The organism is Prevotella sp. P5-92, from assembly GCF_002251245.1.
In the GTDB taxonomy this organism is placed as follows: domain Bacteria; phylum Bacteroidota; class Bacteroidia; order Bacteroidales; family Bacteroidaceae; genus Prevotella.
This window is the reverse complement of the sequence record NZ_NPJG01000114.1, coordinates 1-57,671: the sequence shown is the minus strand read 5'-3', so window position 1 is coordinate 57,671 and position 57,671 is coordinate 1. Positions and strand designations below refer to the sequence as shown.

Here is a 57,671-nt window from a genome sequence, read left to right as displayed (position 1 = left end):
TGGACTTGAACGATGACGACATGTTGGATGTTGTAACTACAGAAGAAGGCTATTTGGTGGATACAGTTGACAGCCCCCTCACGATAGACGACGCTGAGAGTATAATATCCCAGCAAGACCCTAACCAAGGCTATCTTGCCGCAGCTGATGAAACGACGGCAACGCAGGGGCTTGACGCCGACATTATGGACAACATTACAAATCTTGACGCATAACAACTTAAACTGGCATTACGATGAAACATATTATTATAGCATTGGCATTACTTGCCTTTACCCCTTCACTGGCGACAGGACAATCCAAGAAGGTAAGGAAACAGAACACGACTCAGGTGGCAAAAGACACACTGAACATTGACAATCTCAGGAAGAAGGCAGAAGCCGGTGACAGCAATGCGCAGAATACACTCGGTGTTTGCTACTATACCGGGAACAAAGTCGCTAAGGACTACGAAACAGCATTGAAATGGTGGAGCGTGGCTGCAAAAGCGTCGCATGCTGAGGCTATAGCCAACATGGCTCTTTGCTACCAGTTGGGTCATGGCACGAAGAGGGATTCGGTAATGGCTGTAAAACTCTATAAGCAGTCGATAAAAAGAGGCAATAAGGCTTTGGTGACTGAGCGTGAGAACAGACTGAAGGAGAACGTGAACTTGTTCGACGCATGTTTCATGGCCGACATCTTTGAAGAAGGTACTGTGGTGCCGCAAGATTTAAACAAGGCGGTAAAATACCATATAATGGCAGGAAACGCCGGATCGAAGGCTTCTTTCGTCAAGGCGGCAAACATCTATGAAAAGGACAAGAACTATCCTCAGGCTTTCAAGTTGTATGCCCAAGCTGCCAGTTCGGAGGTTGAGGCCTCTTATAAATGCGGCGAGTATCAATATAAAGGGATAGGGACTGCTGTGAACAAGGCAGAGGCGGCAAAGTATCTGAAAGTAGCTGCTAAGCATCAGATACCAAATGCACAAATAATGCTTGGCGATTTATACTTCAAGGGTGAAGGCGTGGAGAAGAGCGTGGAAAAGGCTCTCAAATTGTATAAGTTAGCGGCATTGAAAGACAATCCAGTTGCAATGTGGAATGTGGGCTTGATATACATTGATGGAGCCGACGATGTGAAGGAGGATTTGCAACGTGGACTCTATTGGATGGCAAAAGCCTCTGAAAAAGGCATGAAGCAGAACTTCAACAAGAAGCTCAACGAGGTGAATGGCGGTGAGAATGACGGATGGAAAGATACAGACTTCTATGAATACGTTAAAGGCATGGTGAACCTCTATGGCAATGATAAAAAAGTAGAAGAGGCTTTTGGCATATTTGGCAAGCTTGAAAAGAAGGGTTTGACATTGGGAACGACAATGAAGGCTCTTTGTTTCACAGATAAGGACTGGAAGAAGGCGGACGATAAGAAAGCTGTGAATCTACTTACGAAGGCATCTAATGGGAATGATCCGTCGGCGTGCTACGAACTTGCACTTCGCTATGAGAAGGGTATCGGGGTTAAGGCAGACAAAGATAAAGCATTACGTCTTATACAAAAGGCTGCCGACAAGGGCTATGCCATGGCTTTCTGCCATCTTGGAATGCTTTACAATGAGGGAAAGATGGTTGACAAGAATATAACAAAAGCAATAGAGAATTTCCTTAAGGCCATGCAAGAGGGTTATCTTTCACCTCAAGCAGCGAATATATTGTCACAATGTTACAGTCAGGGACTTGGTGGACTAAGAAAAGACCCAGAAATGGCTAAGGCAGTTTTGACTAAGGCAGTTAAGACAGATCCTGTAATGATTCTTGTTAAGGACTTGAACATAGAATAATATGAAAAGATTTGTATCTTTAGTTCTATTCTTCCTTACGGCTATCTATGGAGTCTGGGGACAAACACAATATGCTTCCAGTCATATAGAGCAAGCCGTAAGGAAGCTCAAAATAGAGAACGTTGACTCTATACCTGTGGGAAACTATGTTATAGAGAAAAACAAACATGAAGTTGTAGTTAGGAAGAGTAAGTGCAATGTCATAGAGCATGTTGGCATCAAACTGTTTTCAGAGGATATGAGGAAGGCAAATCCTTTACCTGTTTATGACTTCTTAGAGTATGCATATCTGGATAAGGAATTTGCCATTACTGATGATAAACTGACATATATTGATGTCAAGTTTACAGAGGGAAGCTGGAAAGACATTAGGCTCGTAACGGACTCTACGGAGTGTATGGTTAAGAATATCGATAGTAAGAAATATTCCGTTGAATGGAAAGTCAAAGGCAAAGGAAACGTGAGCTTGGTGTTCCCTGTAAAATACAGTCTTATTCTTGGCGAGTCAAGAAGAAAGATAGAACAAGATTTCATTGAAAAAGTCTGCAAGTATAAACCGAAGTATAATGCTGACGTTACGCTATCGGATAGTAGTGGCTTGAAGAAAATTGCAGTTGACAGCACTATAGTTTACGAGAGAATTGGTGAGATATATTTGGATCCAGTGATTAATAGCAACACTTACTTTTCCAAACAAGATTCTCTGTTCATTCCGCTGTCTGACAAGTTATTCCCTGAACTGACAGTAAAGAATGCTATTCTTCTAAAAAGTAATGACATTTTAAGGGATTATGATGTGGAGGCTCGTTTCATTCGTATGGAAAACGAAGTGGATGTGAAGTCACTGACGTTAAGACAGTTAGTTGATTTCGCATTGGCAGAAGGTTGCAAGCCGTTTGTGGGCATTTCGGGTATCAAAGACAATATACTAAAGGGAACTCTTTTCTTTTACAACAATGCTTTGGGATACGACCACATAGTGAGTTTCACCGCAGATGTGAGCAAAATAGAGACACATGAAATGGTTTTTAAAGCAAGGGTATATCTCTTTTCACCTACAACGAACGTGAAAGAACTTTTCCTTGACGACAAATTAAAGAAATAAATACTAAGTGGCCGTTATGAGGAATTTTTTGATCATTATATCCCTATTGTTGCTTTTAGCACATCATACAAATGCCCAGGAGCAATGGGATGAGATTAACAACATTAAACTTGCGGGATTATACTACTCGGGAGAGGCATTCGGCGTGGAGAGTGCTGATGTGTATAATTCAGCAATGCTTTCTCTCGTCAATAAGATTAATGCCAAGCAAATAGAGAGAGGTGAAAGTCTTTTCACGGTGGAAATGATTAAAGGAAAAGAGAAGACTATCAAAATAACGAGTGAGGAAGGTGTAAGAATTTTCCTTTATGTCTCAAAAAAAGCGATTAATTTGCTCGCAAGACCAGCAGCTCAAACCATTGCCTCTTCTACATCAAGCGCTAATTCTACTACTGTAAATGCGCAGCCTGAAAAAGAGACAGAATCCCAGGGACATAACACTTCAAGTGCACAAGTGCAAGCGAATTTGGTTTTTACGCCAAACATTATTCCTGGTAATAGACAGAGTTTGATTACCAGGCTAAAGAGTGCAGAGGTGTATTCTAACGTTGAATGGATACTAAAACAAGCCAAATATGATGATGATTCTCTGGTATATGGTAAGGCAAGCTCCGTAGGTAAAACAGATGATTGTTATATGATTATAATCAACAAAAACATGTATGTGGAGGCAATATTGTCCACCAAAGTTAACGGTGTAAGGACAAATCTTAAAACAAAACAGCAACAGGAGAAAGGTGATTTCCCGAATTGCGCAGCCATATATTTTAGATAAGAATTAACAAACAGTTATTATAAATTCAAAAAAATGAAAAGACTTATTATAGCAATCTTATGCTTAGCATTGGCAAATACCCTGTTTGCACAGGTGGTTTTCAAATTTGAAGATGGTATATACGATTCTGCGCTAAAAGCTAAGGTGGAGAGGAATGTGAGTAACCTCCTATCAGAGATAAATAATGCCCAACAAAGAAATGACTCCATTCTGAACTTAAGAAATGTGACGATGGAGAATTTTGCCCGTCAGGGATTACAAAATCTATGGAAGACTCTTCCTTTTCGTTGCGTTTCCAAAATGAATGTACAGTCTTGTCTGAAAGACGCGACAGAATATGAGATCAGACAGATTCCCGTACGTGTTGTCCCTAAGGATGATAGTTACAGAGGTCTGCTCCAGAAGGAACTGACAATCAGTTTTAATAGGGATGGTGTCATTACTGGCGTAAGAATGTCTTTAGATAACAATTCGTATCAGTCTCTTCTTATGGGTGATGCCAAAAGGATTGATGATATAGAGGAACGCCGTACTATTCTTAAGTTTGTGGAGGACTTTAGAAGTTTTTATGTTGAGAAGAACCTAAATGCTATTTATAATATCTTTGACGAGAATGCCTTGATTATCACAGGACGTGTGATTACTCCTAATAATGTGAATTCTGCAGAGATTAGTGATCAAAGAAAGAGGGTGATATATACCAAGCAAAATAGGGAAGAGTATAAAAAGAATCTTAGTAGGATTTTTAAGAATAATAGATATATCCATGTTGATTTCTCCAATATTGAGATTATGAGACATGGTTCAAGAGAAGGATTCTATGGCGTACGATTAAGACAAAGATGGGATAGCCAAAAATATACCGGAGGCAATTACAACGACGATGGTTATCTTTTCTTGCTTTGGGATTTCAGAAATAAGGAACAACCCAAGATTCACGTCAGGTCGTGGTCGCCAGCTATTAAAATCAAGAGTGACGACGATTTGCTATCTCCTGAAGATTTTGGACTGAATTGATAACAGGGAAGGACAGGAGACAGGTCAAGAAAGATAGGGTCGAGTAGAGCGATGGAGTTTCACCCTCACCCTCTCACAGAACCGTGCGTGAAAGTCTCCCCTCACACGGCTCTTCACACTCTATGCTTTGTGCATATGCTTCTTTCATCATATCCTCCTCTTTGTTTAAGAGTTGTATAATTTCAGTTGCTTGAGTGTGTCACCCCCTTCGCTCCATGTCCATTACAGACAATTCAACGCTACTACGGGGTAATCCGCCACAGAAGCGGACTTCGGTACGTTTCTGCCTTGTTCGTCACTTTCGGCATTTCCCTTGGCATTCCGACTTCTGCTTCCCACGTTCCGCCAACAAGCCTATATCACTGTCCTGCCACCTCTATGCCGCATGCCGCAATGCCATAGACAGATTATTGCATTGCTTGTCGCCAGAACTGTCCGACTCTGACTTTTGACATAACTTGAAACACGATTAACGACACCTCATCGAATGGTTCACTTGCGTTCAGCTCAGTAATACTGCAGTGAACCCAAAAAGTTGGACGGGTTAATTACTGTGAGTCTGTTCGAATGCCTTTCTGTATAAAACAGGTGAAATACAAAACGATTCATTGATGTGTATTTCTTTGCATACAGCAACTCAGACTTCATTATTCCAAAGAATCAGACATACCAACGGGATAACCTTAGCTCCATCTGGGCGAGTATAGGCCATGCTTCCTCTTGTCATGACAATGGGTAGGTCGGGCTCTCGCAAAGGTAATATTTTTTTGAATCTACTAAGGTATTCGGTATTTTTGTGGCAATTTAACCTTTATTTTTGCGCTATTTCATTCGGTATTCTTGCGCTATTTTGGTCAGTGTATTTGCTTCACAAGATATACGGTGCCCAGATTGGTGCGTTTGTGAACAATACCGTCGAGGTTGGTGAGAAACTGACCGAACTTCGTGACGGCTGATATTCCCAATGACGAACCTGCCACTTGCTTGATGCGATGGAAGATGTCGGCAGCCGACATGTATTCACCCTCACTCGGGTCTTGGCACACCTCGAAGCACAGACGGAAATATTGCTCGGCAGGCGAGAGAAGCTGATATTTCCTGTTGTGGGCAATCAGTTCGGCTGTTTCCTGCTGGTCAAACCAGTAGCGCTCGCCCTTGTATATGGCATCCATCGCCTGGGCATAGAGTTGGTCGTAGTTGATGCGTGTCGTGACATCTATTGGTGCGGTGAGTTCCACACCTATGAAACGCCGGCTTCCCGACGGGTCGGCAAGTATGTCGGTCATATTAGTGGTGGCGATAAACGAGGCGCGCCTCGGCAGTGTCTCTATCGATCGGGCATAGGGCAGTTTCACCTTCACCGATGGCAGTTGCATGATGTTCTTGAGGAATCCCTGCTGTATGCGTGGCGCAATGGAATTGAACTCGTCGAGGTTGATGAGAAGCGACTGTGCCATGGCTATCAGTGTGGCTTTCTTTTCCGCCACGTCGAGATTGTCGATGAAAGTCTGCTTGAACTGCGGAGGCAACAGGCTGCGGCAGAATGTCGATTTGTTGTAGCCTTGGCGGGAGATGAGCAGCGGAGCCACACTGTTGCCATAGCGGCGGTTGTGTTCGAGCCATTGCGCCACCATGCCTATAAACCACTTGCGGAACCACTGTTTCCAGTGAGGGCAGTCGGTGGGCACGCAGTCGGCAAGTCGGCCAATATGGTCGTTGCCGTCCCATTTGTCCTTCAGGTCGTAGAGATAGTCTTGCACGGGGTCGTAAATCATGATTTTCTGTGAGTGAAGATAGCGGTTGAAGTCCTTGTCCCATACATTCAGTCCTCTGCTCTGCAGGTCGAGTAGGATAGAGTTAAACCGTTGTGCGTCGAGCGGCAACCACCCGTAGTTGGGCTTTGCCAGTATCTTCATCTCGGGCACGCACTCCAGCATGTTGTATCTGAATTCATAGAGAGAGCAATAAGTACTACAAAGGCGCTATCTGTTAAATAGTGGTAAATGTATAAAAACAGTCGTATAGATGTTTGCATAATACTCTGTTTTAATGTATCTTTGCACCGTGTTTGGTTTATATTCCGCATTGCGGAACATACGTTCACCACTGCGGAATGTACATTCCCCACTGCGGAACGTAGATACCGCACTGCGGAACATAACACGAATACCTGTTCTATGGAAATGTAAACAGGCAATGCGAAAGAATTACAACAGTATATTATTAGACAATGACTATAGGTATCATAAACATATAACAATAAGTATCATAATCAAATAACAACAGGAATATGGCAAAGTATTTACTACAGGAAATGAATGACGTGAGGAATACCGGCAAGAGGGCGGTATATCCGAAGATGGTGATAAACCAGACTCTTGGAACAGAGGAGTTTATCGACGTGTTGCACGATCGTCTGCGCACAGTGGATAAGGGAGTGCTGAGGGGAGTGATAAGCGGTATTGCCGACTCGCTGGTCAGTTTGCTGTCAAAGGGCAACAATGTGACTCTCGACGAAATCGGCACTTTCTCAATGTCGCTGAAGTTTCTCGATGACAAACCTACGGAGATTCAGGAGGAAGATGATCAGATGCTCTACAGGCGAGTGGGAGTGAAGGATCTTAACTTCAAGATATCCCCCAAACTGATACGTGATCTTCAGATGAACACAAGGTTTGAACGTATGATGTCCGGGGCGAGAGAACTAAAGAAGAACCTCTACACCTTAGAGCAGCGCATTGAGAATGCCCTTGCAATCATTGATGAGAAAGGACACATCACCCTCGGCGAATATGCCAAGGTGAATAATCTATCCCGCACCACTGCATCCAAGGAACTTGCCAAAATCACTGCCGACCCCACCATGCCTATTGACTACACTGGTCAAGCTTCACACAAGATATGGATAAGGCGCAAGGGTGAGTAAGACTACATTCTGCTCTTTGCATCAGCTCCCGCTCCAGTACCTTTATACTTGCTGTTTGCCGTATTGAAACGATATGAGAGGCGAAGCTGGATGCTTGGAGAATAGTAATCATTGTTCTGGTTGTGGATGAAGTTGCCATAGTCGGTGCATACGTGTTCCTTTGTCTTGTTAAGGATGTCATTCCATGCAAGACGGACGTTGAGTGCATCGTGCTTGAGAAACGACTTGCTGACTGCAAGATTTAGACCGTGTTTCGGTTTGGTAAACTTATACATCACGTAGTCAAAGGGCGACATGTATTGATAGTCAAGATCTATCAGCCATCCCTGCTTCAACTTGAATGTGTTGTTTGCCTGAACAAAGAACATAGGGTCGTTGCGTTTAACTACACGCATACCTGTTGATTCACGCGGGTCAATAACGGTAGTTTCAAAATATTGCTTCTCCATACCTACAGTATAGCGTGGATTCCATATGCCAACGGTGGGTGATGCATTGAGATAGATGTTGAGTTTGCGGACCGTCTCTTTTGCGTTGGAATACTTTACCATAGCAGTGCAGTCATCGTCGTATGGATAGCCGAGTTGGTAGATGGCATTGTCAACCACTTCGTATGCTCCGGTAAGAGTGAGCCATCGCCAGTTGGCATTAAGCGAGAGGGTGTTCTGTATCTCGTTAAGAAGCGTAGGGTCGCCCGTCTGATACAAGAACCTGTTGTTGTACTGCATCTCTGTACTTAGCTGGTCATATCGTGGTCGCTTGATTTTTGTGGTATATCCAATGTTTACACCTACAGGGCCAATCTTGGTTGAGGCGTTGAATGAAGGAAACCAGTTATTGTGTGTTCTGCTGATATTATCCTTCGGGCTACATTCGTTGGTGTATTCGAAGTCAACATGCTCGAATCGTAAGCCAGCCACCAACTGAACATGTTTGAAAGGTATGGCATATTCAGCAAAGCCAGAGATGTTGTTCTCGGCAATCTTAGCTTTCGACGAAGGAATCTCCGTCTTGGTAGAATTGTATTTCTGCTTTGCGCTTACGTATGTCTCCTCTGTTCCGATCTTAAACTGACCTTTCCAGATGGGGTAGGAGAGTACAAGTTTTCCTGCGCCCATTCGTGCTACTCCATCGGATAAGTTCTCAATGAAGGCAGGGTCGTTCTGACTGCTTTCGTTCACGTTTGTTTCCTTTTTGTAGCCTGAGTCGCTGAAATCCGCATTGAAGTTCACATGCAGTTTATTGATATTCCCGTCGTAGTATATATTGCCCGTAAAGGTGTGAGAAGAAGGTGTGGTAGTATGGGATGCGGAATGTACAATGTCAATCAGCTTGTCGTTTGCATATACATTGTCCTCAAAGACGATATCCTGATTACCAAACAGCATTTCGCCATAGTTCATCTTCATTCCAAGAGAATGGTTCTCATTGATTTGCCAGTTCAATCCGAGATCGCCGCTTATTCCGCTATTGTGACCAATGCAAGCGAAAGGACCTTCCATCAGGTTATGCTTCACGCTTCCATCTGGCATCTTGACGAAAGTGTTACCGCTCATATGGTCGCTTACCTGATAGCTGTGCTGATTGTAATAGACAAGTTTTCCTATGATATCCCAACCGCCAGTGCGATAGTTGAGGTCGAGAACCGACCATGATGGGTCGAAATCATGATTGTCGTATATGCGTTGCTGTGCCTGACTTGTAAGTGCATAGCTGAAGCCGTCGCCCTGTCGCTTTACGGTGCGTATGCGCACTACACAGCGCACCTCGCCTCCATATTCGGCACCAGGATTGCTTACCACATCTATCGACTTGATGTCTTCCGACATGAGGTTGCGGAGCTCAGAGTCGTCGGTCACCTTTCTTCCATTTATATAATAGTCAGGTGTGCCACGTCCTATTACTTCCAGATTTCCATTCTTGGTTATCATTCCAGGGACTTTTGCAAGCACCTCAAGCGAGTTGCCTGCATGCTCAAGTATCGAACCGGCTATTGTTGTGACGACTGCATCTCCAAGGAGCTTTGTCTTCGGACGAGTCTTGCTGACAACGATTTCATTCAGCAAGCCAGCTTCAATCTGCATCTTGATTGTCTGTGATGTAGTGAATGCAGAAACTGGCATGTTCTTCGTTCTATATCCTATGGATGATATTTGTATGAAGTCACCAGCATTCTTCCTTTCGATGCAGAACTGTCCCTTTGCGTCAGTAATGCATCCTGCCACGATGACAGAGTCTGGAAGAGAACGGAGTGAAATTGTGGCAAACTCCATCGGTTGTCCATTCTCGTCTGTTACTATTCCAATAAGACTCTGTGCATTCAATTGGAATATTGTTGCCAATAAAACAATGATAGTTGTTGTTACTCTTTTCATAATTATTAATTTGGTTATTTGCCTATTTGACGTAACAACTTAATGTTTAGTTGCAAGGTCTCGCTTTTTCCCCCTTTTGTCTTACTTTAAGCGCCATGTCAAACCTCTTTTCCCTCATTTTTTACAGAAACGCCGTGAAAGGGAGGATTGTTATCGTTAGCTACTTCTGCTCGTTGCCCCTATAGGCAAATGCATTGTTAGGTTTTATTAACACAATATGGAGCAAGGTTTGCACTCGGCAGCTGTTTATGAGAGTGAAAAACACAGTAAGTATTATAATCATTTAAAAAAAAACCATGAAAAAAAAGATTCAAACGGCGAAAGCATTCACAATGTTATTATTTTTAGGGTGTACAATCAGCCTCGCTTCCTGCAGCGACGACGATGATGACGTAACAGTTCCTACAGAGATTACCACACAGACCATGTATGGCGACTACAAAGGAAGAATGGCAACGTCAACAATCGTGGCTTCCGAAGGAGAAGAGACTCCTGCCGGAGTGGAAGTAAGCGCGAAGGTAGACAACGACACGGTGACCGTGGAAAAGTTCCCAATTAAGGACATCGTCATGTCAATTATCAACGATGAGGAAGCAGCTGACAACATCGTGGAGGCAGTGGGCGACATCAACTACAAAATCGGCTACAAACCAGCACTCACTTCTGCAAAAGACAGCATACTGATTGTTCTTGATCCAGAACCGTTAAAGCTGACCCTTACCATACCTGCACAGTCTGAAAGCGACGTTGACCAGACCCTTATTATTGAGACGGAGGTCGATGCAGGAGAAAATGCGGCATACAGCGTTGCTGACAAGAAACTTAAGTTCAGCATAACAGCCAGAAAAGTGTTCATAGGTGAAGGAGAGAAACAGGTAGAACAGCCTGGTTTCACTCCCGCCACGTTCAGCTTCGACTTGGAGAAGACAAAATGACGCTAATACCATAATGAAACACACACATAATTAGTAAAAATCAACAAAGGCACGCTGAATCTCTTCAGCATGCCTTTATTTTTTCCTCGACCAACTCTCATTCCTAAGTGAGAAAGATAAGGCGGCAAGGATTATTTCCCTGCCGCCTTGCGCCATTTACCAAGGGCGACAATCAATTGAGTGCGGGCATCTATTTCGTCGGCAAGTGCCGACTGCCATAACGACTGCGCCTCTAAATGGTCGCTGAGTGTCTCCATGCCCGAATCGTATGCGCTGCGCGAAAGACGGAGATTCTCGGTGGCTTGTTCCACCGACAGTCGGGCTATTTCGAGTGCAGTGAGTTGTTCGCAAAGCGTATTTCGGGCTTGGGCGAGTTCGAGTGTCATTTTCTCACGTTTGTCAGCCAGTTCTATTTCCGCCATACGTACAGACGACTTGGCAGAACGTATCTTGCCCCTGCGCTCGCCGAAATGGAAAATGGGCATAGAGAACGTGACACCGACACAACCTGAGAACTGGTCGATGAGCGTGCGGTCATACATTCGCTGGGTGCCGGCAAGCGAACTGGTGGCATCGACCGTCACCTTACCGCCATTGGTGTATCCGCCCGAGGCAAATGCCGCCAGATGGGGCAGATAGTCGGATCGGGTGAGGCGCAGCTGCTGACGGGCAAGCTCTGCCTTCTCGTTGAGGATGGCATACTCTGGTCGGGAGAGCACCTGAAGACTGTCGTCGGAGGCAGACATGACTTCCTCCACCAAGGCTGAAGTGATGTCGGGACGGGCAATGAGCAGAGGCGACGACAAGGGCAGGCCTATGACCTGACACAGATTCATGCGGGCAAGGTCGTAGGCATTATTGGCACGAGTGACAGACAGTTGGGCTTGGTTGAGTTTCACCTGCACCTTCATCAGATCGTTGCGGGTGCGCATGCCATGGCGCACTGCCGACTCCACCGTTTTCAGCAGTTCCTGAAGAAGATGCCGGTATGACTTTGCCACATCGACCATCTCGCTTGCCTTCACTGCAAGAGCGTATGCCTCCTCCACGCTGACAATCACCTCGCTCTCTGTCATACGTATATTCTCGTCTGATATGCGTTGTCCGATTTTCGTCATCGTATATCCTGCGTCAATCTTCCCGCCCATATATATGGGTTGCACAAGCGAGAGCGAGGCATTGAAAAGGTTGGGCATCTTATACTTCACGGTCATTGCCGGAAATTCCGCATATTGCGACAGTCCAGTCACATTGCCGGAGGCATCGGTAAGCACAGAAGGCAGGAACTGCCCCATCTGCGAGTTGTATGAATAAATGGGAAGAGGGGCGGAAGGCATCCCGATACTGCCCGATGTGGTGTTGAGAAGGTCGAAGGCCTGGAAGTCAAGCTTGGGCAGGAAGTTTGCTTTCATTGCCATCACTTCGTAGCCCGATTTTTCCCTCTGCTCACGGGCTTGTTGCAGTTGGCGGTTATGCTCCACTGCCATTGCCCTGCATTGGTCGATGGTCAGTGAGTCTTGGGCTGTGGCACTGAGTTGCATGCCTATGCCAATCATTATGTATATCAGTCTTTTCATGTTTTTATTTCCTTTTGTACATCAGCGAATATAGCACTGGTATGAAGATGAGAATGATGACAGTGCCTGCTGCCAAGCCACCCATGATGGTGACGGCAAGCGACCCGAAGAGAGAGTCGGAGATGAGAGGTATCATACCGAGGATGGTGGTGAGCGATGCCATCATCACAGGAAGCAGGCGCGACTTGCTACTGTCGATGAGTGCCCTGTCGAGCGGTTTGCCTTGTGATGTCTGTAGCGATATTTCATCGATGAGCACAATACCATTCTTGATCATCATACCGATAAGTCCGAGTATGCCCACGATGGCGACAAATCCGAAATCCTTTCCCGAAAGGAGCACCGACGGGAAAACACCCACCACAACAAGCGGTATGCAAGAGAAGATGATGGCGGGACGCCGGAAATCGTTGAACAGCATGATGAGTATGAGCAGCATCATCACCACAGAAAGCGGGAAGCCCTTGAAGAGATATTGTTTGGATTGGGTGCTTGCCTTGTATTCACCCTCCCACGAGAGTGAATATCCCTCTGGAAGGGCTATCGACTCTATGGCTTTGGCTATCGACTGGCGTGCCGACTCTGTGGATACACCCGGGGCTGGCGAGCACTGGAGCCTTTGCTGGCGCTGCCCATTGTAGCGCACCACAACGGGTTCTTCCCAACGGATGTCTATCCCCTTTGACACCTGCGACAAGGGCGTGGTACTGGTCACTTGACGTATCACGTCATCCTTGTCGAGACGTCCGCTCATGAGTTTCTGCACGGTGCTGCGGTTGAAGACATTGCCCACGTTGGGCATCATGCCGAAGACATTCACGCGGTCGAGGTTCTCCACTTCCTCCCCTTTGTCAGTATGGCATTTCACATAGATGTTCTCAGGGTGAATGCCATCGTAGAACGTGCCTACAGGAATACCGTCGGTATAGGACATGAGCGAGAGGGCAACATCGCCGCGCGACAATCCGCTGGTGCGTGCCGCCGACTGGTTATAGTCAACGGTGAGCACAGGCACCTGTGGCTCCCAGTCTGACGTGGGCAGGCACACCTTGTCGCTGTTCCTGACGATAGCCATGGCGGAGTCGGTGAGCTGGTGCAGCACCTGCGGGTCGGGACCGTTGAAACATATCTCTATGGGATATTTTTTGTACATCAGGTTGTAACGCTTGATTTTGATATACGCATCGGGGAATCGGTCGTTGAGCGTCCGCTGCATGGAGTCGAGGTGTGCCACGAGTGTCTCCGGCGATGTGAAATCGACTATCAGTTCGCCGTATGCCAACGACGGTGTGGCTATGGAGCGCACGAGATTATAGCGTGAGGGTGTGCCGCCGATACTGGTTGTGACGTGTGTTACGTCCTTGCATTGCATCAACATCGTTCGCATCTGTTCCAGGTCGTGCTCCACTTGTGTGCTGTTATAGCCTTCGGGCAGTTTGTATTCGATGTAGAGTTGGTCGTATTCCATGTCGGGGAAAAAACTCTGTTGGAGAAACGGATAGCACGACAGACTGCCCACAAGCAGCACTACTGCCGCGCCGACCACCATAAGGCGGTGGCGCAGGCAAATGCCCATTACTTTGTCGAGCATGTCGTAGGCCTTACCCTTGTATGCCTCTCCTTCGCTCACCTTGGGATGTAACAGGCGGTTGGCCATCAGTGGCACGTGGGTCAGGGCGAGCAGCCAACTGAGCAACAGCGACACGGCAATGACGATGAAAAGGTCGCGCACATATACTCCAGAAGTGTCGGGACTGAGAAAGATGGGCATGAAGGCAAGAATGGCGATGAGCGTGGCTCCAAGCAGCGGCATGGCGGTCTTCCTGCCTATGGAGGTGAGAGCCTCGGCGCGTGGCTTGCCACTGCGGAGATCGACGAGTATGCCATCTACGATGACAATGGCATTATCTACCAGCATACCCATGGCAAGGATGAACGCACCTAACGAAACACGCTGCAACGTGCCGTCGAAACCGTTGAGCACGAGAAACGAGCCGAAGACGATGACCGCCAATGACATGCCGAGAATGAGTCCCGACTTGAATCCCATGAAGAAGATAAGCACAACCACGACAATAATCACCGATTCGAGCAGGTTGATCAGGAAGGTGTAGAGCGAGTCGCTCACTCGTTCGGGTTGGAAGAACACCTTATTATATTCTGCACCCACGGGCATTCTCTTTGCCAGCTGCCCGAGTTTCTCTTCCACTTTGTCGCCCACTTTCAGTATGTCGTGACTGCTCGAACAGGCTATGCTGATGCCCAGTGCCCTCTCACCGTCGCGGAGCATGGCGTTGCGTGTCACCTTTTCATAACCCTTGCTCACATCGGCAATGTCGCGTATGCGCAACTGATCGTCGTCGTGTCCGGCGATGAGCATGTCGGCAATGTCTTCCACCGAGCGGAACTTGTCATCCACGGTGACACGTATTCTTCTTGTCCCGTTGTCATAATATCCTGCATACGAGGTGGCATTCTGTCCGTTGAGCGTCTGTATCACTTCTGTCGGCAACACTCCGAGATTTGCCATCTTCTCCTCTTTCAGGTTGATATTGATACATTCTGGTCGTTTGCCGTAAATATCCACGCGTGTCACACCGTCGATGGCGAGCACTTCTCGCTTGATGAGTTCGGCATAGTCGCTGAGCTGGCGGTCGGAGAGTCCGTCGCCGGTCAGGGCATAGAACATGCCATACACATCGCCGAAATCGTCTGCCACGGTCATCACCTGTGCCCCTTTAGGCAGTGAGGGTTTTATGTTTTCCACCTTGCGACGCAGCAAGTCCCACTGCTGTTCGAGTTCGTCATCCTTCACGGTAGGGTGAAGTTCTACGGTGATGATGGTCATGTCGGCATACGACGATGACTCAATATGGTCGATGTCAGGCATCTGTCGTATTGACTTCTCTATTGGGTCGGTGAGTTCCAGTTCCACCTGGTGTGCCGAGGCACCGGGATAGGTGGCAACCACCAAAGCCTGCTTCACCCTTATGGCAGGGTCTTCGAGTTTAGGCATTTGGGTGAAAGCCCATAAGCCTCCGATGATGAGAACGGCGACAAACGCATGGATAAGAACGCCCCTGTTGAGTGCCCATTTGCTGATGTTCATAACATTCCTCCTATGTTCGTTTCAGATGTTGCTTTCATGGGTTCCACCCGTTGTCCGTCGGTGAGATGTCGCACACCGGTGGTCACCACCTTCTCGCCTGCCGACAGACCGGTCACCTGTGCCATTCCGTCAAGTTTCATTGTCTTCACCTCGACATCCTTTCTTGTCACCTTCTTGGATTGCTCTGAAAAGATGAACACCGAAGTGCGCCCGTCCTTGTTCATGATGGCCGACGAGGGTATGGTGACATCTGTGCAGGAGACCTTTGCCGACAAGGCTTTCACGAGAGCCGACATTCCGGGCGTGAGCAGTTTGCGGTTATAGTTGCCCTTGATGGCAAAACGGACAGTATATAGTTGTGTGGCATTAGCCACTGCACTCGTCCTGATGCGCTCTAACGGCATACTGTCACCACCAAGCGCGTCAATGGAGCAGCGGAAGTCGGTCAATTGCCCTAATCGTGCATAGTCGCTTGCCGAGACATTGATTTCCACCTCAATCCTGTCGCCCGAAGACACCGTGACGATAGGCATGCCTGCACTTACCGTCTCTCCCGCCTCGTGCAGTTTCTCCTTGACATATCCTGCCACGGGTGACACCAGTCGGGTGTCGGCTAGCTGGTTGCGGTGGTTGGCAAGTTTCTGTGTCATCTGCTGCAGTCCATACCTCGCCTGGTCGTAGTTTTGTGCGGTGGTCGTACCTTCCTTATACATGGCTATCACTCTTTCTGCATCGCCCTTTATGCGGTCGTATTCTGCTTGTGTGGCAGCCAACTGAAGTTGATAGTCTCTCGGGTCCATGACAGCCAACACTTGGCCTTTTCTCACATAGTCGCCTTCGTTTACCGTCACCTTGGTCAACGGTCCGCTCACCCTGAACGACACGTTCCCCTCCTCGGCAGCCCTTGTTGTGGCGGGAAACGACACCGCCTCTCCACCATCAGCGGAGACGGCTTCCGCCACATTCACCTTTCTCAATACTTCATTTCCGGTCTTCTTGTCGCCACATCCCGTCATTATCATGAGAGACAGGCAAAGCACACCAATCCAATTTCTTTCCTTTTTCATGCCAATATCTATTATCATGTGTTTTGTTTGCAAAAATACAATATTATGGTAGATACACAATGTCCTAAATGACGTTTCTTTTGTTCTGTATTTTAATATACAGTTAATAATCTGTCATTTTGAACATAAAAAGATATAAAAAGAACATTCTCATGTTCGAAAAATCGGTTATCTTTGCACGTGTTTTTACATTAAAAAGAAAAAATGGAAAAGAGACTGAGTGTAACGGATTTCAACAGACGATTCACACGTGGATTGGGAAAAGAATTATTCTCCGATGAAAACCTCACGATAATTGAAGACGTGAACAATCTGCCTTTCTGGAGGCAGATCAATCAAGTTGACTTTGCGCTTGTCATACTATGCAAGCACGGCAGACTGGAAGCCACACTTAACAATGTCAACTACACAGCCCAAGCCGGTGACATTATATTCTGTAGCGGTATGCACACCATGACCGAAGCCTTGATAACCACCGACTTCGATTGCGACTTGTTTTGTATATCCATGCGAAAATACCAAGAGTTGGTGGTGCCCGACAAAGAGTCGATGTCAAATTTCCTCTTTGCATATCAACGTCCGCTCATTTCGTTGAACGAAAAAGAGATGCAACTGGTTGAGGGTTACAAACGCCTGTTGCAGATAAAAAACGACGAACACGACACTATATACAGTGGGCGCATCACCGACTCAATAACCCAAGCTCTTGTGTTTGAGTTCATGTCAGCGTGCGAAAGAAGAAAGGAAACCATGCCAGATTATGTACAACCCAATAGCCCCATCAACAAGAACATTGCCCACGACTTTCTCTTCCTTTTGTCGGAAGACCGGTGCCAGCACCGTTCTGTTTCTTTCTATGCCGACAAATTGTGTGTCTCGTCAAAGTATCTCTCACATATCGTGAAGAAAGAGACGGGAAAGACTGTGTCGAAATGGATAAAGGAGCAACTCACCGAACAGATTCGCAACCTGTTGCTCAACACTTCTCTCTCATGCAAGGAAATAGCCATGCGTCTCGATTTTCCCAACACTTCCTTCTTCGGCAAGTTCACCAAGGAGCATCTTGGATGCAGTCCTATGCAGTATCGTTCTAATGGGCGGTCAAATGTCATTCATACAACTCTCATAGAATAATAATGTTTTTTAGGCGGAAAAGGGCAAAAAACTCAGAAAGATTTGTTGGATTCCAGCTATTTTTTATATCTTTGCAAACATAAACAATTTAATAACTATAGTAAATGCAATGAGACAATTCAACAAGTTAGTGGCAATAGAGCCGGTAAGCCTCACCAAATGGGGTGTGGATGAGATTAACAAGATGGCAAAAGAGGTGATACGATACAACGACATTCCATCGGACGACGACGAGATAGTAAGTCGCATAGGCGATGCAGATGCCGTTTTGCTAAGCTACACATCGCAACTCACAGCCAACGCCATGAAGCGTTGCCCAAATATAAAATATGTGGGAATGTGCTGCTCACTTTACTCTCCGGAAAGTGCCAACGTGGACATCAGGTATGCCGAACAGACGGGGATAACCGTAACCGGCATACGCGACTATGGCGACGAGGGCGTTGTGGAGTATGTCGTAAGCGAGTTGGTGCGCCTGATGCATGGTTTCGGCGAAGAGCCTTGGGAAGGCAGGCCACGAGAGATAGGCGGACTGAAAGTTGGAGTCGTGGGACTTGGCAAGTCGGGAGGCATGATTGCAGACGCAATGCGTTTCTTCGGTGCCGAAGTGTCTTATTTCGCACGTTCCGAAAAGTCTTGGGCAAGCGAGAAGGGCTATCGCTTCATGCCTCTCAACGATCTGCTGGAATGGGGCGATGTGCTGTTCTGCTGCCTTAACAGAAACACTGTACTGCTGGGCGAGGAACAGTTCCGCCGCTTAGGCAACCATAAGGTGCTGTTCAACACTGGCTTGTCTCCCGCATGGGAAGAAATTCCAATGCGCAAGTGGCTGTCTGACGACAACCGCTGCTATTGCGACACCTTAGGTGCCCTTGGCTCCGAAGAACTGCTTCAGCATCCAAACGTGCGCTGCGTGTGTGTCTCTACAGGTCGCACCATTCAGTCGTTCGACCGTCTGAGTCAGAAAGTTACCGACAACATCAGAAACTTCCTCATGTCGTGACGACTAAACAAAAACTATAGGCGAGGAGATGTTCCGCAGGGTGTTCACTACAGACCATCCTGCAATTTCCGCCGTAGCACTATATACATCCACCACGGCATGAACCTGTGGGTTGCGAATCTCCACCCTTTGCGTATCGCCCCTGAATCCCGGTGTGGAAACCATGGTCACGTTCATATTTTCAGGACCTACGGAAGCCCTTGATGCTGCCACGGTTACGTTCACCTTGGTGGGGAACACACTTATTGCCTCCTTGGCAGAGCCTGTGAAGACGATCTTGCGTTCCTTCTGCAGCGACTCGTCGTAAACAGCCGTTCCGCGAAGTGCGTCTGGACCTTTCTCGTTGAAAAACTCTGCCGTTGCTCCGCCCATGAGAGCAGTTGTCTGCAGAACGTCGAATCCTCCCGTGGCTCCCGACACAATATAAACATGTGCGCCGTTTTCACTTGCCACTCTGCCCGCCTCTTCGTAAAAGGCATCGTCGGCAAAGGCTCCTATGGACAACGTAACCACCGAAGTTCCGTTGCCCAATGCCGGCAAAGCCCACTCCCGCATTGCGGCTGGAGACGCTGCCTCCACCATGAAGTCAGGCTTCAGGCCAAGCAGTCGGTCGAATGTGTCTGCCACCATGCAGTGTCCGTTCCTTTCGTTCACTTTATGTGCCAATGCCTCAGCCTTTTCCCTCGACCTTGAATAGGCTCCCACCAGTTCATAACCGTTGAGCAATCCGCCGACCACAGCGTCAGCCACAATGTTCCCAAGTTTGCCGCAACCGGCAATCACAAGTTTTTTCTTTTCCATTTGTTTTTCTTTTGTTTGAAGTTTCATTGTCTATCCATATCTTCAGCCACCATAGTTTGGATTTGCTCTTGTTCCTTCAAATTATAAGGACGTGAGCTGTGGGTCGTGGTAATAATACCACGCATAATATTCTGCAAAATTAAACATAAAAGCTGAATATTCCGAATTTTCAAGTGAAAAATTTACTTTTATGATTATTTTTCCTGGCATACATCCTTTCCTTCTTTGAAAACAAAGCATTTATGGCAAAAAATAGTTGTCACGCATGCCACGATGTCACACTTTATAGTGAATGGCGTGAGGATAAGGAAATTGGCTTGGTGTATTTCCTTACCAAACTTCATATTCAGGAAAAGACAAATAACCTGCTGTCTTTCACGTTTTATATTATATGGATAAAAACAACAATATCTACTTGGGCGAGACCTTATTCCCCGATTGTCCCGTACGCAACATCCTGGCTCGGGTAGGCGACAAATGGTCGCTTTTGCTGATGCACCAAATGATGCAGCAGCAAGGGCCTATGCGATTCTCTGACCTTAAAAAGACCATTCCCGATATATCTCAGAAGGTGTTGACATCGACATTAAGAAATCTTGAAGCCGATGGTTTCCTTGTGCGTAAGGTTTATGCCGAAGTGCCGCCTCACACCGAATACTCTCTTACTCCCCGTGCCCATTCCTTTATGGCAGCCTGTCGCCCTATGGTGGATTGGGCCATAGACAATTTTGTGGCGATAATGAAAGACCGGTTCAGAACTTCTGCTCGTCGATGACCTTGCCTTCATTGTCCACTGCACGCCAATGCACAATGTTTCGAGCCTCTGAGGATATGGTTACTCCGCATTTTGTCAGCTGGCGTCCGTCGGCTTCGTAGGGGATGCCATAGCCCTTGGAGTCTATCTGAGCCAAAGCGTTATCTACAGAGTTATCGACTTTCAGTTCGATGACATAGATGTCGTTCTTGGTCTTTATTACCACATCGGCACGACCGAGAACGCTCTTCACCTCAGTATCTACCTTACTGTTGAGCAACGAGAACACCACATACATCAGCAACTTATAGAATGCCTCCTTTTTATTCTTCGCCATCCATTCCTTACGGGTGATGATGTCGTATGGCAAGGAGGCTATGTAGGAGCGGAGTTCGGTAAGTGCCGATGACAGGTCGCCTTTTACCAATGCACGGGCCATTTCCAATATGGTGGCATTCCTGTCCCAGTCGGATATATCCATCAGATAGTTTGTCAAACTATACACCATGCCCTGACGCACCTCGTAGTTTGGGAAGTGAAGTGTATATGATTCCAACAGCTTATCATAAGATGCAATGGTAAGATAGCCACTCTGATAAAGCATCGGGACAGGTGTCGAAGCATTCTCGCATGGCACATTAAATTCCTCCAACGCCAACTCCACGCCATCGAAGTCGAGAGGATTGAAGCCGGGGAAGTGTTTGAGATGCTCGATGAGCGATGCCGATGTGCCCGACTCAAACCAGTAGTTGTCTGTCGTATTGTTATTGAGGGCGCGCATAAGACTGAATGGAGCATATATATCCTGGCTCTTTCTTGCGAAGTGATAGCCATCATATTTCGCTTTCAGCAAGGCGTATGCCTCGTCGGTTGTAATCTCAAGGTTGGATGCATATTCCTCGACACAAGGACGCAAGACTGTGTTAAGTTCTTCCTGGGTAATGCCGCACAGACCTGAATATTCGTCTATCATGGATATCTGATTCAGATTATTCAGCTCCGAGAAAATGCTCATCTGAGAAAACTTCGTCACTCCTGTGATAAACACGAACTTAAGATACGCGCCCTCATCCTTCAGCACCTGATAGAACTCACGTAGCATCATACGCATTTCTTCAAGTTGCTCCGTATTGTAGAGCAATCGCATAACGGGTGCGTCGTATTCGTCGAGGATGACAACGACACGTTCGCCCGTCTTTTCACAAGCCCTGTGAATCAAGCCGCGGAAGCGTGCTCCAGGAGTTTCCTCCTCCGTATTACGCCCATAAAGTCTTTCGTAGTCGGCAATGAAGTTTCCCAGCTTTGTCTTCGCCTCGCTCACCTTAAGGTTCTTCAGTCCGCTCATTGTGAAATGCAGCACTGGATATGTCTTCCATTCCTTTTCCAAGTCCATGACCTTCAATCCTTCGAACAGCTCTTTCTGCCCCTGGAAATAAGCCTTGAAGGTATTGCATAACAACGACTTTCCGAAACGGCGGGGACGGGCAAGGAAGACATACTGATACTTGCTGACAAGGCTATACATCATGCCGGTCTTGTCAACATACACCTTGCCATCTTCACGAATTCTCTGAAACTGGTCTGTATCTACAGGGTACTTGAATTTGCTCATATCATCTGCAATTTATCAAACAAACACTTTTCACGCCGCAAAAATACGAAAAAAAAACGATATTTCCAAGAAAAGGAAGAGAAATATATAGAAGTCCACTTGAAAAAGATGCGTCCACCGTTTCTCCTTTAGGACAGAAAAAAGCGGCATCAGGAGTGATGCCGCTATTATTACCCTACCTTGAACAGGCGGCTGGCCACCTCAGCATCGTGGCCACGGAACAGACGTGGACCTCTGACCGGAACATACTCGAAGTTGGAAAACTTGAGGATGTTCAATGCCAAGAACTGACGGTCGTCGGATACGCATACCTCGGCACGGATATGTCCCACCGGTGTGGCCCTGACGATGACACCACGCTCAAGTTCCTTCTCAAGTTCTTTTATTCCACTGTCAACCAGCGCTATCAGTCGTTCGCCGTTGCTCTGCGAGTATTCGTAGGTGTCGGCCTTAACGCGGCTGCCCGTAGGTGTGTAGATGGCCTTTTCACATAGGCCGAAAAACGATTCAGTAACAGTAATATCTTTCTCGTTGGAAACGGCAGCGGCCATCTCCAATTTCTTAATTTTTGTCATTTTGATGTGTCTTGTCTTTTAATGTTAATAATGTGTTATATACGTCAGATTCCTCCTCGTGTTTTGGGGTATATAACGCAGTCACTAACAAAGGATGTGTCTCAGCGCAATGACATAATAGATGCGTGAGACAAACGACGGGAATGGCGTGGATTCCTGTCGCTGCGAGAAGTTTTGAGGGTTACACAACAGGTCATGTTTGCGCGACTCGATTGACCTTGCCTGCGTCTTGCCCGGTGCCGGGCCGTGAGATGGCAACAGACGCTGGGTGCGTGTAAGGCATGTGCGCAAGGTGTTCATAGTGTCCTCGAACACCGCCACAGACCTTTGGTCCTCCTTTTGCGAGATGTCGGTCAAGTGGTCGCGTCGCGCTTGTTTTCCTCCTTGTGCGTCAGTGGTGCTGTTTATTACGGCAAGGACATCAGTGGGCATCGCCATCATCAGCATGATGGCTGCGAAACATGTCGTTATGATTCTCCTTGCTCTCATTGTCGGCTACTTTCCTGATAACTCGTTAATATACATGGTGCAAATTTACGGATAATATTATTAAACCGCAAGAAATGACGCTGCAATTATTGTTAATATTAACTCTTATTAATAAGAAAGGGTGCTGAAGTAACTATGACTGTAAGGTGAATCAACACGGAAAGAACATTGTTTTTGCTCCTGATAATGCGCATGTCAAATGGGTTTCCCCCTTCTTCTGTCACTCCTTCTGTCACTCCTTCTTAATAATTAACCCGTTAGAAATAAGACTATTAATATATTTGGTGATAGAAATGATAGAAAAAAAGGAAAATTATATCATGCGCACGCGCATGTGAGAGTGTAATAATTGCTAAAGAGATGTTGTAAATGTATAAGGATAGTCGTACAGATGTTTGCATAATACCCTATATTAATTTATCTTTGCACCGTGTTTGGTTTATGTTCCCACATAGAGCATAAGAAATCATCCGCAGGCGGCTCATGCCGTCTTCAGACGACAGGCGTAATGAGATGTTCAAGGGAGAGGGAAATTTATGTTAAATTACGCTAAACGCTTGTGGCTTTGGTAAAATAGCTGTAATTTTGTCTTTTGAACAATATGAATAAACAAATCAGGAAAATCATAACGGCAGCAGTGTTAGGCATAGCTGTCGTGTGCAGCGCAGCAGCTGCCGAAAAGATAAACAGATTCAAGGTAGTGACACGTCACAACCCCCACGTCACAAATTTTGACTCACTGTCATCCCTGACGGTGGGAAACGGACAGTTTGCCTTTACCGTTGACGCCACGGGCCTGCAGACCTTCCCTCACATTTATGCCCGCGGCGTGCCGCTTGGCTCCATGAGCGAATGGGGGTGGCACTCTTTCCCTAATGTCGAAGGTTTCCAGGCGAAGGACGCGTTGGCCAACCACGACTTCCGCCGAGGACATCCCGAATATTATTCGCTACAGATAAAGCATCCCGAAAGGACGCGCAAGGCAGTGGATTATCTTAGAGCCAACCCTCACAGACTTCATCTCGGGACGATTGGACTGGACATCTCCGACACGTCGAAGATAAGAGGTGTCAATCAGACTCTTGACCTTTGGACGGGGAAGATAGACAGCAAGTTCGAGCATGAGGGAGTGAAGTATAATGTAGAGACCGTGTGCGCGCCAGATGCTGATTGCGTGGCGTCAAGTATATCCTTGGAAGGAGGGGCTAAGGACAATAAGCCTGCCGGCAATATCGCCGTGGCCTTCAGTTTTGCCTACCCTTCAGGCGGACATTGCGACGACGCCTGCCAGTGGGAGGCTGATGACAATATGCACAAGACAACCCTGGAGGCAGGGAAGAACTCTGCCGTTATCACCCGAGAGCTCGACAATGCCGTCTATTATATATATGTGTCATGGCAAGGCCTGGCAGACATAAGGCAGACGGGACAACACAAGATTATGCTCAGGGCAAAAGGCGGACGCCTGTCCTTCACAGCCACTTTCAAGGAGAGCCCGCGTGTGGAAGGCCCATCAAACACAGGCGCCATATCATCTGCCACTCACGACTTTGTCTCCTGCGCCAAGGCATCAGCCAATCGCTGGCGAGCATACTGGAACGAGGGCGGCTTCATCGACCTCGGCAACGTGAAGGACCAAAGGGCGGCCGAACTTGAGCGCCGCATCATCCTCAGCCAATATCTCATGGGAGCGCAGGAGGCCGGCAATATCCCGCCACAGGAGACAGGGCTCACGTACAACTCATGGTATGGGAAGTTCCACTTGGAAATGACATGGTGGCATCTCGTTCACTACGGTCTCTGGAACAAGCCCCGACTGCTCGACCGTCAGCTCTCATGGTATGCCACAGCTCGGGACAAAGCCCGCGCCATAGCCCAACGCCAGGGATTCAAAGGTGTGAGATGGATGAAGATGACTGACCCCTCGGCAGAGGAAGCGCCGTCCAACGTAGGCTCCTTCCTGATATGGCAGCAGCCTCATCTGATCTATATGGCAGAACTGCTTTACCGCGCGGCAAAGACGGACGAGGAGCGCAAAGGGATGCTGGATAAATACGGCCAGCTCGTGGACGAGACAGCCCTCTTCATGACTGACTTTGCCGAGTATGATTCTGTCAACGACCGATATATACTGCGTGGCTGCATACCTGCGCAGGAGACCCTCAAGGCCGACTCCACCATAAATCCGCCCTTCGAACTGTCATATTGGCTCACAGCGCTCGACATAGCTCAGGGATGGAGGGCAAGACGAGGACTAGAGCCCGATATCGAGACACAACAGGTGATGGACAAGCTGTCTCCCCTGGCATACAACACCGAAGGATTGTATCTCGCCGCAGAGAGTGCCATAAACACATATACCGACAGGCGTATGACAAGCGACCACCCTGCATTGCTCGGAGCCTTCGGGATGATGCCCGACAGCAAGCTGCTCGACAAAACGGTGATGGCAAGGACACTCAGATGGATTTGGGACAACTGGAACTGGGACAAGACCTGGGGATGGGACTATCCCATGGCGGCAATGACTTGCGCCCGACTTGGCGAGGCAGACATGGCAGTGGACGCCTTGCTTATGCCGAAGCGCACCAACACCTATCTTATCAGCGGACACAACTATCAAGACCAGCGTCTGCGCGTTTATATGCCGGGCAACGGCGGTTTGCTCACAGCTGTGGCCATGATGTGTGCCGGATGGGACGGATGCACATCACCCGTCCCGGGGTTTCCCAAGGACTGGGATGTCAAATGGGAAGAGCTGTTGCCAATGCCTTAGTCATTGGCCTGTAGAATGATGTCGCTGTACTTGCATATAGTGGATTTCTGAACATCCCTGTCCTGTTCTGGCATTTCCATTCCAGACAAGATTAACCTTATTGCCGATGAAGGTTGCTGACTTCTGACAAGTTCAGATAAGGGCATTCCTATATGCGGAAGGGGTCTTGCCGGTGTGTGACTTGAAGAAACGGACGAAATGCTGGGGATATTCAAAACCGAGATGCTGGCTGATCATTGTGACGGTCAGCGCCTCGTCGTTCAGCAACTGTTTGGCATGGGCGAGAAGGTGATCTGAGATGATGTCCTTGGCGGTACGACCGGTTTCCACGCGCACCAGATTGCCGAAATAGCCGTTAGACAGGCAGCATTTGTCTGCAAAATAAGCTACCGTAGGCAAACCGTCATGCAGGGCTTTTGTGGAGATATAATCATCAAGCAGTTCTATGAATTTCTTTACCACTGAATGGTTTATCTCCTCGCGGGTGATGAACTGGCGGTCGTAGAAGCGGAGACAATAGTTCAGCAACAGCTCGATGTTGGAGACAATTAGTTCGCGGGTATGTTTGTCGATGGCTCGGTGCAGTTCCTGCTCTATCATCGCAAGCACACCCCTAAAGACTTCCACTTCTTGTGCGGAGAGATGCAAAGCCTCGGTGCTGGAATAGCCGAAAAACTCGTAGCGGTTTATATGCCTGCCTAAGGCGGTGCGATTGAGAATGTCGGGATGAAACACCAAGGCTGTGAACTTGGCAAAAGGCACATCGGGGTTTGGCTCTACCTTCACCACCTGTCCAGGGGCAAAGCTGGTCACGGTCATCTCGTCAAAGTCGTAGGGCGTGCGGCCGTAAGAGAGCTTGCATCCCTTGTTCTCTTTGAGATAGATGGCATAAAGTCCATAGTGCATCATACATTCCTTGATGTGTTCTGTGTTCTCCACATGCACCACGCTCACCAGGGGATGAAGTGTCTCCACCCCCTGATAGTCGTTGAAGTCTTGTATGGTATTGATAAAAATCTCTTCCATATTATTTTATTGTTTCTGAAACCCAAGTCCCAATCTCTTTCTCACTGACATGATTCAGCAGATTGCCTGTCTGCCACTTGATTTTTGGATAAGACTGTTTCAGTACGGCAACGCTGTTGGCGATGGTACTGCTTCCAGACGTAGCGAAAGGAATCACAGTCTTGCCTGCCAAGTCTGCTGTTTCAATGAATGAATTGACTGTTCTCGGCGCGAGGTCCCACCATATAGGATAACCCAGGAAGACGTAGTCATACTTACTCACATCCACAGAAACGGCTTTTATTTCTGGTCGAGCCTTAGGATTGTTCATCTCTACCGAACTACGCGACTGTTTGTTTGTCCAGTCGAGGTCGGCATTGGAATATGGCTTCGCCGGAGCTATCTCACAGATGTCTGCATCAGCGATTTTTGCAATTTGCTTTGCCACCAGCCTTGTTGTTCCCGTTGCCGAGAAATACACTACCAATACTTTTTTCTTTTCCATAGTCTTTTTTACTTTGTTTTGTGAACAAGCCGATGCCGCAAATACTGTCAGCACAGCCAATAGCAAGATTTTCAGATGTTTCATAATGTCTAATGATGTGATTATTGTCCATTGACCTTTTCATACTCTTCATCGGATACTGGTTCCAGCCACTCATTGGATGCGTTCTCTCCCTTTATCTCAAAGGCGAGATGAGCAAACCAACTATCGGCAGCGGCTCCATGCCAATGCTTCACACCGGCAGGTATGTGAATGACAGTCCCAGGGAGAATCTCCTGAGCAGGCTTTCCCCATTCCTGATACCAACCACGTCCAGCCACACCGATAAGCATCTGTCCTCCGCCCTTGGTGGCATGATGAATGTGCCAGTTGTTGCGGCAACCAGGCTCGAAGGTGACATTGGCAATGGGAACCTGCTCGCCGGAAATTCGTGCCAGATAACTGTTGCCCTTGAAATACTGGGCATAGGCATTATTGGGTTCGCCAATAGGGAAAATCATCTCTTGTTGGAAACAGCTCTTCGCATCTTCCACCGATGTGTCTTCTTTCCAAACCTCCTTAGCCTGACGAAAAGCCGCCCATGCCTTGGGCCATCCTGCATAGAAAGCGATATGAGTGATGATTTCCGATATTTCCGTTCTTGTGATGCCGTTCTTCTTCGCCTCCTGCAAGTGGTAGGTGAGCGATGAGTCGGTGATGCCCTGACTGATGAGTGAAGTGAGCGTAACAAGACTGCGGTCGCGAAGGCTTAGCAGGTCGTTGCGGCTCCACACCTCACCGAAAAGGATGTCGTCGTTGAGCCGGGCAAACTCTGGGGCAAACTCGCCCAACTGCGTGCGGCCTGCCGTCTGTACTATTTTCTTTTGTGCCATAACGTTTAGTGTCGTTATTGTTATCAAAGTTAAGAATATGATGAAACGTTTCATTTGCTTATGTCAAGATTCAATCTAACAAACTCTTCTATCTTGTCCCAAGGAATCATATACTCTTCTTGCATTGCTTTTTATCGGATAATCTTTAAAACATCCTCTACGATTTGCTCATCCAGCAGACGGTTGTCGCTGAGCAATTGTTGCAGGTCGAAGCGGTCGTAGAGATCTTTCTTGATGCCACCAACCAGCACTTTCATGTCGGATGTGCTGTAATAAGAGGCGATGCGTTCACCGAATCCGCCATCCTTCGAGCCGTCTTCAAGAGTCACAACAAGCCTGTGGCTTGCCTTGAGAGCCTCCAGTGTGCCGGCATCTACTGCATTCAGGTAACGAGGATTGATGAGCGTAGCATCGATGCCTTGCTCTGACAGCAGACGAGCCACATTCTCACCCTTCTGATAGAATGATCCGGCAGCAATGATTGCCACTTCAGAACCTTTATGCATCACTTTATAGCGTGACTCATAACAATACTCCGTATCAACCGTTTCGGTAGTGTGAACTACGCCATTGCTTGGGACGCGGATGGCGATAGGTTTCTTGTCCTGAATGATGGCCCAGCGAAGCATGGCAAAGTATTCCTCACAGGTTGTCGGGGCAAGATATATAAGTCCTGGAATACTGCACAGCATAGGTATGTCGAACAGACAAATGTGGGTGATGTCATTCATCGTACCTGCACCACCCCAAACCACATTGATTACAGCAGGATTGGAGTTGATGCAAAGGTCTTGCGCTATCTGGTCGTAAGTGCGCTGGATGAAGGTGCTGTAAACCGTCCAGACGGGACGAAGACCACCCTTTGCCATACCGCTTGCCATGGCGCAAGCCTGTTCCTCGGCAATGCCCATGTCGATGTGTTGCTTGCCTGCCTCTTTACGCTTTTCTGGAGAAAAGCCTGCGGCTGCAGGAGTTCCTGCTGTGACTGCGATGAGTGTAGGGTCGTTCTTCATCTCACGGAGCATCCAGTTGCTGAAGAGTTCTTCATAGCTCTCTGCACTATCAGCGCCATTTGAACTTCTTGAACCGTCCTCTACGTTGAATGGCGCACCCCAATGCCATGCTTCCTTATTATCGATAGCAGGTTGGAAACCATGCCCCTTCTCCGTATGAATGTGGACGACCGTCGGCTTGTCTGTATCCTTGACCGATTGGAACACCTCGATCAGTTTCTGCAGGTCATTGCCTTCTTTCAGATATTTGTATTCAAATCCCCACGCCTTGAACCAGTTGTGCTGGCACTCGCCATTGCTTTCCCTAAGGGCACGAAGGTTCTTGTAGATGCCACCATGATTCTCTGCAATTGACATCTCGTTGTCATTCACCACGATGATGATGCCTGTGCCCAATTCCGATGCCTCATCAAGCCCCTCAAAAGCCTCGCCGCCTGAGAGCGAACCGTCACCTATGATGGCAATGATGTTCTCACTGGTTCCCTTGATGTCGCGAGCCTTCTGCAAGCCTGTAGCCAGACTTACGGATGTGGAAGTATGACCCACTTCAAAGTTGTCATACACAGGACTTTCGGCTGGCGAGGAATATCCGCTGATGGCGTTCATGTCTTCTACTTCGCCCAGAAAACCCGATGCACGACCAGTAAGCACCTTGTGAGGATAGCATTGGTGTGAAACGTCAAACACCAGCTTGTCCTCTGGCGCGTTGAATACATAATGCAGTGCCACCGTCGCCTCCACGAACCCCAGGTTAGGTCCTACATGTCCACCATGTTTACTAACACGGTTCAATACGGCCGTACGTGTCTCTTCTGCCACAACTTTCAATGCCTCCAAATCCAGCTGTTTCAAGTCGGCTGGCGACTGTATCTTTTCTATATACATTGTAATTTGTTTTAAACTCCTTTACCCATTTCGTAAGCCTGCATCAAGCTGGCATTGCCTTCAATGTCTCTCGCATCGTTTACACCACCGCAGAAGAGATGCCCCTTGAGTGAAGACTTGCCGTAGCAGTCAATCCAACCTGTCAGACCAATCTCGGCACGTCGGGGAGTATCCTCTTCGGCTTCAGCGGCTGTGGTGAGCAGATAGATGTCGCGGAAACGATATTCCCTCGAATACATGGCATTCATGCGGTCGATGAGCGTCTTCATCTGTCCGCTCATCTCATAATAATATATAGGTGTTGCCCAGCAGACCACATCAGCCTCCTTCACCTTCGCCATGATCTCAGGCACATCGTCCTTGAACACACATGCACCCGTCTTCTGGCAGCACAGACAACCCACACAGAACTTGATCTCCTTTCCACGAAGGGAAATCTTCTCTACCTCATTGCCCGATGCCTTGGCACCTTCAGCAAACTTTTCAGCGAGCATATCGCTGTTCGACCCAGCACGGAGACTGGTGGAAATAACTATAACCTTTTTCATAATCACTTAGTGAATGATTTTACGGATGCAAAATTACAACAAACGGAACAAACAAGCAATACCTGAATTGTGGAAATTATTACCATTAACCATTATTTGTTGTCAAAGCCCAAAAGGAACCGTGACTACGGAACACGATCTCCAGGTCTTATAAGGGAAATAGTAGAGGAAGGACAATAGTCATGACAATTCCCATTATTATCTGTAAGGGCAAACCCACCTTGACATAGTCGCTGAAGGTGTAGCCTCCAGCTTGCATCACAAGAGCATTGGGAGGTGTGGAAAACGGTGAGGCAAAACACATCAAAACTTCTGCTCGTCGATGACTTTGCCTTCATTATCCACTGCACGCCAATGCACAATGTTGCGTGCCTCTGATGAAATAGTCACGCCGCATTTAGTCAGCTGGCGTCCGTCGGCTTCGTAGGGGATGGCATAGCCCTTGGAGTCTATCTGAGCCAAGGCATTATCCACGGTGTCGTCCACCTTCAGTTCGAGAACGTAGATGTCGTTCTTGGTCTTGATTACCACATCGGCTCTACCCAGAACGCTCTTCACCTCAGTGTCCACCTTGCTGTTGAGCAAAGAGAACACAACGTACATCAGCAACTTGTAGAATGCCTCCTTTTTCTTCTTCGCCATCCACTCCTTTCGGGTAATGATGTCGTAGGGCAAGGAGGCGATGTAGGAGCGGAGTTCGGTAAGTGCCGAAGACAGGTCGCCTTTTACCAATGCACGGGCCATTTCCAATATGGTGGCATTCCTGTCCCAGTCGGATATATCCATCAGATAGTTTGTCAAACTATACACCATGCCCTGACGCACCTCGTAGTTTGGGAAGTGAAGTGTATATGATTCCAACAGCTTATCATAAGATGCAATGGTAAGATAGCCACTCTGATAAAGCATTGGGACAGGTGTCGAAGCATTCTCGCAGGGCACATTAAATTCCTCCAACGACACCTCCACCCCATCGAAGTCGAGGGGGTTGAAACCGGGGAAATGTTTGAGATGCTCGATGAGCGATGCCGATGTGCCCGACTCAAACCAGTAGTGTCTGGTGGCCTTGTCGTTGAGTGCATTCAAAAGACTGTATGGGGCATATACATCCTGACTGTTCTCTGAGAAATGATAACCATCATAGTTCTTTTTGAGCACGGCGTATGCATCGTCAACGCTAATGCCAAGACCTTCAGCATATTCCTCAACGCAAGGACGCAAGACGGAGTCGAGTTCTTCCTGAGTAATGCCGCACAATCCTGAATATTCGTCAAACATGGAAACTTGTTTCAAGTTGTTCAGCTCCGAGAAGATGCTCATCTGCGAAAACTTCGTCACTCCAGTGATAAACACGAACTTAAGATATGCCCCTTCGTCCTTCAGCACCTGATAGAACTCACGTAGCATCATGCGCATTTCCTCAAGCTGCTCCGTGTCGTAGAGCAATCGCATAACGGGAGCGTCGTATTCATCGAGGATGACCACGACACGTTCGCCCGTCTTTTCACAAGCCCTGTGAATCAAGCCGCGGAAGCGTGCTCCAGGAGTTTCCTCCTCCGTATTACGTCCATAAAGCCTTTCGTAGTCGGCAATGAAGTTTCCCAGCTTTGTCTTCGCCTCGCTCACCTTAAGGTTCTTCAGTCCGCTCATTGTGAAATGCAGCACTGGATATGTCTTCCATTCCTTTTCCAAGTCCATGATTTTCAATCCCTCGAACAGTTCCTTCTTGCCCTGGAAATAAGCCTTGAAAGTGTTGCACAACAACGACTTGCCGAAACGGCGCGGACGGGCAAGGAAGACATATTTATATTTATCGACAAGGTCAAACATTATGTCTGTCTTATCAACATACACCAAACCCTTTTGTCGAATCTCTGCAAACTGGTCGGTATCTACAGGGTACTTGAATCTGCTCATATCATCTGCATTTTATTAAACGAATACTTTTCACGCTGCAAAAATACGAAAAATAAACGATACTTCAAAGAAATGGGGAAGAAATATATTGAATTCCACTTGAAAAAGAAGCCTGTGAAGGGGACACTGCAATTGTACTTGCCCCGGTGGTAATCTACTATATTTAGCACGATTTCAACCGGAGGCAATATTTTTTTCTTTGATTTATTCTTGTTCCTTGTATTTTTTCATTATCTTTGCAGCCATATTTTATATGTATCATGCATACATTGCTTGAGTGAAGCAAAAAAAGACAATGGAAATAAAACGAACAATGAGTGATGACTACGAGGACATAGCGTCGGTTTTCAGTTACGAAATGTTTGACAGGCAGATGGACTCTTTCATCGCCATGTGGAACATGCTCACCGATGCCTGGGACGACTACGGCACGCAGGAACTGACCTTCGACATACTGTCGCTCTCGCTAAAGGCAGCACGCTTGTGTCTTATGGCAGACGAGGACCTGGCGAGGCAAAACCAAGACTTGAAGAGAAGCCGCAGACTAAAGAATATGGAATATGCGGCAACCTTAGAGAAAATGGTCACGGAACGCATAACGCCCTTGGTGCAAGATGCAATAAGAAGGGTAAGGAGCGAGGGACAATTTGAAGGGCACAAATGGAAAAGGACAACGACAACGATACTTAGCATGTTGCCAAAGCTCGACGGCATTGCCAACAACGAGGAATATAAGTTCACGTCGTTCAGCAGTGAAGTGGCAATGATGGAGGGATTGCTGAACAAGAAATACAAGCCTACGAAATATCCCGGCATGCCGTCGGAAGAACGGTTGTGGAACCTTCTGCTGCTCTTCATGCGGACCACCTATCTGATGATGCATTTCAACAGGGCAGAAAACCTTTGCGGAGTGAGTCTGAGCAACGAGGAGGCAGGACTGATATTCGAGGCTTCCATTCAGCAATATATCGACTCGCCCAAGGGCAGGGAAGAACTTGACCTGTATTTCGCCACGCTGAAATACGACAACGACGGATGCGAACTTACTGTCAACCAACTGAAGGAAGCCCGACGAAGGCTCCGCGAGGCTGTGCCCCAGTCGTTGCAGCTTGTCTTTCTCAGCCATGCGGGCAACCTTGAGGCAATGGCACAGGATTTCATTGCCAAAGGCGGCTGCAAGGAAGAGGACTATGATCCTTTTGTGTCGGCTGTGGCAAAATGGTTTATCATTGACCAGTGGATACGTTCCATCGAGCATCCAGAGGTGTGCGTCACGGCAATATACAACCAGGTTTTCCACAAGACAGTCAACGGTCGCCTCGTCGATATGGAAAGGCTTCGTCACTGCATTGGGGAGATGGCGAAAGCCATCACCAGGAAGAGCCATTGGTTCTGCCTTTGGTGTGTCCTTCGCCACCATAACCTCATTGCCGACATTTCGCATGAGCATTTTGCCCAGCAGATGATGCACCCCGAATGGTTCGGACACCTGCCTGCCGACAAGCATTTCTCTGGCGACACACTACGCGAATACTCAGGCTATTTCACTCTCTACGACTATGCCGCATGGGACAACTCGGCATTTCTCGACTACCGAAACCTTAACGGCAAGAAGAAATGGTCGGAAAAGCTGTGTGACAAACTGCTGAGGAAATGCCTTGAGATGGAAGACCTCTACGTCAAGGTTTGACAAGCACTACCTCGTCGGCGTAGCGGTCGAAGCCAACCGCAGGGTTGCCGCCTTTCTCCTTGATTTTTTCAAGCAGCCGTCTCTGCATTTCAGGACCAAGCGGATAGTCCCCACGCTTATGGCGATAGTAGGTTGACTCGCTTCCAAAGCCGGCTGACAGCCAAAAGTAGTTGGCGTTTCCCTTGGGAATGCTGTCGTACAACTTTTTGAATCCGTATGCCATACGTACCGTTTTTCTTACGAGTCGGTGTTCGCAACCATTGTCGCCATGGCTGACCATGTCGGGGTTAAGTGTCAGATACTCCATCCTTTCGGCTTTCGCCTCCAGATAATTCTCGTGGCGGGCACATTCGCCGCTCTTCTTGCATGCCGACAAAGGGCATGCCGCGTTTTTACTGATTGTAATCATAAATTTAAGTATATGTTTTTATTGATGATAGCTTATGCTATTGTTAAAGATAACTTATGTTTTGCCGACTGTCACCTTACGACAGCCGCCTGTCATAACTGTGACAGTCGGCTGTCATAGTAGTGACAGAGCCGTAGGAGACGTTACGCTTCATCGGCATTAACGTCTCGTTTGCGTCGTATATAAGCCTGCTTGCGTGGCACTCTACACTCTGCATTATTTACGTCTTACTCTCTGATAATCTGTAAGTTACAGAATGTAGAGTGCCTCTCGACTCTACATTCACTCTACATTCACCCTACATCATGCGACCTTGAGTGGCACGAGATGGTATTTCTGTCCTTGGGTGAATCTCTTTGACGTGCAGCCCATGCACTTTAGCGTCTGCCCTATTTTTATCTTCGTGCTGTTCGATGTCTGCAGGCTCGGATAGAGAGTCTTTAGAGTATCAAGGATTGTCTTGCTGTTCACCCATTGTCCCTCTTCTCCCTGAAGCGGCAAACGGAAGCAATTGCCGATCATCGTCTCCATGTCGTCGGTACGGAAGAAGGGCAGGTTCAGCTCCTGTATTCTCTTTGTCTCGTCGATGTTGAACCAATAAGGAGTGTTGCCTACAGTCAGCTCGTAGTAGAGTTGGGCATACAACTGCTCATAGTCGATGGACGAGGAATTGTCAATAAGTTTCCCTCTCGGTATCTTTATGCAAAGATAGCGTCGTGAGCCGGTTTGGTCGCAGAGCGGATGCTCGTCGTTGGTTGTGGCAATGAACGAGGCATAACGTCGGCGATCTTCCTGGCTTCGCCCGAAAATCGGTCTGCCGTTCACCTTCCTCTTTGAAAGCGTTTGCTTCAGTCTGCCTTGTTGCGACACTCCCATGTTGGCAAACTCGTCGATGTTGACAATGAGGTTGTGGGTAAGAGCCATGTCGGCGTCAAACTTGTTGGTGAAGTTGATGTGGTCGAGGAAGTAGCAGCGCAATTCCTCAGGCAGCAGTCTCACGGCAAAGGTTGTTTTTCCGCAACCTTGCTCGCCAATCAGAACGGGGACACATTCGTTGCCGTGAACGCTGTCCATCTGCATCCAATGGGCAACAGCCGAACGAAACCAAGTGGAGAGAAACGCCAATTGCTCGCTGGTCAAACCAGGTATTCGGCTGAACAGATCGGCAACGTGGTTTTTGCCATCCCATGCGGGAAGTCGGGAAATCCATTCGGCTATAGGGTCGTAGTCGGGCACTGCGTCGGAGTTGACATACTCCTCAATGTCCTGTTTCGGCGACTTGTTTTCGCCAATGCCCTCCTTCTTTGCTTTCCTCACTATCGAGTTCAGTGTCTCGGCAGTGAGCGGAAGCCATTGGTCGCAGCCGTTGCACCTCACTTCGGTTTTCCCCATCAGCAGGTTTCTCCTGAACTGGAAGTTCTCTTCTAAGAACGATTCTACAAGGAATACCAAGCCTGCCGTTTCTGTCATTTCAAAGGATGACTCCTTTTCAAGTAGTTCTTTTTCCATTTTGAATTAGAATTGATAAGATTTACAATTCCGGTATTCGGCTTCATGGCAATTAACCTATGTAGGGGAAATGTAGAGTGAATGTAGAGTCAGGAACCACTCTACATTCATTAAGTACTTGAAAACAAGGGTTTTAAGTCAAAATAATGTAGAGTGTAGAGTCCTGACGACATCCCCCTGCAAATCTCCGCCACAGGCAAGCCAACGAAACCAAAGACCGCATCTCCCATTTTGGAAGACGCTGCAAAATTACAAACAAAACTTCCTCTTCCCAACTTTTCCCCTCGCCCTGTCCTGAAAGAAACGTGGCTAAGGGGAAAAAGCGGAGGACTGCGGGGAAAACAGCGGGGAAAAATTCCGTGGATATTTTACGATGCCAACGTATAATTTGTGATATTTTAACGCGGAATATTTGGCATTACAGATGATATTTCATACTTTTGCACTATGAATTTGATTTATGGAGATACCAATGCGCAGATTATCTCACGAATGGGGAGTAACTGCAAGCGTTATCGCATTGCCGCCAAGCTCACACAGCAGGAATTGGCTGACAATGCAGGTGTGGGCATTGCCACAGTAAAAAACTTCGAGAATGGAAAGTTGCGCAATGTAACCCTCGAATCCTTGTTGAGGATAATGAGGGCTATTGGCATTTTAGAACAAATCGAGGGAGTGCTTCCCGAGTTGCCCGTGTCGCCATTTGAAATGGAGGAAATTCAAAAGAAACTAAAAGGGGAGCAAAGGCAGAGAGTCAAACATTAAGGAAGGAGTTTAGTATGAATAACGTTTTGAAAATCACGCTATGGGGGTATGATGTCGGAAGATTGGTGTGGGACGACAAGGAGAGAAGGGCTTTTTTTAGCTTCTCTCCATCATTCCTGTCGGCTGGATATGACATTGCCCCATTGACGGCATCCATCAGCAAACCATATCTTCGTCAAGGTGGAATATACAAGGGCAACATACAACGAAAAATATATAAGGGATTGCCTGAATTTCTTGCAGACTCGCTACCTGACCGTTGGGGTGAAAGTCTTATTTCAAGATGGCAGCATGAAAATATGCCCGACGTGAAATTCACCCCGGTTGACGCATTGGCGTTTATGGGTAAGCGTGCCATGGGGGCACTGGAGTTTGAACCGTGTTTCGACCAATGGAGTGCTCCGGTGGATTTGGAGTTGTCCTGTCTTTATAAGATAGCGGATGACATTCTCAACGAGAGGTCTGAGGCTGTGGATAATGTGAATAGTGCAAGTATGCAGAGTCTGTATCTCGTTGGCACATCAGCAGGAGGTATGCAACCCAAGGCAATTATTGCCATCAATGAGGATGACGGTACAGTTAAATCCGGTCAAATACAACTTGAGGGTAATTTTAAGTATTATATTCTGAAATTTGACAGAGTCGGGCGTTTTCCATATACCCTAATGGAAAAGACGTATTACGATATGGCTTTGGCATGTGGAATAAAGATGATGCCATCAAGGCTGATTACAATAGATGGGCATAGTCATTTTATCACTGAACGCTTTGACAGGGCAGGGAATGACAAATTGCATATCCAGACACTTGCAGCCTTATCTCCTGACGCAGATTGTTATGAGGACTTGATGAAGACTGCCCGACTGTTGAGAATACCCGACAACGAGCTGGCGGAAATCTTCCGCATAGCTGCTTTTAATGTTTTTGCGGCAAATGTTGATGATCATAACAAGAACTTCTCGTTCTTGATGGGAAGAGATGGGCATTGGCATTTTGCTCCTGCATACGACTTGAACTTTACGGTGGATTTGCATGGGTCGCCGTTGTATCATCGCCATGAATTGACTTTATGCGGCAAGGACAGGAAAATCACCCGTGACGATATTCTCAGGTTTGGTGACGACTCCTGCATCAGGAATGCATCTTCTATCATTGACGATGTAGAATACGCCGTGAGTCATTTTCCCGACTTTGCCGCAGCCAATGGTATTGACAGAAAATACATTGATGAGATTGGCGGATACCTTATTGGACAAAAATGAAGTTCTCATCATTGTTAAACATTTCAGCATCATAATGGGCATTGTCAATGCCTATTTCCCCTGTGTAAAGACTGCGCAACTTCCTCACATCAAGGAAACTCTACGGGATGCAGTATCTGCTCGCCTCATTGTTTGGAGCCATCACTCCCTTCTGTTCCTGTTCAAGCATACCGCTGTTCATCGGATTTGTCAAGGGAGGCATCCCTTTGGGTGTGACCTTCTCTTTCCTCATCACCTCACCTCTTGTCAATGAGGTGGCAGTGGCCATGTTTGCAGGCACTTTCGGATGGAAGGTCACCACGGTTTACGTTGTCAGCGGAATATGCCTTGGTATGATTGGCGGTTATGTGCTGGGGAAGATGAAACTGGAAAAGAACCTTAGTCCTTGGGTGCAGCAGATGATACAGATGAACAATATCCCGCAGGAGGAAATTGAAGAGTCGCAATCTTCACTAATCAGGCGATTGCCTCAAATTGCCAAAGAAGCATTGGGGATAGTCCGCGGTGTCCTTCTCTATGTCATCATAGGCATCGGCATCGGAGCCGCCATACATGGTTATGTGCCAAGTGGATTCTTTGAAGCATATTTGAGCGGCGAACATTGGTATGCCGTACCATTAGCAGTCGTGCTTGCCGTTCCGATGTATGCCAATGCTGCAGGCATCGTACCTGTCATTCAGGTTTTTGTTGCCAAAGGTGTTGCATTGGGCACAGCCTTGGCGTTCATGATGTCGGTAGTAGGTCTCTCCTTGCCAGAAGCCACCATGCTCAAGAAAGTGATGAACATGAAGCTCATAGGTATCTTCTTCGGCACCATTGCCCTGTTCATCATCCTGCTGGGATGGTTGTTCAATATGGTATTGTGATTTTGCGGTTGAGTCCCTTGTCCTTTCTATTAAAAAACTTTAATGATTGAAAGAAATAAAAGTCTTTTCTTGGATATATTGAAATAAAGCGATAATTTTGCAACTGATAATATTTTATTTGTTTCTTATAAACAACAGACGATATGGACAATATGTTATCAGTTTTGGAAAACTATATGCTTGACAATCCCGATGATATAGCAAGGGGGATTGCCGACGACTTTCGCAAGCGCAGGATTGAGAAGAACATCACTCGTGAGGAGATGGCGGAGAAATCAGGTGTGGCTGTAAGCAATATTATAAGGTTTGAGCAGAAGGGACTTATCTCGCTGAAAAACCTTATAGGCATTGCCATGGCATTGGGCTACACTTCTGAACTGAGACATATTTTCGGTCAACCCAAATACTCCACTATGGACGAACTGTTGCAGATACGCAAGAATACGGGAAAGAAAAAGGCACATAGGATATGAAAACAGAGAGACTAACAGTGAAATATCAATCGAGGACAGTGGGACGCTTGTCGCTCACTCCCGACAACAGACTGTGTGCATTCGAATATGATGCAGGTTGGCTTGCGGATGGATTCAGCATATCCCCTCTCGAACTGCCATTGCGTGAAGGTCTTTTCATAGCCAAGCCTCGTCCGTTCTATGGTAATTTTGGAGTGTTCGAAGACAGCCTTCCAGATGGTTACGGACGTTATCTGCTCCATAAGGCATTGATGAAGCAAGGGATAGACGACAGTAATTTGTCGTCGCTCGACCGCTTGTCCATTGTAGGCGGCAGCGGTATGGGTGTGCTGGAATACTATCCTGAAACGAGGATTCCGCTGGACGAGAATTATACGGACTTTGATGAGCTGCAACAAAAGGCTTTGGAAGTGTTGGATGAACGCCAAGATGATGATGCCTCACTGCTCTTATATAACAGCGGAAACAGTGGAGGATGTCGCCCTAAGGCCATATTCGAGGACAATGAAGGCCATTGGATAGTGAAGTTTCGTCACACCTACGACCCTCATGACATGGGCATTCGGGAATACAGGTATAATGAGGCTGCCAGACGTTGTGGTATTGATGTCCCAGACTTCAAACTTGTGAACGGAAAGTATTTCACTACACGACGTTTTGACATTTCGCCTGATGGCGAGCGCATACATGTGGCTACAGCCGGAGGACTTCTCGGAGTGTCAATATCCGAACCGGTGCTTGACTATACCAATCTTCTTGCCCTCACGGGTTATATCACTCAGAACAAGGACGACGTGGAAGACATGTTCCGGCGTATGGTGTTCAACTATCTTACAGACAACAAGGACGACCACTGCAAGAATTTCAGTTTTATGGTGATACGTAATGACAAAGGCAAATGGATATGGCATCTGGCTCCCGCATACGACTTGACCCGTTCCACAGAGGGATACAATGGCGAGCATGCCACTTCTGTCAATTCCACGTCACGTCCCGCCTATGACGACTTCCTTGCTGTAGGCGTAAAGGCGAAGATTCCCCCAGCTCGTTGCCGGGAATTATACGAGCAAGTGAGGAAAAATATTATATAGATTTGGGACATATTGCTAAAAAAAAGATTTTTCATGCTGACTGTTATATCCTATAAATCAGATGTCATTCATACTTCTGCTCGTCGATGACCTTGCCTTCATTGTCAACCGCACGCCAATGCACAATGTTGCGTGCCTCTGAGGAAATCGTCACACCGCATTTTGTCAGCTGGCGTCCGTCGGCTTCGTAGGGGATGGCATAGCCCTTGGAGTCTATCTGAGCCAAGGCATTATCCACGGTGTCATCGACCTTCAGTTCGAGAACGTAGATGTCGTTCTTCGTCTTGATTACCACATCGGCTCTACCCAGCACGCTCTTTACCTCTGTGTCCACCTTGCTGTTGAGCAAAGAGAACACAACATACATCAATAACTTATAAAATGCCTCCTTTTTCTTCTTAGCCATCCATTCCTTGCGGGTGATGATGTCGTAGGGCAAGGAGGCTATGTAGGAGCGGAGCTCGGTAAGTGCCGAAGGCAGGTCGCCCCGTTTCAGGGCACGGGCCATGGCAAGAATGCTGGCATCACGATCCATGTCATCTGTGTCCATGAGATAGTTTGACATACTGTCAACCATGCCCTGGCGCACCTCGTAGTTGGGGAAGTGAAGTGTATATGATTCCAACAGCTTATCATAAGATGCAATGGTAAGATAGCCACTCTGATAAAGCATTGGAACAGGTGTCGAAGCATTCTCGCAGGGCACATTAAATTCCTCCAACGACACCTCCACCCCATCGAAGTCGAGAGGGTTGAAACCGGGGAAGTGTTTAAGATGTTCAATGAGCGATGCCGATGTGCCCGACTCGAACCAGTAGTGACTGGTTGCCCTGTCATTGAGTGCATTCAAAAGGCTATATGGAGCATAGACATCCTGACTGTTTTTAGAGAAATGATAGCCGTCATAGTTCTTCTTGAGCACGGCGTATGCCTCATCTATGCTGATGCCAAGACCTTCAGCATAATCCTCGACACAAGGACGCAAGACGGTGTCGAGCTCCTCTTGGGTGATGCCGCACAGACCTGAATAGTCATCTATTAGGGATATCTGATTCAGGTTGTTCAGATCCGAGTAAATGCTCATCAGAGAATACTTCGTGACTCCAGTGATAAATACAAACTTCAGATAGGCACCCTCATCCTTCAGCACCTGATAGAACTCACAGAGCATCATGCGCATGGCTTCCAGTTGCTCCGTGTCGTAGAGCAACCGCATCGTAGGTGCGTCGTACTCATCGATAATAACGACCACACGCTCGCCCGTCTTTTCACAAGCCCTATGGATCAAGCCACGGAAGCGGTCACCGGGAGTTATAGACAGCGGGTCGCATCCATAAATGCGCTCGTAACCACGAATCATCGTCTCTAACTTTGACTTCGCCTCGCTCACCTTAAGGTTCTTCAGTCCGCTCATTGTGAAATGCAGCACGGGATAGGTCTTCCATTCCTGCTCCAAGTCCATGATCTTCAATCCCTCAAACAGCTCTTTCTGGCCTTGGAAATAAGCCTTGAAGGTATTGCATAGCAACGACTTGCCGAAACGGCGGGGACGGGCAAGGAAGACATACCTGTATCGGCTGGCAAGGTCGAATAGTAAGTCTGTCTTGTCAACATACACCTTACCATCTTCACGAATTCTCTGAAACTGGTCGGTATCTACAGGGTACTTGAATCTGCTCATATCATCTGCATTTTATTAAACGAACACTTTTTACGCTGCAAAAATACGAAAAATAAACGATACTTCAAAGAAATAGAGAAGGAATTTGGCTCCCCTGCAAAAAACACGCCCTTTGTTTATTATCCGATTTGATGGCTTTCGTTTTACCTATAGCAATGATAGGTAGAACCCTTAATCATTATTTGCACATTTTTAAAGAACTATTATTGTTAAAAATACATTAAAAATCAGAGCGCTAAATCAACAATACAAATGGGTAAATCCAGCACGTTTTTTGGAACGACAAACTGGACACTCTAATTGGTTATGTAAACCTTCTTCACCGCGGGGAAAAATTAGTGCAACGAAAAGGAAAAGGGCGGGCATCGTGATTGATGCCCGCCGCGATCGTTATAACATGGCCATGCAGCTGGTGACGCCGAGGGTGGTGGCGATGGCTGTGGCGATGGAGACGAAGAGCTGAAGGATCAGTTTCCAGGTGGATCTGTTTGTTGTTGACATAGAATTTGAAAATTTAAATGTTGAACAATTGAATTATTTAACTCGCTGTGTAATCGGAAGGTGGCTCCTTCTGGCCAGTAAAGGGGACCTTTCGCTTTCCAAGTGCAAGGGTACTACATTCTGATTTGGCGATGGTCGTTGTTGGACGTTGTTGGTCGTTGTTTAAAGATGGAGCAATCACATGACAACTGAATCGGGTAATCACTTGTTAACTGATTCGGGTAATCACTTGTTAACTGATTCGGGTATTCAGTTGTGAACTGAACAGGGTAATCAGTTGTAAACTGAACAGGGCAATCAGTTGCATACTGAACAGAGCAATCAGTTGAATACTGAATCGGGCATTCAGTTTGCAACTGTTTCTTCTGAGCCGAAGCCCAGAGGATTACGGGTCTCCGAGATATTCCATGATGATTCGCACTTGCCTTGCAGTAAGGTCCTTCTTGTGCTTTCGTGGCATGCCAATCTCCTTGAGGGCAGCCACAAGATCGGGACAGTTCTCTATCCAGCGTCGCAGGTTGCGAACCGCCTGGTCGGGAGTCTTGTCGGGGAAATACATAATTGCTAAATCTCTACGCTTCACGGGGGAAAGAAAATTAAAAATTAAAAATTAAAAGATTAAAATCTTAAAGATTAAAGAGTAAAGGATTCGTGTGGCGCAAAAGCCGGTTGATGTAGGGTCTTTACTTTATGCAAGACCGAAATCTGGCGGGCTGGATGCGGACGAGTGGGCATTTATGTCGTCATGGTGACAGATGTGACAGATGGATATGCAACATTTTATTAAATATTTAATTCAGGCCTACTATTAGTAACCCTTAATTTCAATTTACGCGAAAGTATGTATATTTATCTGTCACAAGTGTCACATCTGTCACGCCTTTGGACTTAAAATGGCATGTCTTTTGGGGGTGGTTCTTCACCATCGGGCAAGACGTTGCCTATGTCGGAGGCGGGTCGCTCATAGAGCTTCCAGAAACGGCCGTCGCGCGTACGATACTGTTCGATGCCCATGTCCTGCAGCGCTTTACCGACCTGCACAGCCGACAGCCTTACCTGGCCACCGAATCGCGCCACGATGTCGGAAGCGGTGAGATATACAGGTTTCTCGTTCTCGCAGGGCTTGCGATAAACAGATAGAGTCCTATGATTCATTTCCGAAAGTACAGGAATGTTAGTTCCTGAAGTTTAAAAGTGGACAAATCGGGAAAAACAAGTCGTGATTTGATAAAAAAAGGTGAAACCATGAAAATTTTCTCGTTTTGGCTAACTACTATTGAAAAATAGTACTATCTTTGCACCACAACTTTTTAAATTTAATGAATTATGAACGAGAAAGATATTAAAAAAAAATTGGTTGCCGACAACGAATTGCAATCAGTGTCTGGTGGTTATGTTTACAAAGGCGTTGAGTACAATACCATGGCAGATTTGAGAGATGCCCTTTTACGGGGGCTTATCACTGAAGAAGATGCTCAGATAATTGGTAAAAACATCTAAGTAGCAGTCTTTAATCCAAATAAGGATTATTGTTACACTGCTATTAGTTCAAACCCCTTCAAACCCTCTTAATCCTTTTCCACAAACACCTTTACGGCATCGATGTATTGCCAGAAATCGGACTCGGTGCGCGGTACAGGGGACACTGACCTGTCCCCTGTACCGAATGTTTGTTGCCATAATCGCTCATTCTTAAATTCTGTGTAAATATAGGAAGAAAAGCCGAAATATGCAAGCTTTTTGTACTAAATCTCACTTTTTTCATACGATTTAGTACAAGAAGGTGGCATAAATGGGATTGGCGGCAGAACCAAAAAACTGTTATCTGAAAAGATCGTCTATTGTCAGGCGGCCTTGTATGGAAGACAGATATTTGCCAGGTTTTATTCCGCTGGATGTAATCAGTGTAAGACGAAGAGTCTTTGTGGTCTTGGTAACATCTCTGAAGAGGTCGCGTCGTTCCTTCAGATATTCCACATAGTCCTTTTTGAGTTCATAGTCGCGATCGCAATATTTCATTTCACACAAGTCGATGCACTTGTCGCTACGGTCTATTACCAAGTCAATCTGCGCCCTATGGTCTGTCGAGCGATAATACCAGGAGCATACATCGGAGGCTATGCCCGATATTCCTAATGCCTGCTTGATTTTGCTTATATGCAATATGCAAACCTGCTCGAATGCATATCCCGACCAAGCATTGCGCTGTCCAGAACCAATATTGCTCCATGCATATTCATCTTGTCCGTTGTGGTTTTTCACAAAACGAAGATAAAACAGGGTGTACATGTCGGTAAGCTGATATACAGGGTCGTTGCCCTTTTTTCCAAAAGCCTGATATCGACGCAGGAAATCACATCTCACAAGATTGTCAAGAGCTTCGCTGAGATTGCCATTGTCGGTAATCTTTAACATCTTGACTATATCTTGGCGGCTGAGGCCCATAAGCGATGTTGACAACAGCTCTACTATACGTCTATAGAGTGTAGCCTCATTAAAAAGGGACTTGAACAGGAATGAATACTCCGACCTTAATACCGCATCGCCACTAAAGAAGAGTTCGTCAACATTCTGAGTGAGAGAGAGTTCGGGACGAAGCAACGACAGATAAAAAGGTGTGCCACCAAGTATCATATATGCATCGAGCACTTCCTGGCGACTCCACTCCATATTTAGCGACTTGAGGTATTGTTCTGTTTCCAACAGTGTGAAAGGCATAAGATGCAATGGGCGAGTTACGCGGTTATGAAGTCCGCCCTTGTCGCCGAGCAGTTTGTTGGTCATCCATGTGGTGGCACTCCCACAGACTATGAGTTTAACCTTCGGGCGATTGGATGCCCATCCATTCCAGAAAAGGTCGAGTGCGCGGAGGAAGCCAGACTTAGGGGTGTCAAACCATGGCAGCTCGTCGATAAAGATGAGAAATCTGTCTTTATCCTGTAGTGATTCTATAAGATTTTGCAACAGAGAGAAAGCTTCATTCCAATCCTTGGGTTTGTTATGTCTTACACCGCTATATTTAGTAAGTTGGTTCTGCCAATGCTTCAGTTGCCCTGAACGACTCTCCTGATATACACCCGTAGCATAGAAGTCAAAATGCTCGCCGAAATACTGCTTGACAAGATATGTCTTGCCAATTCTTCTCCTGCCATAGACTGCTACAAATTCAGCCTTTGGTGAGTCATAGCACATCTGGAGGATGTCTTGCTCATGCTGTCTTCCTACTATTGAATCACAATACTTCATATACTCAGGTGTTTTATATAAACTTGGTGCAAAGATACATGTATTTTTTGAAAAAGTGGCGATAGTATGGCGAAAAGTCGAAAAAAAAGTCACTTTCCGCCATGCTATCTCCACTTTTGGGGCAAATTTCTCTGATTTTCGATACGGTTTTTGAGGGTCAGGGGACAGGTACTGAAGTGAACCCGTCCAACTTTTTGGGTTCACTTCAGTCACTTCAAGTACCTGTCCCCTGACCCTGTATGACAAAAATCGTTAATAAATCAGCGGAAACACAAAATATCTATTAGTTTCCGCATGTTTTTGCACGAAAATCATTAACTTTGCACCATGTTTTTAGACATTACGACAATGCTTATAGGTAGAGACAAAGAAAAACAACTACTGCAGAATGCTCTTTCTGAAGAGTATTCGCAATTTATTGCTGTATATGGAAGACGTCGTGTAGGCAAGACCTTTCTTATACGAGAAGCTTACGGATATAAATTTGACTTCCAGTTTACTGGTGCAGCAAAACTGACGGCAAGAAAGCAATTAGTGAGATTCCGCAGGACATTAAAAGAACATGGTCAGAAAGACACACCTGAATTAACCAATTGGGGGGATGCTTTTAGTGAACTAAAGCGATTCATCAACAACCTTCCTGAAGGAAAGAAAGTTGTATTCCTTGATGAACTTCCATGGATGGATTCACCACGTTCTGGTTTCCTGTCAGAATTAGAGTCGTTTTGGAATGATTGGGCATCTGCTCGCAAAGATATTGTTTTTGTAGTGTGTGGAAGCAGTACATCATGGATGGTGAAGAAGATCATCAAAAACAAAGGAGGTCTCCACAATCGTTTGAATCATCGTATATCTCTCAAACCATTCCCGTTGGGATTGTGTGAGAAGTTAGCACAGTCCCGAGGTTTGGTACTAAATCGCAAGCAGATGCTTGAAGCCTACATGATATTCGGAGGTGTACCTTATTATTGGAGTCTTTTACAGAAAGGAGCAAGCATAACCCAAGAAGTTGACAGGCTGATATTCTCATCTGATGGTGAACTGCATGATGAGTTTGAGATGCTGTACGCTTCACTATTCAAGAAACCGGAACCATACATTAAGGTTATAGAATTGCTGGCAAAAAAGAAGATGGGCATGACTCGACTGGAGCTTCTTGAAGCTGGTGGCTTTGATGATAACGGAGCGTTCTCTGAAATTCTTAATGATTTGGAATGGTGTGGATTTATCCGTAGTTACACCATGATGGGGTATAGAACCAAGTTGGACATCTTCCAGTTGATAGACCACTACACTCTATTCTATTACGAGTTTATTGATGGTGCACGTCAAGGCTCAAACTATTGGAAGACAATGCTTGGAAGTCCCAAATACAATACATGGTGTGGTTTGGCTTTTGAACGTGCTTGCCTCTGGCATGCGGATCAGATCAAGAAAAAGCTGGGCATCAGTGGAATATTGACAAATGAGTTTGCATGGCGTTGTCTCCCTAATGAAAAGGAGAACAGGCGTGGTGTTCATATTGACCTTTTGATCGATCGCAGTGATGGCATTATCGATGTTTGCGAGATGAAATACTCGAAGGAGCCATATTCAATAACATCCGATTATGCAGAGGAACTTGCACGAAAGCGAAATGTTTTCCAAAGTGTGACAGGTACTAAAAGCGCAGTTCATTCTATTATGATCACTACAGATGGACTGGTGCAAAACGAGCATTGGGGTGAGGTACAAGCAGATATACAATTGAACGATTTATATGAACTCTAAGCAATGGCAAACTACGGAACAACAGCGAGTTTCTCCGTGATAGCGAGATGTAGCGGTTTAGTCTCTCGAAGAATCATCGGGGACAGGTTCACTTCAAAGCCTTGGTGTCTCCATATTTTTATTACAGTTTGAGGTATTCATAGGTATTTTCCACGATAGTGAGATACCTCTCGAAGTCTTCCCGCTTTATCACTACCGTGCCTCGGCAGTCGTTGGGATGAAAGGATAGGGTAGTGGCATTGCGCAACTCGTCGTCGAGGAAGAGGTGGACATGGTTCTCAGTGTCGTTGATAAGTCCGAAAGGAGATACACTTCCCGGTTCCAATCCCAAGTATCTCATCATTCTCTCGGGTGAGGCAAACGAGAGTTTGCCGCACGAGGGTAGTCCTTGTGAAATGAGTGATTCCTTGAGTCTGTGCTCCAGATAATGTATGTCGAGGTCGTGGTCGCAATTGAAGCACACTAGATAATGCCTATTGCCCTTGTGGTTGCGGAAGAAAAGGTTCTTGCAGTGCACGCTTCCATCGGCCCTCCACCATCGCTTGGCCTCCTCGATAGTCTTGCCTTCGGGATGGTTGTAGTATGTGAATGGTATGTCGTGTTCCTTCAGATAGGTAATCACTTTCTCCTGTCTCTCGCTTATTCCCATTTGTCTTATATCTAAATTATTTAATCATTATTGACTTTATCACTGTGGCTGAGGCACCTGTGCTTCCCGTGTGTTGGAGATGGAAACCACCGAAAGTATTGGGTGATGGCATCTTGGACGTGAGGGTATGGGTGACGTCGGGGAAATTGGAGTTTGACACCTTGGCACTTATTGTATCTCCACGTGCGTATAACTCCACACGGCATCCTCTCCTGAATATGTCGCATCGTTCGGAAGTGGAAATCTTGCGTATGTCGCCATGGATGTATTCCACAAGGCAGACCTCAACAGCATGGTCGTAGTCGGGGGTGCGTACAAAGCGTATGCCATAGCCAGTCAGAGAGCGGGAGTCAAACTTTATGCAGATGTCAAGATACTGCCCAGTGGCAGATCCGAATCCTTGTCCAGCCGACTTGCATGGGTCGAGGGTTACGATACATTCCTGGTTGCCTACTTTAGCAGTCTCATCCTTAGGGGTAAACATCATCCTTGCCCCTTTCTGCAACTGCACCATCCCCCACGAACCTTCAGCTCCATCCACTCCCTCGGCATATCCCCACGAGGGGCGGGTGTTGTCAGCCTGCCAGTCGTAGTCCATTGTGTCCTTGGGCTTATGGCAATCCAATGTCCATCCTCCGGGGATGATGTCTGTTTGTATTTGCATGGCAAAGGGTGGCAACTGCAATGGCAGAGGTTCTGTGGGAGTGGGCAGGGAGATGGGCTTGCCGTTGAGAGTGCAGTCCTTCATCGTGCATAGATGTCGAGGGTCGGGACGCTTGCACCATTCTATTTTCAAACTTGGGTCGTCGCTTGTCCATCGGCAGTTTTCCAATGTTACGGGTCCGCTTACCTTATTAATATATTGTATGCCGGTGGTCTTGCTATGAATATCGCAATCATGGAATACCGCTCCCGTCTCATGGTCGGTGGTATAGAACGGCTTGCTGCTGAACAGAGTAAACCGGCATTTGTTATATACTCCCGTACCGCACAAGGCATCGTCGGTACACTCAAAATAGCAGTTGTTGAATACCGTATGTTTGGCCCCAACGAATGGGCAGAGGTTAAGTCGTGATATGAATCGACAGTTGTCAAGCCTGTAGTTGTCGCCCGCGCAGATGGCTATCTGAGCCTGCACTATGGCATCCTTTCTCCGCTTTCTGTTCTTGCTTTTGTCCTTGGGATATATGAGGTCAACATTGCAGTAATTGCCAAATGTGATATTTGCAGCCTCTACATTACTGCCAAGGAAATGAAACATGGTGAAATTGCCTTCAGCTCCTTGTGTCTGTCCGCGGTTGCAGGCAAGCACTACGTCTTCAGCACTCTCGCCAAGACCTATGAGTTTCAGTCGGTTTGCCTTTACCTCCAGGGCGTAAGGCGTTCCCTCTCCCGGATTGGGCCTTCTTATCGCCTCGTCGTCAGGGTTGTCCATCCAATACACAGATGGACAGATGTATATCTCCGTCCATAGAGAGTCTTCATCGTTATGCTTGTCGGCAAAAGTCAAGGCGTCAACTAGAGAGGCGAAAAGGAAGTGTTTCTCCTTCGCCTTCTTCGTGTCGTCCACAAGCAGGCAATGCCTGCTGGTATTCATAGTCACTCCCTTATATCTAAACGCCACCTGTGCCTCGGCAGATATGATATATGCCAATACTGCCATAATCGCTACCCATCTGTTGAATGTATTTCTTCTCATTGTCATTAATGTTCTTAATAATAGCTGCAAAATTACACAATATTTATTATTATGCGTAAGGAAAACATGAATGAAAATGGAAAAGATGTTAATATCATACACTTTTTCACTTGATTATCTCACTGAATAATTTGAAAAGTGTAATTTTGCAGCACGATTTTATATTGAAAAGTGTAATTTCTGAGGTCTTGTTTATATTGAAAAGTGTAATACCTTTGCAGCAGATTTAGAATATGGTCATAATTGTAACATAAGAGAAATGAAGAGAAAGAAGATTATATTATTGGATATACTATTGTCGGTTTTCCTTTTTTTGCCTCTATCGGCACAGGCTCAGACAACGGGGGAGACGGACAGCGTCATGCAGGAACATGATCTGCATGACGTGGTGGTGAAGGCTACTCACGGCATCCGTTCACGCTCGCGGGTTGAGAGTGTGGATATTATCGGACAAAGCCAACTCATACGTGCCGCTTGCTGCAATCTCGGAGAATCGTTCACCACCAATCCTTCCGTGGACGTAAGCTACAGCGATGCCGCCACTGGTGCAAGGCAAATCAAACTGCTTGGACTCTCGGGCACTTACGTACAGATGCTTACTGAGAATGTTCCCAATCTTCGGGGAGCATCATTGCCATATTCCCTCGGCTATGTCCCCGGTCCTTGGATGCAGTCGATACAGGTGAGCAAGGGGGCGTCGAGTGTAAAGAACGGATATGAGAGCATTACGGGACAGATAAACATCGAATTTCTGAAACCGCAGGCTACAGACGGATTTCGTGCCAACGCATATCTTGACACCGACCTGAAGCAGGAGGTGAACCTTGACGGAAGCATACATCTCAACGACCGCCTTTCCACCTGCACTCTGCTGCATTTCGAAAACCGTCAGACGGAGCACGACGGTAATGGAGACAGTTTTATGGATATGCCAAAGCTTCGGCAATACAATCTGATGCATCGTTGGGCGTATGTGTCGCCAGTGTGGATAAGCCAGTTGTCGTTGAGGATATTGAGGGATGAGCGTAACGGTGGACAGAGTGACAAGCATAGCTCAGGTATGGCGGAGCCTCTATACACCACATCCGTTGAGACCAACAGATATGAGATGCAGTGGAAAAACGGTTTTACACTCGATGCTGACCACAACACATCAATAGCCCTTATGATGCATGGCTCATGGCATGACGCATGGAACATATTCGGGAATACCCATTATGACGTCACTCAGAAGAACGCCTACGCACAGTTGATGTTCGAGACAGACTTCACGGATAGTCATAACCTCAGTATTGGAGCATCGCTCAATCATGATAATTACGACGAAAGAAGTTCTCTTCCCCTGTCTTTTGCAGAAGGTGGTAAAGAGACGACAACGGGAGTTTATGCTCAATATACATATAAATTAAGTGACAAACTCACGTTGATGCCAGGGATGCGTTGGGATTACTCTGATGTCTATGGTGGATTCTTCACTCCCCGTCTGCATGTGAAGTATTCCCCGTGGGAAGTGCTCACTCTTCGTGCCTCTGCTGGCAAGGGCTATCGCACTCCTCATGCACTTGCAGAAAACACTACGCTTTTAGCAAGCGGACGCAATGTTATTATCTCTCCCGACCTCAAGCAGGAGGAGGCATGGAACATGGGGTTGTCGGCAGGACTTAATATCCCCGTCCTCGGAAAGTCATTAGAACTTAATGCCGAATACTACTATACTGACTTTACCAATCAGATGGTAATCAATTTCGACGGGACTAAGGGAGAGCATACCATCTCATTTGAGAATCTCGACGGAAAGAGCTACAGTCACACTCTTCAGATTGACGCCACCTATCCCTTCTTCAGTGGTTTCACTGCCACAGGAGCATTCCGCCTTAATGACGTGAAATGCACATACGATGGAGAGTTGCGCCAAAAATATCTTACATCCCGATATAAGGGACTGCTCACATTGTCATATAAGACACCGATGGAGTTATGGCAGTTTGACGTGACAGGACAATTGAATGGAGGTGGAGTATTATATGACGGCAGCAAATATCCCGCCTACTTCCAGTTGCAGGCACAGATAACCCGTGAGTTCCGTCATTTCAGCATCTATCTTGGAGGAGAGAACCTCACCAACTATAAGATAAGTGACCCGATAAAATATGCACACAATCCATGGTCAACAGCCTTCGATGCCACACAGATATGGGGTCCGGTCACTGGAGCCATGGCATATATAGGAATAAGATTAAAAATCGAAAAGTTATGAAAAAAGTATTTACCACGGCATTCATTGCAATGCTTTCATTAAGTGCCTTTGCACAGACTAAGTCCGACACGCTTGTAGTAACAACAACCCCGGAGATGCACTGCGAGGGTTGCGAGAACAAGATCAAGAAGAACATCCGCTTCGTCAAGGGAACGAAGAAGATTGAGACATCAGTGCCCAATCAGACGGTAACCATCGTATATGACGGCAGGAAAACCACCTATGCCGACTATGAGTCAGCATTCAAGAAGATAGGGTATAGCGTCAAGAAGGTGAAGAAATAATGGGGGCGTTGTAATAGTTTAATTGAGTGCATCATTAGTGTCACGATTTTAGCGCGACACTAATGAACTCATTATTATGAATATTCCATATATTTTGCTGCAAATATACCGCTTTTTTATGAATTATCAAAGGGAAAGTGTTGCAAACTCCAATAATAAATGTATTACATAAATTGTGGATGGGGGGACATCGCTGAACAAGATGACAGATTTCGTTCATTTGGAATAGGGAAAGGTTTCTAACCCTTGTCCGAATCAGACATTTCAGCCATTGAGTCAGAGGGACAGGTTCCTCTGGCCCAATATACCACATCGCCAATGTTATTAACCTTACGCCCGTAAGGTTAATAACATTGGCTCATAAAGAATAATATCCTTGCTCCAGATGATAGTATATTGATTCTTTTTTGCCTATTATCTGCTTTATTATCCCCATAAAAATGAATCAGTGCATTCATCCTTCACCCTTCACCAATCGTGCCATACCCCCTGTGTTTATCGGGGTTTCGAGAGGTGAAGGTTGCCCGCAGAACCTTCACCCAACCTTCACCTCAAATATAGATTATCCATAGTACAGAAAGGTGTCATCGAAATATCAACCATGTTAATAAATGTATTATTAATGGCATTTGTAATCGAATTCTGATAAAAATTATTAATTTAATGCCAAAATATTCACTAAAATAGTGAATTGTTGGTCGTTTTTTTGTAATATTGCAGGCAAAAAGGGATATTTGTATGATTATAAAGTATGGTAAGGAATACTTGAAAGAACTGTATGAGGAAGGAAAGTGCGGTGACAGAAGATACCGCTTTCAACCTCAGATAGTGAAGAAATATCAGAAGCGTGTTGATACCCTTATAGGAGCGACACGCAAAGAAGACTTGTTCCCTTTTAAATCGTTGAATTTTGAAGCATTGCATGGTGACAAAGAAGGTATGTTTTCTATTAGAGTTGATATGCAATACCGCTTGGAGTTTTCTTTAGAGGAGGTCGGCGGTGAATCTTTGGTCACAATATGCCAATTGGAAGAATTGTCAAATCATTACAAATAATAGCAATATGGAAAGAACTACATATAGAATGCCGACGCATCCAGGTGATGTCGTTAAGGAAGAATTGGAAGAGAGGGGAATATCCCAAAAAGAATTCGCCTCACGTACAGGTATCTCATATACAATGCTGAATGAGATTCTCAATAGCAAGCGTCCGATTACGAGTGAAATTGCTCTTGTAATAGAGGCTGCTTTGGGTATTAACCCGGAATTGCTCATAAATATGCAAAGCCGATATAATATGGTACAGGCAAGAATGAAACCTGCGATAGAATCTAATTTGGCGCACATCCGCAAGGTTTGTGCCTCGTGGTTGTTATAGACCATAGGCTGGTATGATACCAAGGATTAAGACGCTTTATCCGAAGACAAGGATTCCATCGTGGTCAATTCTCGCTGCGGGCGACTGAGCCAAAGATATGCATTGAACGCACACCATATTTAGACATTATTTCATCCTTGTATGGAATGATTTTGCTGATACATTCTCTTCTCGTAATCATAAGCGTTGTATGTTTAACCGCTGCAAATATTCGCATTAATCCTGGGTTTCGATTATTGCCTTAGTCACATTAGTGTCGATATTCTTTTTGCCCAAAAGGAATTTGTCCACGAATGCCTCCACCTCAGGATATTGGCTCAATGGCAGTTGGCAATGGGGATGACCACCCACGATGGAGTAGCCCATGCGGTCGGCAATGCCAAAGGTGTTCCATACTTCACGAGCAGCTTTCGACGACTCGTAGTTTGAGCGTTCGGCCATCCACTCATAATCGGTATTACCGAGTACGAGCAATGCGCGAGGCGCAATGAGTGCCGCCAGTTCATGATGATCTATCGGCAGACGGTCAACACAGTCGGAAAAGCGGCGCATGCTCTCCTTGAACCATGCGTAGTTGGTGCGTCCTAATGTCTCAACGTTGCCCAATGTCTCCGACACTCGCCACGAGTTGACACCACCTCCACCAGGCTCTTGTGCTATCGTCAAGGCTATGCGCTCGTCGAGAGCTCCGGAAAAGAGAGCCATCTTACCGGCAAATGAGCAGCCTGACACGGCTATGTGGCTCATGTCTATCCTTGACTCCTTGCCCACTATTTCCAGCCCGTCTATAATGCGACTAATTCCCCAAGGCCAAGCGCAATAGGCTCCCATCTCTGTTTGGTCGGGATAAAGACGGTTGATAGGCTCCTGTCCGCGTTTCTGTGTATGGGACATCACCTGACTGAAATTAAAGGCTATCTGCGCCACACCTCTTTTGTCGAATATCTCCCTTGGCAGTGAACCAGTTCCGAATCCAATGCCTATGATTGCAGGGAAGGGGCCATCACCTTCGGGATATTTGATAGAGGCTGTGAGTCGCAATGTCTCCTCGCCCACTCTAACATCCACTACGAGTGTATCGTTGATAATGTGAGCTTTCATCTGCTCTTTCCTTACCTTAGGTTTTTCGCCTATTTCATAGTGATACAACATCTGCATAATCTCCGAACGACGACGCTCCCAGTCTTTGAAGTCGGTTGAACGCCCACTGCCGTCCGCCCATGCGAAGGGGTCGGGCAGTTCGGGTATGCTTGGCAACTCCTCGAATGCCTTCATCTTTATGCTTGGATAGCCCTCCGCTGTATTTTCCTTATTGTAAACAAGAGGTATGCTATTCTTAGCCTCATCACTCGGACAAATGATGATTCGTCTGTAACCTACAAGAGACATCTCCTTGTCATCACGCACCTCGCATACGACATGGGTGTTGCCCGTCTGCATGTTCTGAGGCATGGTGATTGCTACCTTAGAACCTTGTAGCTCAAGTTTTATGTCGGGATTTGCACTAATGTCTTTCTGAATCCACCAATTAAACGTCAGTTTGTCGCCATTAGGGTCGTAGGATTTCGATGCGTCAAGGATTATTCTCTCCCCAGGATTTGCCTTTATGCTTATTGGGGCCAATCCTTGGATGCCGTTGACAATAACCACGGGATTATGATTACCCTTGCCCTTCTCAGCCCATTGCATTCTTGCGATAAAGTCGTTGACTATGTCTTGATAGAATTTTTCCTCGTATGAGCGCGAAATGCGTTTCTGGGGCTGCTGCCAGTTGGTCCAAGCTATAGTTACAGAATCTGGACACATGTTGCGGCGGAAACATCCAGCCCATCCTATCTGTTCGGGATGGTCGGCATCATGAAGTCCGTTGGGCATGATATTGAGGAAACTCGGAGTGTCGCCCTCCACTCCCCATTTGAACGTTGGATACACCTTGCCGAGATTCCCTTTCCCCTGGATATGAGTGGCATATTGCTGCCATCCCTTGCTACCCAGTTCGCATTGTGTGAGCCATGCACTTTCGTCCCATATAAACATCAGGTCGTCGGCAAACTCATTTCTCAGCCATTGATGCGAACTGTAGGCACGGTCCATTCTCATGGCATACACCATGTCTTGGTCTGTTATTGTGAATACTCTCAGTTTGTGCAGAAACTTTTTGAGTTCCTCAGCCGAGCGTTCCTTTTTCACTCGCCATATAGCCTGTGCCAATGTGTTTCCGCCTCCCCAGCAAGTTATCCACAAAGGTCGGGGGTCATCCTCATCTACTAATTTTATTATTAGGTTGCTTCCCGGGGTGTCGTTGTCATCGCCAATAACCTTTATTCCCGAGCGTTGACTACCCATTGCAACTCGGCTGCGCAGGTATTCCACGCTTGGCCAATAACCGATTGTCTGTTGCCCCTGTTCCTTGTCCAATGACAGAAAACGCTTCTGACCGGATCGCTTCATGAGTTTCCTCACGTCCTTCCCGTATGCATCTAGCACACGATATAGCGAGTCGGCCCATTCAGCAGGATATGGGTCACAATTCCATCCTGTCGTGGTGATAAGAGCCTCAATCTCGTATTGGTCGGCATATGCCATAAGTCTCACCATCGACTCCATGTCGTCAGGTTCAAGGTCGCCTGGAGCGATGTCGGTCAACACCACTAATCTCGGTTTCAAAACAGCCTCCCCATTGGCAAAGGCTAATGTGTTGAAGAATATCAACACTAATAAGGTAATAAGCTTTTTCATTTCTCTATTCTTTGGCATTTCGTTTTTTTCTCATAAAACTAACTTTCTTTTTGTCATTATATCAACGGAGTCATAAAAACAGGAAGTAGAGTATAAGTTGATTTCGGGTGCAAATATACTACTTTTTCTTCTTTCCCCAAATTTTTTATAGCCAAAATCAAGGTTTCCCCGAAATCTTTATTGTTCAAAATCCCAGTTTCCCCGAAATCTTAACCTAAATAGAATCACGTTCCAATCCGTTTAGAAAGGAGACAGAAGCGGCTATCGACTTGATTAGAATCTGCTTCCGAATTGTAAAGTGCTGAATATCAACACTCCCAAAAAGCAAAAAGTACCAAAAGAAACAAACTGGAAACAAAAATTTCAAAAACCCCAAAATGAAAACATCTGCTTAACATATCTTAACACGGAAATGAACGGAAATTTTCATTTTCTATCATTTTGTGCTGCGTTCCTGAAGGTGCAAAATCAGGTATTGTGAACCTTATTGTCGTTTCAGCAATCAGGTTGAAAAAATGGCTTTAGTTGGAAAAATGTGCACGAAAAGTGGGCTTTTCAGGTGGCATTTTATAGTATTTTCTGCGAAAATACAGTTGTATGTTTAACTTTCTACGTATAAGTCTCTTTAGTCTCACGGAATTTTATTAACTTTGCACCAAAGTTTATTTTAATTGCAATTTTATGGTCACTTATTTTGATGCATGTGAGATTCTTGAAATGCTGTCTGAAGCATCTGTAAAGGTGTTTCTGGACGGCGGTTGGGGTGTCGATGCACTTATAGGCAGAGAAACAAGAATACATA

At 46.5% G+C, this 57,671-nt stretch carries 49 protein-coding genes and 1 pseudogene (1 of these 50 running past the window's edge); 24 read left to right on the top strand and 26 right to left on the bottom strand.

The annotated features are described in order from the left end of the window. The 5 genes in view from CIK99_RS11575 to CIK99_RS11555 are tightly spaced (at most 33 nt apart) and all read left to right on the top strand, a layout consistent with a single transcriptional unit that may run on beyond the window. Positions 1–215, top strand: the 3' end of a protein-coding gene (locus tag CIK99_RS11575; protein ID WP_144007988.1) for a hypothetical protein. It extends 643 nt beyond the left edge of the window; the window shows 215 of its 858 coding nt (coding positions 644–858); its start codon lies beyond the left edge, outside the window; the stop codon is at positions 213–215. Positions 216–235: 20 nt separating this feature from the next. Then, the gene (locus tag CIK99_RS11570) at positions 236–1,825 is read left to right on the top strand and encodes a tetratricopeptide repeat protein (protein ID WP_094381657.1); all 1,590 of its coding nucleotides are present in this window, start codon (positions 236–238) and stop codon (positions 1,823–1,825) included. A gap of 1 nt (position 1,826) precedes the next feature. Beyond that, entirely contained in the window at positions 1,827–2,930 is a 1,104-nt protein-coding gene (locus tag CIK99_RS11565; RefSeq protein ID WP_094381656.1) for a hypothetical protein, read from the top strand. A 16-nt stretch (positions 2,931–2,946) separates the two neighbouring features. Then, a complete protein-coding gene (locus CIK99_RS11560; RefSeq protein WP_144007987.1) occupies positions 2,947–3,705 on the top strand; it encodes a hypothetical protein in 759 nt (252 codons plus the stop codon). 33 nt (positions 3,706–3,738) lie between these two features. Next, positions 3,739–4,722: a hypothetical protein gene (locus CIK99_RS11555; RefSeq protein ID WP_094381654.1), complete on the top strand. Its 984-nt coding sequence runs from the start codon at positions 3,739–3,741 to the stop codon at positions 4,720–4,722. A gap of 854 nt (positions 4,723–5,576) precedes the next feature. Here CIK99_RS11555 and CIK99_RS11550 read toward each other — a convergent pair. Further along, positions 5,577–6,659 carry a VapE domain-containing protein gene (locus CIK99_RS11550; RefSeq protein WP_094381653.1) on the bottom strand — a complete coding sequence of 361 codons (1,083 nt, stop codon included), beginning with the start codon at positions 6,657–6,659 and terminating at the stop codon, positions 5,577–5,579. Positions 6,660–7,012: 353 nt separating this feature from the next. On the opposite strand from CIK99_RS11550, the gene CIK99_RS11545 reads away from it, so the two are divergent. After that, complete coding sequence (locus tag CIK99_RS11545) at positions 7,013–7,648, top strand: hypothetical protein (RefSeq protein WP_144007986.1); 636 nt, start codon at positions 7,013–7,015, stop codon at positions 7,646–7,648. A gap of 2 nt (positions 7,649–7,650) precedes the next feature. On the opposite strand, the gene CIK99_RS11540 is transcribed toward CIK99_RS11545, so the two are convergent. Continuing rightward, complete coding sequence (locus tag CIK99_RS11540; RefSeq protein WP_094381651.1) at positions 7,651–10,023, bottom strand: outer membrane beta-barrel family protein; 2,373 nt, start codon at positions 10,021–10,023, stop codon at positions 7,651–7,653. A 296-nt stretch (positions 10,024–10,319) separates the two neighbouring features. On the opposite strand from CIK99_RS11540, the gene CIK99_RS11535 reads away from it, so the two are divergent. After that, positions 10,320–10,958 (top strand): DUF4840 domain-containing protein, encoded by a 639-nt coding sequence (locus tag CIK99_RS11535; RefSeq protein ID WP_094381650.1) that lies wholly within the window; start codon positions 10,320–10,322, stop codon positions 10,956–10,958. Positions 10,959–11,089: 131 nt separating this feature from the next. On the opposite strand, the gene CIK99_RS11530 is transcribed toward CIK99_RS11535, so the two are convergent. Genes CIK99_RS11530 through CIK99_RS11520 form a run of 3 tightly spaced genes read right to left on the bottom strand, consistent with a single transcriptional unit; the run spans position 11,090 to position 16,729 of the window. Continuing rightward, the gene (locus CIK99_RS11530; protein ID WP_094381649.1) at positions 11,090–12,535 is read right to left on the bottom strand and encodes a TolC family protein; all 1,446 of its coding nucleotides are present in this window, start codon (positions 12,533–12,535) and stop codon (positions 11,090–11,092) included. Between the two features lie 4 nt (positions 12,536–12,539). Beyond that, entirely contained in the window at positions 12,540–15,644 is a 3,105-nt protein-coding gene (locus tag CIK99_RS11525; protein WP_094381648.1) for an efflux RND transporter permease subunit, read from the bottom strand. Further along, entirely contained in the window at positions 15,641–16,729 is a 1,089-nt protein-coding gene (locus tag CIK99_RS11520; RefSeq protein ID WP_094381647.1) for an efflux RND transporter periplasmic adaptor subunit, read from the bottom strand. Before CIK99_RS11520 ends, CIK99_RS11525 begins: the two co-directional genes overlap by 4 nt. Positions 16,730–16,915: 186 nt before the next feature. Between CIK99_RS11520 and CIK99_RS11515 the strand changes: the two genes are divergently transcribed. Beyond that, the gene (locus CIK99_RS11515) at positions 16,916–17,845 is read left to right on the top strand and encodes a helix-turn-helix domain-containing protein (RefSeq protein ID WP_094381646.1); all 930 of its coding nucleotides are present in this window, start codon (positions 16,916–16,918) and stop codon (positions 17,843–17,845) included. A gap of 109 nt (positions 17,846–17,954) precedes the next feature. After that, positions 17,955–18,848, top strand: coding sequence for an NAD(P)-dependent oxidoreductase (locus CIK99_RS11510; RefSeq protein WP_094381645.1), 894 nt, complete (start codon positions 17,955–17,957; stop codon positions 18,846–18,848). Positions 18,849–18,851: 3 nt separating this feature from the next. Here the strand turns inward: CIK99_RS11510 and CIK99_RS11505 are convergent, their stop codons facing one another. After that, complete coding sequence (locus CIK99_RS11505; protein ID WP_094381684.1) at positions 18,852–19,649, bottom strand: aspartate dehydrogenase domain-containing protein; 798 nt, start codon at positions 19,647–19,649, stop codon at positions 18,852–18,854. A 391-nt stretch (positions 19,650–20,040) separates the two neighbouring features. Here CIK99_RS11505 and CIK99_RS11500 point away from each other — a divergent pair, with 391 nt between their 5' ends. Beyond that, a complete protein-coding gene (locus CIK99_RS11500) occupies positions 20,041–20,424 on the top strand; it encodes a helix-turn-helix domain-containing protein (protein ID WP_094381644.1) in 384 nt (127 codons plus the stop codon). On the opposite strand, the gene CIK99_RS11495 is transcribed toward CIK99_RS11500, so the two are convergent. The 3 genes from CIK99_RS11495 to CIK99_RS11485 all read right to left on the bottom strand — a co-directional run bounded on the left by CIK99_RS11495 (position 20,402) and on the right by CIK99_RS11485 (position 23,079). Continuing rightward, positions 20,402–22,015, bottom strand: a complete 1,614-nt coding sequence (locus CIK99_RS11495; protein ID WP_094381643.1) for an ATP-binding protein — start codon at positions 22,013–22,015, stop codon at positions 20,402–20,404. The genes CIK99_RS11500 and CIK99_RS11495 overlap by 23 nt on opposite strands. Positions 22,016–22,185: 170 nt before the next feature. After that, a complete protein-coding gene (locus CIK99_RS11490; RefSeq protein ID WP_094381642.1) occupies positions 22,186–22,590 on the bottom strand; it encodes a hypothetical protein in 405 nt (134 codons plus the stop codon). Positions 22,591–22,674: 84 nt separating this feature from the next. Next, a complete protein-coding gene (locus CIK99_RS11485) occupies positions 22,675–23,079 on the bottom strand; it encodes a hypothetical protein (protein ID WP_144007985.1) in 405 nt (134 codons plus the stop codon). Positions 23,080–23,680: 601 nt separating this feature from the next. On the opposite strand from CIK99_RS11485, the gene CIK99_RS11480 reads away from it, so the two are divergent. Beyond that, entirely contained in the window at positions 23,681–25,855 is a 2,175-nt protein-coding gene (locus tag CIK99_RS11480; RefSeq protein ID WP_094381640.1) for a hypothetical protein, read from the top strand. A 132-nt stretch (positions 25,856–25,987) separates the two neighbouring features. Here CIK99_RS11480 and CIK99_RS11475 read toward each other — a convergent pair whose 3' ends face one another. The 6 genes from CIK99_RS11475 to CIK99_RS11450 form a co-directional block, all read right to left on the bottom strand. Beyond that, positions 25,988–26,881, bottom strand: coding sequence for an AraC family transcriptional regulator (locus tag CIK99_RS11475; RefSeq protein WP_094381639.1), 894 nt, complete (start codon positions 26,879–26,881; stop codon positions 25,988–25,990). 1 nt (position 26,882) lies between these two features. Then, entirely contained in the window at positions 26,883–27,449 is a 567-nt protein-coding gene (locus tag CIK99_RS11470) for a flavodoxin (RefSeq protein ID WP_094381638.1), read from the bottom strand. A 17-nt stretch (positions 27,450–27,466) separates the two neighbouring features. After that, complete coding sequence (locus CIK99_RS11465; RefSeq protein ID WP_094381637.1) at positions 27,467–28,291, bottom strand: carboxymuconolactone decarboxylase family protein; 825 nt, start codon at positions 28,289–28,291, stop codon at positions 27,467–27,469. Between the two features lie 77 nt (positions 28,292–28,368). Further along, on the bottom strand, positions 28,369–30,135 hold the full coding sequence (locus CIK99_RS11460; RefSeq protein ID WP_094381636.1) for a 1-deoxy-D-xylulose-5-phosphate synthase: 1,767 nt from the start codon (positions 30,133–30,135) through the stop codon (positions 28,369–28,371). An 11-nt stretch (positions 30,136–30,146) separates the two neighbouring features. Beyond that, a complete protein-coding gene (locus CIK99_RS11455; RefSeq protein ID WP_094381635.1) occupies positions 30,147–30,683 on the bottom strand; it encodes a flavodoxin family protein in 537 nt (178 codons plus the stop codon). Positions 30,684–30,986: 303 nt separating this feature from the next. Then, positions 30,987–32,600 (bottom strand): ATP-binding protein, encoded by a 1,614-nt coding sequence (locus CIK99_RS11450; protein WP_094381634.1) that lies wholly within the window; start codon positions 32,598–32,600, stop codon positions 30,987–30,989. Positions 32,601–32,895: 295 nt separating this feature from the next. Here CIK99_RS11450 and CIK99_RS11445 point away from each other — a divergent pair, with 295 nt between their 5' ends. Then, positions 32,896–34,290 (top strand): hypothetical protein, encoded by a 1,395-nt coding sequence (locus tag CIK99_RS11445; RefSeq protein WP_094381633.1) that lies wholly within the window; start codon positions 32,896–32,898, stop codon positions 34,288–34,290. Here CIK99_RS11445 and CIK99_RS11440 read toward each other — a convergent pair. The 3 genes from CIK99_RS11440 to CIK99_RS11435 form a co-directional block, all read right to left on the bottom strand. After that, a complete protein-coding gene (locus CIK99_RS11440) occupies positions 34,280–34,699 on the bottom strand; it encodes a DUF6078 family protein (protein ID WP_144007984.1) in 420 nt (139 codons plus the stop codon). The two genes, CIK99_RS11445 and CIK99_RS11440, sit on opposite strands and share 11 nt — an antisense overlap. A 76-nt stretch (positions 34,700–34,775) precedes the next feature. Beyond that, positions 34,776–34,916: a hypothetical protein gene (locus CIK99_RS15440; protein ID WP_158215979.1), complete on the bottom strand. Its 141-nt coding sequence runs from the start codon at positions 34,914–34,916 to the stop codon at positions 34,776–34,778. Positions 34,917–35,002: 86 nt separating this feature from the next. Next, entirely contained in the window at positions 35,003–36,208 is a 1,206-nt protein-coding gene (locus CIK99_RS11435) for a VapE domain-containing protein (protein ID WP_254047792.1), read from the bottom strand. A gap of 447 nt (positions 36,209–36,655) precedes the next feature. On the opposite strand from CIK99_RS11435, the gene CIK99_RS11430 reads away from it, so the two are divergent. The 5 genes and pseudogenes from CIK99_RS11430 to CIK99_RS11410 all read left to right on the top strand — a co-directional run bounded on the left by CIK99_RS11430 (position 36,656) and on the right by CIK99_RS11410 (position 40,665). Beyond that, complete coding sequence (locus CIK99_RS11430) at positions 36,656–36,973, top strand: helix-turn-helix domain-containing protein (protein WP_094381630.1); 318 nt, start codon at positions 36,656–36,658, stop codon at positions 36,971–36,973. Positions 36,974–36,987: 14 nt separating this feature from the next. After that, positions 36,988–38,235 carry a type II toxin-antitoxin system HipA family toxin gene (locus CIK99_RS11425; protein ID WP_094381629.1) on the top strand — a complete coding sequence of 416 codons (1,248 nt, stop codon included), beginning with the start codon at positions 36,988–36,990 and terminating at the stop codon, positions 38,233–38,235. Then, positions 38,225–39,101, top strand: a pseudogene (locus tag CIK99_RS11420) (permease); the annotation flags it as partial. The gene CIK99_RS11425 and the pseudogene CIK99_RS11420, both read left to right, overlap by 11 nt. A gap of 143 nt (positions 39,102–39,244) precedes the next feature. Beyond that, positions 39,245–39,574 carry a helix-turn-helix domain-containing protein gene (locus CIK99_RS11415; RefSeq protein WP_094381628.1) on the top strand — a complete coding sequence of 110 codons (330 nt, stop codon included), beginning with the start codon at positions 39,245–39,247 and terminating at the stop codon, positions 39,572–39,574. Then, complete coding sequence (locus CIK99_RS11410; protein WP_094381627.1) at positions 39,571–40,665, top strand: type II toxin-antitoxin system HipA family toxin; 1,095 nt, start codon at positions 39,571–39,573, stop codon at positions 40,663–40,665. The genes CIK99_RS11415 and CIK99_RS11410 overlap by 4 nt, the downstream gene beginning before the upstream one ends. Positions 40,666–40,729: 64 nt before the next feature. On the opposite strand, the gene CIK99_RS11405 is transcribed toward CIK99_RS11410, so the two are convergent. The 4 genes from CIK99_RS11405 to CIK99_RS11395 all read right to left on the bottom strand — a co-directional run bounded on the left by CIK99_RS11405 (position 40,730) and on the right by CIK99_RS11395 (position 44,002). Continuing rightward, the gene (locus tag CIK99_RS11405; protein ID WP_094381626.1) at positions 40,730–42,346 is read right to left on the bottom strand and encodes an ATP-binding protein; all 1,617 of its coding nucleotides are present in this window, start codon (positions 42,344–42,346) and stop codon (positions 40,730–40,732) included. A gap of 390 nt (positions 42,347–42,736) precedes the next feature. Beyond that, entirely contained in the window at positions 42,737–42,847 is a 111-nt protein-coding gene (locus CIK99_RS15435) for a smalltalk protein (protein ID WP_158215978.1), read from the bottom strand. Between the two features lie 385 nt (positions 42,848–43,232). Then, on the bottom strand, positions 43,233–43,430 hold the full coding sequence (locus tag CIK99_RS11400; protein ID WP_256387404.1) for a DUF4248 domain-containing protein: 198 nt from the start codon (positions 43,428–43,430) through the stop codon (positions 43,233–43,235). 305 nt (positions 43,431–43,735) lie between these two features. Further along, entirely contained in the window at positions 43,736–44,002 is a 267-nt protein-coding gene (locus tag CIK99_RS11395) for a hypothetical protein (protein WP_094381624.1), read from the bottom strand. Positions 44,003–44,173: 171 nt separating this feature from the next. Here CIK99_RS11395 and CIK99_RS15430 point away from each other — a divergent pair, with 171 nt between their 5' ends. After that, the gene (locus tag CIK99_RS15430; protein ID WP_158215977.1) at positions 44,174–44,347 is read left to right on the top strand and encodes a hypothetical protein; all 174 of its coding nucleotides are present in this window, start codon (positions 44,174–44,176) and stop codon (positions 44,345–44,347) included. A gap of 321 nt (positions 44,348–44,668) precedes the next feature. Here CIK99_RS15430 and CIK99_RS11390 read toward each other — a convergent pair whose 3' ends face one another. Further along, entirely contained in the window at positions 44,669–46,093 is a 1,425-nt protein-coding gene (locus CIK99_RS11390; RefSeq protein WP_094381623.1) for an ATP-binding protein, read from the bottom strand. A 348-nt stretch (positions 46,094–46,441) separates the two neighbouring features. Here CIK99_RS11390 and CIK99_RS11385 point away from each other — a divergent pair, with 348 nt between their 5' ends. Further along, positions 46,442–47,863: an ATP-binding protein gene (locus CIK99_RS11385; RefSeq protein ID WP_094381683.1), complete on the top strand. Its 1,422-nt coding sequence runs from the start codon at positions 46,442–46,444 to the stop codon at positions 47,861–47,863. Positions 47,864–47,984: 121 nt separating this feature from the next. Here the strand turns inward: CIK99_RS11385 and CIK99_RS11380 are convergent, their stop codons facing one another. Continuing rightward, on the bottom strand, positions 47,985–48,512 hold the full coding sequence (locus tag CIK99_RS11380; RefSeq protein ID WP_094381622.1) for a prolyl-tRNA synthetase associated domain-containing protein: 528 nt from the start codon (positions 48,510–48,512) through the stop codon (positions 47,985–47,987). 16 nt (positions 48,513–48,528) lie between these two features. Further along, positions 48,529–50,211, bottom strand: a complete 1,683-nt coding sequence (locus tag CIK99_RS11375; protein WP_144007983.1) for a hypothetical protein — start codon at positions 50,209–50,211, stop codon at positions 48,529–48,531. A gap of 259 nt (positions 50,212–50,470) precedes the next feature. Here CIK99_RS11375 and CIK99_RS11370 point away from each other — a divergent pair, with 259 nt between their 5' ends. From CIK99_RS11370 to CIK99_RS11355, 4 genes are all read left to right on the top strand, one after another. After that, positions 50,471–52,468 carry a TonB-dependent siderophore receptor gene (locus CIK99_RS11370; RefSeq protein WP_094381620.1) on the top strand — a complete coding sequence of 666 codons (1,998 nt, stop codon included), beginning with the start codon at positions 50,471–50,473 and terminating at the stop codon, positions 52,466–52,468. Further along, the gene (locus CIK99_RS11365; RefSeq protein WP_254047791.1) at positions 52,465–52,752 is read left to right on the top strand and encodes a heavy-metal-associated domain-containing protein; all 288 of its coding nucleotides are present in this window, start codon (positions 52,465–52,467) and stop codon (positions 52,750–52,752) included. Before CIK99_RS11370 ends, CIK99_RS11365 begins: the two co-directional genes overlap by 4 nt. Before the next feature lie 738 nt (positions 52,753–53,490). Next, positions 53,491–53,808, top strand: a complete 318-nt coding sequence (locus tag CIK99_RS11360; RefSeq protein WP_094381619.1) for a type II toxin-antitoxin system RelE/ParE family toxin — start codon at positions 53,491–53,493, stop codon at positions 53,806–53,808. A gap of 7 nt (positions 53,809–53,815) precedes the next feature. Continuing rightward, on the top strand, positions 53,816–54,130 hold the full coding sequence (locus CIK99_RS11355; RefSeq protein WP_094381618.1) for a HigA family addiction module antitoxin: 315 nt from the start codon (positions 53,816–53,818) through the stop codon (positions 54,128–54,130). Between the two features lie 216 nt (positions 54,131–54,346). On the opposite strand, the gene CIK99_RS11350 is transcribed toward CIK99_RS11355, so the two are convergent. Further along, complete coding sequence (locus CIK99_RS11350) at positions 54,347–56,869, bottom strand: nucleoside hydrolase-like domain-containing protein (protein ID WP_158215976.1); 2,523 nt, start codon at positions 56,867–56,869, stop codon at positions 54,347–54,349. A gap of 681 nt (positions 56,870–57,550) precedes the next feature. Here CIK99_RS11350 and CIK99_RS16105 point away from each other — a divergent pair. Beyond that, on the top strand, positions 57,551–57,671 hold a 121-nt coding region (locus tag CIK99_RS16105; RefSeq protein ID WP_371591032.1), incomplete at its 3' end, for a nucleotidyltransferase domain-containing protein.

Bases quoted from the DNA above. Each gene is read 5' to 3' on its own strand.
- CIK99_RS11470 (WP_094381638.1), bottom strand. From the start codon at position 27,449: ATGAAACATCTGAAAATCTTGCTATTGGCTGTGCTGACAGTATTTGCG.
- CIK99_RS11520 (WP_094381647.1), bottom strand. From the start codon at position 16,729: ATGATAATAGATATTGGCATGAAAAAGGAAAGAAATTGGATTGGTGTG.
- CIK99_RS11435 (WP_254047792.1), bottom strand. From the start codon at position 36,208: ATGGAAAAAGAACTACTTGAAAAGGAGTCATCCTTTGAAATGACAGAA.
- CIK99_RS11450 (WP_094381634.1), bottom strand. From the start codon at position 32,600: ATGAGCAGATTCAAGTACCCTGTAGATACCGACCAGTTTGCAGAGATT.
- CIK99_RS11560 (WP_144007987.1), top strand. From the start codon at position 2,947: ATGAGGAATTTTTTGATCATTATATCCCTATTGTTGCTTTTAGCACAT.
- CIK99_RS11410 (WP_094381627.1), top strand. From the start codon at position 39,571: ATGAAAACAGAGAGACTAACAGTGAAATATCAATCGAGGACAGTGGGA.
- CIK99_RS11555 (WP_094381654.1), top strand. From the start codon at position 3,739: ATGAAAAGACTTATTATAGCAATCTTATGCTTAGCATTGGCAAATACC.
- CIK99_RS11360 (WP_094381619.1), top strand. From the start codon at position 53,491: ATGATTATAAAGTATGGTAAGGAATACTTGAAAGAACTGTATGAGGAA.
- CIK99_RS11495 (WP_094381643.1), bottom strand. From the start codon at position 22,015: ATGAGCAAATTCAAGTACCCTGTAGATACAGACCAGTTTCAGAGAATT.
- CIK99_RS11445 (WP_094381633.1), top strand. From the start codon at position 32,896: ATGGAAATAAAACGAACAATGAGTGATGACTACGAGGACATAGCGTCG.
- CIK99_RS11515 (WP_094381646.1), top strand. From the start codon at position 16,916: ATGGAAAAGAGACTGAGTGTAACGGATTTCAACAGACGATTCACACGT.
- CIK99_RS11425 (WP_094381629.1), top strand. From the start codon at position 36,988: ATGAATAACGTTTTGAAAATCACGCTATGGGGGTATGATGTCGGAAGA.
- CIK99_RS11430 (WP_094381630.1), top strand. From the start codon at position 36,656: ATGAATTTGATTTATGGAGATACCAATGCGCAGATTATCTCACGAATG.
- CIK99_RS11530 (WP_094381649.1), bottom strand. From the start codon at position 12,535: ATGAAAAGACTGATATACATAATGATTGGCATAGGCATGCAACTCAGT.
- CIK99_RS11415 (WP_094381628.1), top strand. From the start codon at position 39,245: ATGGACAATATGTTATCAGTTTTGGAAAACTATATGCTTGACAATCCC.
- CIK99_RS15440 (WP_158215979.1), bottom strand. From the start codon at position 34,916: ATGCAGAGTGTAGAGTGCCACGCAAGCAGGCTTATATACGACGCAAAC.
- CIK99_RS11510 (WP_094381645.1), top strand. From the start codon at position 17,955: ATGAGACAATTCAACAAGTTAGTGGCAATAGAGCCGGTAAGCCTCACC.
- CIK99_RS11460 (WP_094381636.1), bottom strand. From the start codon at position 30,135: ATGTATATAGAAAAGATACAGTCGCCAGCCGACTTGAAACAGCTGGAT.
- CIK99_RS11395 (WP_094381624.1), bottom strand. From the start codon at position 44,002: ATGAATCATAGGACTCTATCTGTTTATCGCAAGCCCTGCGAGAACGAG.
- CIK99_RS11370 (WP_094381620.1), top strand. From the start codon at position 50,471: ATGAAGAGAAAGAAGATTATATTATTGGATATACTATTGTCGGTTTTC.
- CIK99_RS11490 (WP_094381642.1), bottom strand. From the start codon at position 22,590: ATGACAAAAATTAAGAAATTGGAGATGGCCGCTGCCGTTTCCAACGAG.
- CIK99_RS11570 (WP_094381657.1), top strand. From the start codon at position 236: ATGAAACATATTATTATAGCATTGGCATTACTTGCCTTTACCCCTTCA.
- CIK99_RS11525 (WP_094381648.1), bottom strand. From the start codon at position 15,644: ATGAACATCAGCAAATGGGCACTCAACAGGGGCGTTCTTATCCATGCG.
- CIK99_RS15430 (WP_158215977.1), top strand. From the start codon at position 44,174: ATGAACGAGAAAGATATTAAAAAAAAATTGGTTGCCGACAACGAATTG.
- CIK99_RS11355 (WP_094381618.1), top strand. From the start codon at position 53,816: ATGGAAAGAACTACATATAGAATGCCGACGCATCCAGGTGATGTCGTT.
- CIK99_RS11385 (WP_094381683.1), top strand. From the start codon at position 46,442: ATGCTTATAGGTAGAGACAAAGAAAAACAACTACTGCAGAATGCTCTT.
- CIK99_RS11535 (WP_094381650.1), top strand. From the start codon at position 10,320: ATGAAAAAAAAGATTCAAACGGCGAAAGCATTCACAATGTTATTATTT.
- CIK99_RS11505 (WP_094381684.1), bottom strand. From the start codon at position 19,649: ATGGAAAAGAAAAAACTTGTGATTGCCGGTTGCGGCAAACTTGGGAAC.
- CIK99_RS11380 (WP_094381622.1), bottom strand. From the start codon at position 48,512: ATGGGAATAAGCGAGAGACAGGAGAAAGTGATTACCTATCTGAAGGAA.
- CIK99_RS11550 (WP_094381653.1), bottom strand. From the start codon at position 6,659: ATGCTGGAGTGCGTGCCCGAGATGAAGATACTGGCAAAGCCCAACTAC.
- CIK99_RS11475 (WP_094381639.1), bottom strand. From the start codon at position 26,881: ATGGAAGAGATTTTTATCAATACCATACAAGACTTCAACGACTATCAG.
- CIK99_RS11440 (WP_144007984.1), bottom strand. From the start codon at position 34,699: ATGATTACAATCAGTAAAAACGCGGCATGCCCTTTGTCGGCATGCAAG.
- CIK99_RS11565 (WP_094381656.1), top strand. From the start codon at position 1,827: ATGAAAAGATTTGTATCTTTAGTTCTATTCTTCCTTACGGCTATCTAT.
- CIK99_RS11500 (WP_094381644.1), top strand. From the start codon at position 20,041: ATGGATAAAAACAACAATATCTACTTGGGCGAGACCTTATTCCCCGAT.
- CIK99_RS11375 (WP_144007983.1), bottom strand. From the start codon at position 50,211: ATGAGAAGAAATACATTCAACAGATGGGTAGCGATTATGGCAGTATTG.
- CIK99_RS11465 (WP_094381637.1), bottom strand. From the start codon at position 28,291: ATGAAACGTTTCATCATATTCTTAACTTTGATAACAATAACGACACTA.
- CIK99_RS11485 (WP_144007985.1), bottom strand. From the start codon at position 23,079: ATGAGAGCAAGGAGAATCATAACGACATGTTTCGCAGCCATCATGCTG.
- CIK99_RS11405 (WP_094381626.1), bottom strand. From the start codon at position 42,346: ATGAGCAGATTCAAGTACCCTGTAGATACCGACCAGTTTCAGAGAATT.
- CIK99_RS11540 (WP_094381651.1), bottom strand. From the start codon at position 10,023: ATGAAAAGAGTAACAACAACTATCATTGTTTTATTGGCAACAATATTC.
- CIK99_RS11365 (WP_254047791.1), top strand. From the start codon at position 52,465: ATGAAAAAAGTATTTACCACGGCATTCATTGCAATGCTTTCATTAAGT.
- CIK99_RS11545 (WP_144007986.1), top strand. From the start codon at position 7,013: ATGGCAAAGTATTTACTACAGGAAATGAATGACGTGAGGAATACCGGC.
- CIK99_RS11390 (WP_094381623.1), bottom strand. From the start codon at position 46,093: ATGAAGTATTGTGATTCAATAGTAGGAAGACAGCATGAGCAAGACATC.
- CIK99_RS11350 (WP_158215976.1), bottom strand. From the start codon at position 56,869: ATGAAAAAGCTTATTACCTTATTAGTGTTGATATTCTTCAACACATTA.
- CIK99_RS11480 (WP_094381640.1), top strand. From the start codon at position 23,681: ATGAATAAACAAATCAGGAAAATCATAACGGCAGCAGTGTTAGGCATA.
- CIK99_RS15435 (WP_158215978.1), bottom strand. From the start codon at position 42,847: ATGTCAACAACAAACAGATCCACCTGGAAACTGATCCTTCAGCTCTTC.
- CIK99_RS11455 (WP_094381635.1), bottom strand. From the start codon at position 30,683: ATGAAAAAGGTTATAGTTATTTCCACCAGTCTCCGTGCTGGGTCGAAC.